Source organism: Ruegeria sp. G12 (assembly GCF_056533565.1).
Genome location: NZ_JBQFOO010000013.1, coordinates 57,672 through 111,291, shown reverse-complemented (window position 1 = coordinate 111,291; position 53,620 = coordinate 57,672). Strand labels below are relative to the sequence as shown.

Below are 53,620 nucleotides of genomic sequence, written 5' to 3'. Positions count from 1 at the left end.
TCCCGGTATCCGGCTGGGTGGTCCCGGTATCCGGCTGGGTTGTCCCGGTGTCCGGCTGGGTTGTCCCGGTGTCCGGCTGGGTTGTCCCGGTGTCCGGCTGGGTTGTCCCGGTATCCGGCTGGGTCGTCCCACCACCAGGCTGGGTGTTCGAGTTGTTCCCGCCAGTAGAAACAGATCCGACCCACTGGTCGTAAGAGAACGGGAACTGCTGTGCCAGGTCGGATCCCGCATTCAGATTATCGATGATGCTGCCCGGTTTGACGCCAAACTGGTTGTACCCGTCTTTTGCCCCAGTCGCGTGATAGGTGAACACGCTGTCATAGTTCTGGGGCTTAACCAAAGCATTATCCGTAACGCTCCAGTCCGACTGCCCGCTATATCCGGATATCGCGGACACGACGTTCTGCTGGATCGTGACATCCTGCGAACCGCCGGACACGAAAATCTTTGGAACCGACACGCCGCCGGTCAATGCGCCGGGTACCGCCAGCACGGTGTTGTTCGCGATCGTCAGATCCTTTGCACCGGCCACCGAGATGCCATGCGTATGTGCATTGTAGATCATGTTATCTTCGATCAGCACATTCGTGTAGAACATGGCCGGATCGCCGGGATCCGAATGGCCGCTTCCCATAAAGATCGACTGGGCCCAATCCCCGGATCCCATGTCGATGACGTTGTTGCGGATCGTGATGTCACTGCTGGGGCCCAACAGCTTGGAAAACTGAATGAAATCGCCGTGGTCCCCGGAGTTCAGCGAGCGCTCAAAATCATGGATGTAGTTGCCTTCAATGACAACGCCCTGAACACCGTCAACATACATACCGTCCGAGCGGATCGAATGTATGTCATTGCCCGTGACCGCCACATTGCTGCTGGACCCGATATTCATCCCCTTGAGCCAGTCGAAAAACTCGCTGTTCGAAATGGTCACGTCAGAGCTGGTGCGAACCAGCAGGCCCATGCCCCATCCATAGCCATCATCCGTCGCCGAAACGCCCGAGGCCCAGTCGCCCGAGAACGTGGAGTTGTCGATGGTGATGTTCGAGCTGTTGTGAATCTGGAAGGGCTTGTAGCTTTTGGCCTCACCGCCAAAAGTATAGTCAAAGTTCATATCTTCGAACGTGATATTCGAAGCACCGTTCAGATTCATCGACGAGATTGTGGCCGGCGCATTCGCGTCCGCCGATTTGATCGTGACGGTTGACGCGTATTTGGCCCCGAGATTCAACGCGCCGTAATCGCCTGCTGCAAGGAGGATGGTTTCACCCCCCGTTGCCTGCGACAGAGCCTGGTTCAGCTCGGCCGCGGAAGTTACTGTGATGGTCGTCATCTTACACCTGTGTTTCCAAACGCGCTTACCCAAAGCGCAGAAGATCCCGCTCACCCAGGACGGATGGAACAGTCGCACAAGGGCGACAGATTGGCCGGAATATGGCTATGTTTGGAAACTGTTGCCTGTATTGGGACAATTACGCCCCATTGCCTTCATTTCCGAGTGAACTCGATACTCGATACCGGGAATTGTTCCATTTCCCTTAGCGGTCACCTGAGGGTTTGCCCAATTGATTCCTTCATCGCAACAATGGACACCAAATCGCCATAATTCAGGCGTGTCCTCGCGTATTTGCGTCAGGCATCGGCAATGAGTTGCTGGGTTCCGCTACGTCACCCTTCCAGAAGGTCCCGCGGCTTGCGCCATGTGGTCTCAGACCGATACAAATAAGGGGTTTGGAAGGGGCAAGGCAGGATCGCGGGGCGCATATCGGGGATTCTTGCACCGCCCCTTACGGGTCACCACGCACTGGCACGGCACAGATCGAAGGCTGAAAACAGCCCCACCTGCGCGCGCGGCCTCGCAGCGCTCTGCCGAAACTGCGGGATTCGGCCAATCCCGGACCCCAGCCCCATTTGTTTCCCTGCTCACGACAGTAAGTGCGATTTTCCCGCTCATGCAGATCGCAAAACCGGCGCTTGTGTCCCGAAGCTGGCAAATCGGGTTCATTCGCCAAAAAACTTTGCGACAATGCCACAGTCCGGGTGTATAAATTACCAAAGTTGGTTTCCCTGACTGGTTGTACAGGGCAGCGTATGAGTTCTTAGCGTTATCCGAATGAGATAATCTTATTATGATTGATATTGAGGCACGCCACGAAGTCGAGGGTGGCAGCAACCGCAACTTTGGATTTGTTTTCGCAGCCGTCTTCACCATCATCGGTCTCTGGCCGCTGATCCATGGCGGGGGGCTGCGGTATTGGGCGCTGGCGATCGCGGTCGCGTTTGTGCTGATCACCCTGCTGCGCCCGTTGCTGCTGTCCGGGCCAAACCGGCTGTGGACAAAGTTCGGCCTGCTTCTGGGCTCGATTGTTGCCCCCATTGTTATGGCTTTAGTCTACTTCCTGACGGTGACCCCGACCGGGCTGGTCATGCGGGCTTTGGGCAAAGACCTTTTAAGGCAAAAGCTGAACAAAGATGCGAACACATATTGGATCGAGCGCACGGATGATGTGGGCCCGATGAAAAATCAATTTTAGGAGTATCGGATGTCGTTTCTGGTAGAGATGTGGCAATTTCTCAAAATTCGAAAGAAATTCTGGCTGCTTCCGATCCTCATCATGATGGTGATTTTCGGCGGGCTGATCGTGCTCAGCCAGGGCTCGGCCATCGCTCCGTTCATCTATACTCTGTTCTAGGTTCGAACCGTGACCGCAATTCTGGGAATCTCCGCGTTCTATCACGACAGCGCTGCGGCTATCGTTGTCGATGGCACCTTGGTTGCCGCCGCGCAGGAAGAACGTTTTACGCGCAAGAAGCATGATGCGGGGTATCCGTTTCATGCAATCGAATACGTTCTGGCCGAGGCCGGGCTTAAAATTGGCGATGTCGATCACATCGCCTTTTACGACAAGCCGTTTCTGAAGTTCGAGCGGCTGCTGGAAACATATGTCTCTTACGCGCCGCGCGGACTGAAATCCTTTCGGATGGCAATGCCGGTCTGGCTGCGCGAGAAGCTGTTTCAGAAAGACCTGCTGGCCCGCGAGCTGCGCCGCCACGACCCCGAGTATCGGCCCGGCGACAAGCTGATGTTCAGCGAGCATCATTTCAGCCACGCTGCCAGCGCGTTCTTTCCCTCGCCTTTTGAAGAGGCGGTGGTACTGACCCTGGATGGTGTCGGCGAATGGGCGACGACGACCCTGGCCATCGGGCGTGGGCGAGAACTGAAGATCGAAAAGGAAATCCATTTCCCGCACTCGATCGGCCTGCTCTATTCCGCGTTCACCTATTACACGGGCTTCAAGGTCAATAGCGGTGAATACAAGGTCATGGGGCTGGCCCCCTACGGCACGCCCCGCTTCAAGGATGTCATCCTTGAGCATCTGGTCGACCTGAAAGAGGACGGGTCCTTCAGGCTGGACATGCAGTATTTCAACTATGCCGTTGGTCTGACCATGACCAACCAAAAGTTCGCGGACCTGTTTGGCGAGCCTGTGCGCCAACCGGAAAAAGACCCGCTGACCCAGTTCCACATGGACATCGCGGCCTCGGTTCAGGCCGTCACCGAAGAGATCGTTCTGCGGCTGGCCCGCTCGGCCGCGCAGGAATACGGCATCGAAAATCTGTGCATGGCCGGAGGGGTGGCGCTGAACTGCGTCGCCAACGGTCACATCCTGCGCGACGGCGCGTTCAAGGATATCTGGGTGCAACCTGCCGCCGGGGACGCCGGCGGTGCGGTCGGCACCGCTTTGGCCGCATGGCACACGGAACTGCAGAACGAGCGTCAAAGCGACAGCGCCTCGGACAAGATGAAAGGGTCTTATCTGGGCCCCGAGTTCGCGCAGGATGACATTGAACAGCGCCTGACCGCCATTGGCGCAAAATACGAGATCTTCGAGACCGACGCCATGATCGCCGAGGCGGCAGCGGCGCTGGTCGACGGCAAGGCGCTTGGCTGGTTCCAGGGCCGGATGGAGTTCGGCCCCCGTGCGCTTGGGGGCAGATCGATCATCGGCGATCCGCGGTCCCCGTCGATGCAAAAGACGCTGAACCTCAAGGTGAAGTACCGCGAAAGCTTCCGCCCCTTCGCCCCGTCAGTTCTGCGCGAAGATGTAAACGACTGGTTCGAGTTGGATTATGACAGCCCGTACATGCTGCTGGTTGCAGATGTGCAGGAAAAGCTGCGCCGCGCGATGACCGACGAGGAAACGCAGCTTTTCGGGATCGACAAGCTGAACGTTGTGCGCTCGGACATTCCGGCGGTGACGCATGTCGACTATTCCGCCCGCGTGCAGACTGTCCATTCCGAAACCAACCCGCTGTACCACGCGCTGATTTCCGAATTCAAACAGCGCACCGGGTGCCCGGTTCTGGTCAACACCTCCTTCAACGTCCGGGGGGAGCCGATCGTGTGTACGCCCGAAGACGCGTTCCGCTGTTTCATGGGCACGGATCTGGACATGCTGGTTGTTGGCCGCTGCGTTCTGCGGAAACCCGATCAGGATGAGGCGCTGAAACAGGACTACAAAGAAGCGTTCGAGCTTGACTAGCGCTGGCATCTCTCATCGCGTTGGTTCCGGCGCGTTCAACATGTGTCCCCCTGATTTCGATGCATGAGACAGAAATGATGCTCGCCCGATCCAAATTCGACTACCGGACACTGCTTGGGGTTCTCCTGGTAGCTGCGGGTGTGGGTTTCAACAAATGGTCAGTGCAGGCAGTGGTCGCCTCGGACGGGCAGATCGACTCCGAGTTGATCATCTACGCGATCATCGGGATTCAGATTCTGCTGGGAACAGTGGGGCTGTCTTTTCTGAACCTCGGACGCCAGCGCCTGTGGCTGGGTCTGATCCTGCTTGGCTTTGTTCTTTATATCTGGGCGGCAACGCGCCAGCCCACCGAAAGCTTTGAGCATTTCTTTCTGGTCTATCTGCCGCAGAGCTTTTACCTCAATCTCCTGCTCAGCATGGCGGCGCTACTGGTATATGCGTTCACAACCCGGGCTGACCGACGCCGGGACATTGCCCAGAATGTTGCCCTGAGCGTTGCGACATTTGGATTTGTCGCCCTTCTGATCGAACTGCCCGCCCTGACCGGCTTCATCGACTACCGGCAGGTCTTTATCCCTAAAGGGGTCGGCCTGACCGGCCCTCACAACCGGATCTATGAGCCGGGCGGCTTTTTCCACCGCCCCGCAAATGACCAGTACAGCGAAGTGCGACCGGGGGATTCCGTGCTGACGCTGGGGGCGCAGACGGACCGCCTGTACGAAGCCGACTACACTTATGATCAGAATGGTTTTCGCAACAGCACCCCAATCGCAAATCCTGATCTGCTGCTTGTCGGTGACAGCTTTATCGAAGGCTACAAGGTCGGTCAGGATGTGACCGTTACCGAGCAGATCATGGCGGGCTCTGACCATACGGCCATAAGCCTCGCCCAAAGCGACTATTCGCTTTACCACGGGCTCAGCGCGATGCTGCACTACCTAGAGGATTATTCGCCCAAGGTCGTGGTCTGGTTTCTGTTTGAAGGCAACGATCTGCCCTATTTCCCGATCAGCCATGAGCAATTTGTGTCCCGCAGTGCGGCCTCTGCCGGACCGGCCCGGTTCAGCGAGCGGTCGTTCTTTGGCAGCCTGTCCTCCAGCCTGGCCTCGTGGAGCTCGCTGGCGGCCCGCAACCTGCAGCAGGACAATTATGCGCGGACCCGGTCCGGCAATTTCCCTGACGTGGCGTGGTCCGAGGAAACGGCCATGTATTTCGACTATGGCCCGCCTGAACGGGCCGAGGCGCGATTGCCCTACCTGAAGGACCTGTTGGTGCAAGGGGATGCGCTGGTTCGGGAAAATGGCGGCACACTTCTGGTCGCGCATATTCCGATGAAAATAGATGTCTACCGCGATCTGCTGGCCTTTCCCGATGACAGCGTTGTGCAGGACTGGGTGCCTTTGGAACTGGCAACCACGCTTCAGACATGGGCAGATGGGAACGGCGTAAACTACATGGATTTGACGCCTGCCCTGCAAAGGGCCGCCGCAGACGGGACATTGGTCTACTTTCTGGATGATGAACATTGGACCCCCGAGGGGCATCAGGTCGTCGCGCGGACGGTCCTTGATCACCTGACGACGAAAGGCTGGTTGGATTAGGGTGCTGGTATGAAAATTCTTTCCTTCAAATCCGGGCATGATGGGGCGGTCGCAGGTGTTGATGCGTCCAATCAGCACCTGATGTTTTCCTACGAAGCCGAGAAAGACAGCCTACCCCGAAACTCGCCCATCGACCCCAATACGCTGCTCGACGCCGGGCTATGGTTCAACGAACTGCCTGACGTTCTGGCGCTGAGCGGCTGGTCGACGCCGGGCGAAAGCCACACGGTCATATCGGGGGCCGGAAGTTTCGGCATCGACGAAAGCACGACCATTGTCGGGACCAAGAACTTCTTTGGCAAACGGCTGGATTATTATTCCTCCTCGCACGAGCGCTCGCTTATCTGGGCGGCCTATGCGATGTCGCCCTTCGAACAGGGCGAGCCTTGTTATGTGCTGGCCTGGGAAGATGAGCTGGGCGATTTCTATGAAATCGACCGCGATCTGAAAATACATCACAAGGGGCGGGTGCTGGCCGCGCCCGGACGCCGGTTTTCGTTTCTCTACGCGCTTGCGGACCCCGCTTTTTCGGGACCGGGAAAAACCCTGGCAAAGGACTTTTCCAGCAAGCTGCAATCCGCCAGCGCCCATGGGAATGCCGGCGCCAGTGATGGCGACGCGCAGGGTTTGATTGACGCGCTTCTGAACAACGGCGCGGGGCCCGATTTCCTGAACAAGGATACGTTCCGGGACTCGCCCTACCACAACATTGGCGTCACCTCTCCAAGGTTCCACGACCTTGCAGCCAGATATTCCGATGCGGTCTTTTCCCGCTTCCATGACTTCGCCAAGACCAATCTGACCAAGCGCTATCCGTTGCTGATTTCCGGGGAATGCGGGCTGAACTATCGCTGGAATACACGCTGGCGGGACAGCGGCCTGTTCCGCGATGTCTTTATCCCTCCGTGCACCAACGATTCCGGCTGTGCAATTGGCACGGCGGTTGATGCCATGCGCCATTTCACGGGGCGGGCCAAGCTGGACTGGGCGGTGTACGCAGGCCAGCCCTTCAACGACGACCGGGTCGAGATGGAGGGCGTCACCAGCCGCGAGCTAAACTTGAGCGAGGTTGCCGCCGCGCTGCAGGACGGAATGGTCATCGGCTGGGTCATGGGAAATTGCGAAATCGGCCCACGGGCGCTGGGGAACCGATCAATCCTCGCAGCCCCTTTTTCGACCGAAACACGCGACCGGGTGAACAGGATCAAAGGCCGCGCGGGCCTTGCGCCGGTGTCCCCCGTTTGTCTTGAGGACGACGTGTCGAAACATTTCGACTGGTCAGGCCCCTCGCCGCATATGCTGCATTTCCAGCAGGTGACTGACCCGAGGCTCAAAGCCGTAAGCCACGTGGACGGGTCAGCCCGGGTGCAGACCGTGACAAAAGACCAGAATGCGATGCTGTATGACCTGCTGACCGAGTTCAAGGCGGTCAGCGGCGTCGGCGTTTTGTGCAACACGTCGCTGAACTTCAAACGCTCGGGCTTCATCAACAAAACGAGCGATCTGTATAAATTCGCGCGCTCTGTCGGGCTTGACGGTTTCGTTGCCGGCAGATCGTTTTACCGGTTTTAAGGGGCGCTCGCGGGCTGGTGAAGGGGCCGTCATAGACAAGGCTTTTGCATGCCCGTAATGTTTTCCTGCCGCCAATGTTATGAAGAGCAACCGCCCATGCGACGCACATACATCTCTGTTGGCATCCTGCTTTGCTCCATGCTTCTGTTAATGGCACCGGCAACGCCAGTGCGTGCGGCCCCGGCCTGCACCGGGGTGAACGCCGCATCAGCGTCCCAGGACGGGCAGATCATCCATGACGCGCAAGGCCTGTCGCAGGCGCTCAGCACGGCCAGCGGCGGCGAAACCATCCTGCTGGCTGGCGGAAATTATGGTGCCTTGCGCATTCGGGACGCCTTCAAAACTCCGGTCGTGATCCGGTCCGCAGACCCCAACGCACCCGCCTGTTTTACAGAACTGCGCCTGAAGGGGGCTGGCAATCTTGCGCTGGATGGGCTGGTGTTCGACTATTCCTACAAGTCTGGTGACAAACACCGCAGCAACTTCTTCAGCATTGGCAACAGCCACAATATCACCATCACCAATTCCACCTTCGATGGCGATTACAGCAGGGGCATCGGCCATGGCCGTGGCTTGTTGATCATGGACAGTTCCAAGGTCACCATTTCAAACAGCACTTTTCGAAAGTGGTGGAAGGCGCTGACCGGAATTCATTCGACATACCTGACGCTCAGCCGAAACCAGTTTTATGACATCCGGGCCGATGGCATGGCCTTTAGCGGGATGGATGATCTGGTGATCGAGTATAACCGGTTCCACACATTTCGCGGCGGCGACAGCCGCGACCACCGGGACATGATCCAGCTTATGCGGACCTCGAACCGGGGCAGTTCGAACATCGTGATCCGGGACAATATCTTCGACATCGGGGCCGGAGATTTCACCCAGACGATTTTCATGGGCAAAAGCGGGAAGGATACGAATGACCCTCTGTTGCGCCACAAGAACGTCCTGATCGAAAACAACGTGATCTACAACGCGCATCTGCATGGCATTTCGGTGCACGGGGCAGACAATCTTTCGATCCGCAAAAACTCGATCCTCCGGGTGCGTCAGCCGAATGACGGCAAGGTCACGATCCCAAGGATCAATGTCTCATCCTCGACCTATGTCGTGATCGAGCAAAACGTTGTCAGCGCGATCAACGGGTATCAGAACCAAAAGGACTGGGCGGTGCTCAACAACGCCATCGTTCAAGACCAGTCCCCGGCAAGACCCGGCTACTATGACCGGGAATTCATCTACTATGCGACCGGTGCCGCCAATGGATTTCACGAATACGGGGTGCGCCCCGGCAGCGAGGTCGATCGCCTGAATGCCGGGTCCACACTTGTCAAAAACTACCCGACGCGGCGCTGAGATGTTCCGAGTGCCAATGATGACCTTTAGAAACCAACGCTGTGAAAGCTTGCCCCGCCCTGTTCCCAATCACCAACCCGCAGCCCTGCCATGATCTCGGATCTTAAAGACAAAGGCCTGTTTTTCAGGTTTCTCGGCATCAGCGCCCTGGGCACAATCGCGGATTACCTGCTGGCGCTGCTGCTGGCTGCGGCTCTGCTTGCGCCGCCTGTCCTTGCGTCGACCTGCGGTTTTGTCCTCGGCTCGGTCATTAATTACTGCGGGCACAATATCTTCAGCTACGAACATACCAGCCAAAGCACGATCTCGGTCCGAGGATACGTGAAGTACTTTATGGCAGTGGTCTCCTCGCTGGTCGTGCGGCTCGCCGTGGTCGCGGGGCTGGGCTATGTCACCGCCCTGCCCTTCTGGTTCATCCTGTTGGTGGCGATCGGCGCGTCCTTTGCCGTCAACTATGTGATCTCAACCCTCTGGGTGTTCCGCAAACCGGGTTAAGCCCGGCTCGGCCCTGCGCGCCCGGTACAGAGCAAAGACCGCCGCGATCAGGCCGAGCCCGGCCAGAAGCACGCCAACCCATTCGCTCCAATGCCGAGGAAGGGTGATCCTGACATCCGTGTCTGCCGGGGCGAATGTAACAAAGCCGGTTTCCGGGTCTGGGGAGAGTGTCAGCGGGGTTCCATCTGTGGTCTCGGCCTCCAGATGTGACCAATACATCAGCGCAACGCGCAGCGGCTTTTCCGGTTGGTCGGGGTCTGCAACGCGAACGACCCACTGGCGGGGTGCCTCGTGCACAGGTTGGATGAAACCGGACCCCGCAGCTTCGATCTCTGCCGCAAGCTCCAGCATATGCCGTGACAATCGCCAGATCGGCTGCCCTTCGGCTTTGACGTCTTCGGCAAGCGGGTCAAACACCGCTGGCGGCAGATATTCCGGCGCGCCAATCATCGCAATCGGTTGCCCGCGCGCCGCAATGCCTTTGGTAATGCGATCCGGCAGCAGCATCCCCACAGCAAGGAAAGAAATCACCAGCCCCCCCATACCGACCCACGCAATTCGGCGCGAACGGCGGTCACGGGCGAAGGCCATGCTGAGCGCGCCAATCGAAAGGGCAAGCGCCAGATCGGAAATCACCGTCAACCGGTAAGGGAACTGGACCTTGGCGATAATCCAGTTCTCCCACAGAACCCGCGAGACCGAACTGTTGAGCATAAGGACAAGAATTGCGGGCACCAGCGCCCAGATGATCAGGTTTCTTCTGGCCTCGCCCTGCGTCATCACGACGGCCAGCCCGGCCACGGCGGCAGCGGTCAACTGGCAAATCAAAAGGGCAAGCTTGTACATGCTGTCGGGCAGAACATCCGCCCCGATCAGATACCAGCTTTCTGGAATGAGTTCCTTTGTATAAAGGCCTTCGGGCGACACATCCCCAAGCAATATAATGGCTGGCAGCCAATAGAATGCGGACAGGGCGATCCCCACAATTCCCAGAACAGCCAATATGAAAAGCGACCGCACAAAGCGGGTGCGATAAAACAAAATCCACGCGACGACGATAACGGCCATCACATGCACGACCAAAAGCAGGGTCGGCAGATGGCTGAGGCCAAGCCCGGCAAGCCCAACCGGCAAGGACCAGACCGGGCGGTGGTCACGCAGGGCCACAAGCACCCCATGCGCGACAAGGGGCACGAAAACATAGGCTGCGAACTCGCCCGCAGCCTGACGGACCATCCAGTCGATGCCCACATGGTAAGGGGCCAGTGCCCACACGAAGGCCGCCACCAATGCGGGCTTTGGGGGCAGAAACTGCCGACCAAAGATCCAGAACGTCACACCGGACAGCCAGCACAGGAAACCGCCGGACAGCCCAAAAAGCACCTGCGGGCTGCACCCCGGGCAGAGCCACTGGGCCGGGCCAGCCGCGACATAAAACGGAAGCGGTGCGTAAAAGAAAAAGTCGAGCCCCCCGACCCCATCCCAAAGGGCGGGCAGGAACCGGGGGTAAATCGTGCCGCCGCTCAGCGCGTCTGCAAAGGCCACCGTCCAGCTCATGTTGAAACCGTAGGAATGCCCCATCGGCGTGCCAATCACCGCGAAGACCAACAGGCTGACAGCCAAGGCCGCCAGCGCAATGAGCCCGATCCAGACATTGCTGCGCACTGATTTGTCTCTCCCTGTTCGGTCGGACCTGAGCCTCAATTCTTCTCGGGTTCCGGGCGCGACCGCATCGGAACCGGTTGAGCGGAAGTTACCACTGAAAAACAAAAAATACCCGGGCTCTTCGCCGAATTCTTTGAACCTGTCGCCAAACCATGATCATTTATTGCCAAAGATATGAAGCAAGACATTTGCCACGGTGCCGCTGAACATGAACATACCCACCCCCCAGTCGCGGGCAGCCACAGCCGCCAACCCGGCCACGCCGACGCTGAGCCTCGTCATTCCCATGTTCAACGAAGAAGATGCCCTGCCCGCCCTGTTCCAGCGCCTTGGAGAGGCGATGGAGAAAATGGGCGAAAGCTATGAAATCATCTGCGTCAATGACGGCAGTACAGACGGCACCGCCAGAGTGCTGGCCGAGGCACATGACCGTGACGGTCGGATCAAGGTGCTGAATTTCTCGCGCAATTTCGGGAAAGAGGTCGCGCTGACGGCTGGGCTGGATGCCACCTCGGGCGCGGCTGTGGTTCCGATTGACGCCGACCTGCAAGACCCGCCCGAACTGATCGCAGAGTTTCTGGAAAAGTGGCGCGAAGGGTATGACGTGGTGTATGGCGTCCGGCGCAATCGCGACACCGATACCGCTCTGAAACGCTGGTCGGCGGCGAAATTCTATCAGACAATCAACCGGCTATCCGGCGTGAGCATCCCCGCTAACACCGGGGATTTCCGCCTGATGGACAGGCGTGTCGTTGGTGAGGTCGGCCGGTTGCGGGAACGCAATCGCTTTATGAAGGGGCTTTTTGCCTGGGTCGGGTTCAGCCATGCCGAGGTCTATTACGACCGGCCCGAGCGCGTTGCCGGGGAAACCAAGTTCAACTACTGGCGGCTTTGGAACTTTGCGCTGGACGGGATCACGGGCTTCAGCACGGTGCCGCTGAGGATCGCTGGCTATATCGGAATGCTCACTGCGATTGGTGCGATTTTTTACGGTATCTTTCTGATCGTGCGGACATTGATCTACGGCATCGACGTTCCGGGCTATGCCTCGCTGATGGTCGCGGTTTTGCTGATCGGCGGCCTGCAACTCATCGTGTTGGGCGTGATCGGGGAATATCTTGGACGCCTTTATGAGGAGTCGCGCAAACGCCCGCTCTATATCGTGGAAAGCACCCTGGGCCTGACGCGGGACAAATAGGCCTTTTGAAAGACGTCCGACAGACGGTTCGGTTTTATTTCAATCGGTTGTTTTCAGGCAGATTGTTCACGATCTGAACATTGCCCACCCAGCCCGATTCACTGGCGCCGATAGACAAGAACCCGCCCGTCCCCAAGCGTGCCAGCAAAGGCGCGCACGAAGTCCAACTGCCCCTCGACATCGACCTCCAGCCTTGGAATGACGCGAAACATCCGGTTTGGGAACAGAACCACCAGCGCCACGGGACCGGGTTGGGCCATCGCCTGGGCGTAAGCATCCGCATCACCGATGGTTGTCCAATCGGCACCGAAATGGCTTTCGAAAACCGGACCGCCGGGGTTGATGGCATAGATCCGTTCGGACGGCCCGCGCGTTTCTTCCACAAAAGCAAAAGCCCCGGCCAGATCCTGTTTCGGGGCATCATAGTTGCGCTGCACCAGAAACAGGGACACGACAACCATCGCCAGAACACCCGCAGCAAACAGCGCCCGCCCAAGCTGAGGCCGCCTGAACATCCGCGCCACCAGACCGGCCCCATAGCTGCAGCCAACAACGATCAGAACGATGACCGGGCCGATATCGACAAAGAAAAACCTCGGCCAGATCCGCATATCCAGCGACATCAGGATGGCCAGCGTCACCGCGATATGCATCGCAATAGACACGAAAAACAGCGGCTGCGCCGAATGCGTCCCTATTGCGCCAAAGACAAGGGTTGCCAGCCCGGCAATGGCCACGATCAGCGTCAGGGAACCGGTGTTTCCGATTGTGGTTCGCAGCCCCTCGACCATAGTCCAGACCGGGTTTTGGTACACCTGCATCTTATCGACGGCGGATGTTGCTGAAATCTCGCCCATGGTGTCCAGAAGACTGGGCAAAATCGGCAGATAGACCAGAAAGGTCAGAACCAGCGCGATGGCAACGCCGATCAGCGGCTGCAGCACCCATTCGCGGCTCAAGACCTCCCGCCCAAACCCGGTCACCAGAGAAACCAGCCAGACAAGCCCCAACGCAACAAAGAAAAACGCGCCGGTCAGGTGGGTGAAAACAGCGGCAGCGGCGGTCAGGCCAAAGGCGATCCAGGTTCCCATCGTCGGGCGGCGCATACCCCGCAGAAAGAGAATGAGGCCAAGCACGCTCCAGAACGCAAGCTCGGTATATCCGCGCGCGTTCTGCGAAAACCAGACCTGATGGTAGGACAGAGCCACAAGCAAGGCCGAGATATGCGCGATCCTGGTGCTGGCGACCTCTTTCGCCAGCCACCAGATCGCAGCGACGGTGCCGACGCCGAACAAGACCGCCGGGAAACGATAGGCCCAGGCTTCCTCCCCGAAAATCTGCGAGAACAGCTTGGCCTTCATGCTGAAGAAATAATGATGGTTCATCGAATATTCGCGCATCATGTCACCCCAGGGCAGGCGAACATGCGTGTCGACGGTCCAGATCTCATCATACCAAAGCGGCGTGTTCAGCCCCGCAGTCCGCAGCACTGCGGCCAGCAACAGAATGAACAGAAGAATTGCCAGATCATTGCGGCCAATCGCGGGGGATGGCGGGGTCATGTCAGATTCTCCGATCACACTCGCATCTCCGGGCATCAAACCAATCCTGACCTTGCGCGGGGCCGGACACAGCCGCCCGCCGAAACCTGCCCGATTATCCCCGTTCCCAGCCCCTGCGTCGAAACGAATGTACCGGCGCTGGCACATTTTGATGTGAACTGTCTCTGGATTACAGACATTTTCAATACAGGACCCGGGTTGTTGAAGGGTTGAGCAATTCGGCCTTACAGATATGCCATAATGTACAAGCAGAGCGCATCAGTTCTGCAATAAATGCTGATCCAGCAGGACCGGCATAATCCAATTTGCGCCAAACTCGCTCAGATGATCGTCATCGCGGTAAAGCGGGCGGCCATCCAGTTGGATACGGCAGAACTCATCGCATAAAATATCGGCCGGGCGGGCCAGCGCTGCGTCGAATTCCCGACCGGCTGCCGCCAGAATTGCGTAAGAGCGGGTGTTGCGGTGGTCAAATTCTTCCCGCGATGGGGGCACGCGCAACCGGGTTCCGAACGCGGCACTGCCCGCAAGGGCGTCAGGAACGTTGAACCCGATCTCTGGGATCGACCCGACGATAAGAACCTCGATCCCCCGGTCTTTTAACCGCTCAAGAAGCCGTTTTAGACCCTGTTCCACGTGTTTTGGATTATCCGCAATCCCGGTGGGGCGCTCATCAGTTGCCGCCAGAACGGCTGATTTGCCCTCTTCCCCCGACACCCGAACGCCCTCCGTCGCCAAAGCCCAACGCGATGCCACGACAACGGCATCGAGATCGGGCAGTTGTTCGATATAGCGCACCACCATTTCGTTATAGGTGTCACAGCCATGAACGGGGGCCATATCGGCGCGGCGAACCCCCAGCAGCGCGGGGCAGCCAAACTTAACAAAGGCTTCCCCCGGTATCTCGTTGTCTTTCAGCCAGGAATCTATGCCGGGCAGCAAGGACCCTGCGTGGGAATCCCCCCACACGACAACACGGGGTCCTGCATCGGCCTTGGCAGGTGCCCCTATCTTGCAGGGCTCCTCCCCCTCGACCCACCGTCTGCAGGCATCCATCAGATAGTGGGATTCCTTGAACTTGTTCATTTTGGCCGCCAGTTCGGCGGGAACCCGGCTTGGGACGCCCTCTTTCGCCACCAGTATAACGGCCAACCCCAATATGAGCGCCGCCCCGGCACCTGAACCCGCAAAGATACGGCCCCTTGAAAACCCGCCTTTGCCTGCGGGAATGCGGAAGGGTCGTTCGATCAGGTACAGGCTTGCCGCCGCCAGCAGGACAGACAGCAAAACACAGGCCAGCGCCGTCATCACCGGCAGATCCGCACTGCCGTTTTGCACCCGGGCCGCGACAAGGATCGGCCAATGCCACAGATACAGCGAATAAGAGATCAACCCGATCCAGACGACCGGGCGCAAAGCCAGCAGCCTGCCTGCAGCCGAGGTGCCGTGCATCCCCGCCCAGATCAAAAACGCCGCACCGGCGCAGGGCGGCACAGCCATCAACCCGGGAAAGGGCGTATCTTCCGAGATCAGCACGATGCTGCCAGCGATCATGGCCAGCCCGATCAGCCCGATTGCCTCGGCGGCCCACGGGCGGCGGAGCGCGGGAAAGGCCCCGACCGCCAGCAACGCCCCCAGCCCCAGTTCCCACACCCGCATCGGCGTGAGGTAAAAGTTGGCAATGGGTGCGGCGGTCGTGGCCCATATGGACAGCCCCAGAGACAGGAGGGAAATCACCGCAATCACACCGACCCAAAAGCGGCGCGATTGCTTTGCCATCAACCACAGCAATATTGGAAACCCAAGATAGAACTGTTCTTCAACCGCCAGAGACCAGGTGTGAAGCAGCGGCGCCAGTTCGACCCCTCGGCCAAAGTAATCCCCCGCGGCGTCCCAGAACCACACGTTAGACACAAAAAGCAGCGTTGCCGCCGTGGATCGTGCAAGCGCGTCATACTGGCTGGGCAACAGCAGAAACCACCCGACGGCCAGACAGGCGACAAGCACGGTAAAAAGCGCGGGCAGGATGCGTCTGGCCCTGCGTTCGTAAAAGGACAGCAACGAGAACTGCCCGTCGCGAATTTCGCGCGTCAGAATTCTGGTGATCAGAAAGCCAGAGATGACGAAAAATATATCCACACCGACAAACCCGCCCGGGACCGCGGCAAAGCCAGCATGATGCAGGACAACGGGAACTACGGCGACAGCGCGAAGCCCGTCAATGTCCGGTCTGTAGGAAATTTTCGACACACCGTTCACATAAACCAATTAACCCGAAAAATTTTCACCACTTCAATTTACGTCAATCAGCTTTCAGGGTGCATTTTTTGGGTCTGACTGCAAGCCTTGCGCGCCCCGGCCCAATGGCCTTGTTCGCTTATTTCAGCAAACCGTCCAGATAAGCGCCGTATTCGTTCTTGGCGAACATCTCGGCGCGCTGGCGCAATTGTTGCTCGTTGATCCAACCCAGTTGCCACGCGATCTCTTCCGGGCAGCCGGTTTGCAATCCCTGCCGTTCCTCCAGCGTCCGCACGAAATTGCCCGCGTCCAGCAGGCTGGCATGGGTGCCGGTATCCAGCCAGGCATAGCCGCGCCCCATGGTTTCGACCCTAAGCTGGCCTTCTTCCAGGTACATCTGCAGCAGATCGGTGATCTCCAGCTCGCCCCGAGGGGAAGGTTTCACCCGTCTTGCGCGCTCTGGCGCGGTGCCATCCAGAAAATACAGGCCCGTCACCGCGTAGTTCGAAGGGGGCTCAGACGGTTTTTCGATGATCTCTTTTGCGCGCCCATCCGCATCAAAGGCGACCACACCATAGCGTTGGGGATCAGCCACGTGGTAGCCGAACACGGTTCCGCCCTCGGCCTGCTTGTCCACTGCGGCCAGCAGCTTTGGCAGGCCGTGACCGAAAAAGATATTGTCCCCCAGAACCAGCGCTGCAGGTGCGCCCGCCAGGAACTCTTCGGCCAGAATGAAAGCCTGCGCCAGACCGTCGGGGCTGGGCTGCACCACATAGGTCAGGCTGACCCCCCACTGGCTGCCATCCCCCAGCGTGCGCTTGAACTGGTCCTGATCCTGCGGCGTGGTGATCACGCAGATTTCCCGGATACCGGCAAGCATCAGCACCGACAGCGGGTAATAGATCATCGGCTTATCATAGAGCGGCAGCAGCTGCTTCGACACGGCCATCGTGATCGGATAGAGCCGGGTGCCCGATCCCCCCGCAAGTATGATGCCTTTGCGTGTCGTCATGATGCGCCTTCCAAATCTCTCAGGATATCTCTTAAACCCTGCCGCCAATTCGGACGGCTAATGCCGAAAGTTGTTTCCAGTGAGGAGCAATCAAGGCGGGAATTCAACGGTCGCTGCGCAGGTGTGGGATAATCGCTGGAGGGGATATCCGTTACCTTACAATCAGTGTCTAATTCGGTAAAAATTGCACGCGCAAACCCGGCCCAACTGACATCCGGCGCGCCTGCAAAGTGGTAGATGCCGGTCTTATCCGCGTCCTCGGCCAGTTGGCGTACCATGGATAGGCAGGCCGCCGCGATATCCCGCGCCGGCGTCGGACCACCGATCTGGTCCGCCACGATGGACAGTTGATCCCGCTCGCCCCCCAGCCGCCGCATTGTCTTGACGAAGTTGTTGCCATGGGCCGACACCACCCATGAGGTGCGCAGGATGCCATAGGTACCGCCTGCCTGCGTGATCCCCTGCTCTCCGGCCAGTTTTGAGCGGCCATAGGCCCCCAGCGGGCCGGTCGGATCGGTGGGGTTCCAGGGGGTGTCTCCCGACCCGTCAAACACGTAATCCGTCGAAATAGAGACGAATGGGATACCCAAGGCGGCGCATTCCCGGGCCATTGCGGCGGGTGCCTCGCCGTTGATAACGGTTGCCAGCGGCTCCTCCTCTTCGGCCCGGTCCACGGCGGTATAGGCGGCGGCATTGATCACGGCTTTGGGCGCTGCGGTCCGGATGGCTGCCGCGCAGGTCTCAAGTTGCTCCAGATCCGCCTGGGATCGGTCCAGACAAGTCACATCGGCCAAAGCCGCCAGTTCCCGCGCCACTTGCCCGGTTTTGCCAAAGACGAGGAGGGTCATGCCGTCACGCCCAACCGCTTGCCCACGCCCTCGCGGTTTTGCAGCGCCCGCCACCAGCTTTCATTGTCCAGATACCACTGAACGGTTTTCTCCAGCCCTTCCTCGACCGTGACCGAGGGCCGCCAGCCCAGTTCGTCCCGAATGCGAGTCGGGTCGATGGCATAGCGCGCATCATGGCCCGGACGGTCGGTGACAAAGGTGATCAGATCGGCATAGGGCGTGACCGCAGGGCGCAGGCGATCCAGAATACCGCACAGGGTCTGTACCAATTGCAGGTTCGAGCGTTCATTCTCGCCACCGATATTATAGCTGCGCCCAAGCTGGCCTTTTTGCACCACCAGCAGCAGCGCCTCGGCATGGTCTTCGACGTATAACCAGTCTCTAACATTGGAGCCATCACCGTAAATCGGCAGTGGCTTGCCTGCCAGAGCATTCAGGATCATGACCGGGATCAGCTTTTCCGGGAAATGATAGGGCCCGTAATTGTTCGAACAATTCGTCAGCACCACCGGCAGGCCATAGGTTTCCCCCCAGGCCCGCACCAGATGGTCACTGGCCGCCTTGCTGGCCGAATAAGGTGAGCGGGGATCATAGGGCGTTTCTTCGGTGAACTGCCCGGTTGGCCCCAGCGAGCCATAGACCTCATCGGTCGAGATATGATGGAACCGGAAACTATCGGGCCGCCCCTGCCCTTCCCAATAGGCGCGCGCCGCCTCGAGCAGCGTATAGGTGCCGGTCACGTTGGTTTCGATAAAGGCACCGGGCCCGTCGATTGACCGGTCCACATGGCTTTCCGCCGCCAGATGCATGATCGCGTCCGGACGATGATCGACCAAGACCCGGTCCATGGCGGCGCGATCCCGAATATCAGCCTCTACAAAGGTGTAACTGGGGTGATCCGCCACCCCGGCAACGTTTTCCAGACAGGCCGCGTAGGTCAGCGCATCCAGATTGACCACCTGATGCCCGTCCGCAATCGCCCGCCGCACTACGGCCGAGCCGATGAAACCGGCACCGCCTGTTACCAGAAGCTTCATGATGCATCCCCCCAGACAAACGGGCTGTCGAAATCGGCCAGTGCCGGTGCGATTTTATCCTTGTCGGACAATACCGGCTCGCCGGTCAGCCCCCAGTCGATGCCGCAACTGTCCCAATGCACCGACCCGTCGCAATCGGGCGCATAATAATCGGTGCATTTGTAGCAAATCTCAGTGCCGGGCGCGCGCGTGGCAAAACCGTGCAGAAACCCCTTGGGCACCAGAACCTGTTTTCCGTTCTCTGCGGTCAGATCGACACCCAGCCATTGCCCATATGTGGGAGAGCCCTTGCGGATGTCGACCACCACATCGAACAACGCCCCCTGCCCACAGCGCACCAGCTTGTCCTGCGCATGGGGCGGTGACTGGAAATGCATCCCGCGCAGGGTGCCAACACTGGCCGAAACCGAATGGTTATCCTGCACGAAATCCAGGGTAATCCCATGCGCGGCCAGAGTATTTCGGTTCCAGGATTCCGAGAAAAACCCGCGCTCATCACCGAACCGCTTTGGCGTCAGGATCAGGACGCCGGGTAAGGCGGTATCTTCAATCTGCATGTACTCAAAACCCGTGTTAACACAACATGTTCATAGCAACTGAATACCGGGCTGTCATGAAGGGGATGCGAAGAGATGAGCCCCCTGTTGCACCCAAAGATCAGCCCGCGCTTTGATCCCGCAGGACAGGCGCAATGGCATCCGTTCCCGAGTGTATCGTCCCCTCTTTTCGGATGCGTCAGGCTGTAACGCGCTTTGTGATCGCCGACACCAGATCGCCGACATTCTGCAGGTTCGCGACCTCTCCGGTGCTGAACTCAAGCCCCGAGAACGCTTTCTCGATGGCGATCAGCAACTGGATGTTCGTCAGCGAATCCCAGTCCTCGATGTCTTCGGCGGTGGTCTCGGGGCTTAACGTGATCTCGTCATCCTCGAAAACGTCCTGAAATACCGACGTTAAGCGCTGCCATACCTCACTCTCGGTCACGCAAAATCCTCCACTATATCTATGCTGACGGGAACCGGTTCGAACCCGGCAAGGGCGCGACCCCATGTTTTGGTGCCATCTTCCGCAACACCGTCCTGTTCAAAATTGAGATCGGCATAGAGGGTTTCGACCAACCCGTTCTTTGCCGTTGGCCGATAGATACCCCTGACGCGCGAGATCCCGCGGCGCGCGGCTTCCTGCATCAGGTAATTCGCCATCGCAAATTCGGCGCCCCGTTTGAACACGCGGCAACTCATCAGCCAAAGGTCGAGCGTCAGCGTTTCACCGTCCACCGTTCCTGCGGCAACGCTGATCAGGCCATTGTCACCGAAAGTATCCTTCAACCTCATATAGGCGGTAAGGGCGGTGTCGCTGGCGGCGAGCGCTTCGACCTCGGATCGTGTCATCCGTTGGGTGGTCAGGTTGAACTGGTTGGTCTTGTTGATGAGCTGCGTAATCCGGTCCAGATGTTCGGGCTCGAACGGGCGGATTATGGCTTTCTGGTTCAGCGAACGCAGATAGCTGTCATAATCTACCGCGCTTTCCGCAAGTTCCGTGCGCGAGCGGTTGGCGGCGTATTGTTCGGATTTCTTGCGGTCCTCGCTGGTGATCTCGATGGTCTCAAGCCAGCCTGACCGGCTGAGAAGATACGGGTATTCTGAAGGATCATCGCCCAGTTCCAACACGCGCACCTCAGGCAGGCTCTGCCGCACCAAAGCACGTTCCGCCGGGTTGTCATCGACGAAGACGATCGCGTCGAGCCCGATGTTCAGCTCTTTTGCGATGGCAGCGATGCTATCGGGCTTGGGCCCCCAGTTCGCCTTGAACGAGACGAAATCGGCGAATTTCAGCGCCATGTCATCCAGCGTGTCGAACGGCGCGCGCGCGTTGGCCTCTTCGTTTTTTGAGGCCACGGCAAGCAGGATGCCCCGCGCCTTCAATTCCAGCAGGTAATTCTGAAAGGCCAGGAACGCCTCGCCTTCGGCGCTGCCCTGACCAACCTTGATGCCGTTCACCCCGTCATCCCCGACAACGCCGCCCCACAGCGTATTGTCGAGATCAAGCACGATACATTTCGAGGTCTTGCCGTAGATGGCCGCGATAATCCCCGCCGTGTCGCGCACCAGCGGGATCATGCAATCGAACGAGACGGGCTGTTTGGCGTGATGCCAAAAACGGGGATCGAACCAGCGCTGGACCCCATGGCGGGCAGACAGAAGCTCCACGTCCAGTATATGGACGAATTTCGGGGCCTGCTCCGCCAAAAGCTGATTGATCCGGCGCACGAAATTGGTGCGATCCCACGGAAGGCGGCGGCTGAGATGGCCGGTCGCTGATGTCGGCGGCAGATGCAGGTTGCCGAGTATGATGTCAGCCCCGGTTTCCCGATGGAACGCTGCACAGAGGCTGTTCAGCCACAGATCGACGAACCGGTTGGCCAGCATCGCCACATCCGCCTCGGTGTCGCCGACGGCAGGCCAGTCCGTGATGTCGGACGGCCCAAGCAGCAGAACTGCGATCTGCGGCGCAAACCTGACCGCCGCGCTTGCAGGGTCCAGAAGCTCGGCAACATGGGTGTTGAAATCCGGGCGGTGAATGCGGGTGCGCAGGCCAAAGCTGTCAAGTTCGGCGCGCAGAGGAAGCTCAAGAAAATCGGTTGTCGCGCCGCTCAGAAGCGCGACGCGCAATTCGTTGCGCCCGTCATCGCCGGCGGTCCGGTCGATCTTGCGCCATTTGCGGCACAAAGAAAGGTAATCCTGGATGGATTCAGTTGCACGCAGCGCGCCCAGAACCTGTGTCCGCGCCGTATCACTGACAACATCTGCGCCGGGATACGCATCCCCGGCCTTAACATCTAAAACCACTTACCCACCCCCAAAATCAGGGTACCTGTTCACCCAATATAATTAATCACAATAACATCGGTATCTTATTCTCTTACTTATATACGTTATGTCAGCAGCGATTGCACCCAAACTATGACGCGGTCCGTCAGACGTTGTGATCCTGCCGGTATGGTATGTTCGGCGTCGTGGAACTCATCATCCCGCGCGAATGTGCTCAGGTCGAGGAACGGAGCCGTCCCGATGCCATCACGGATCGCGCCCAGGTAATCTTCGTAGTCGAAGGCAAACCGGTCGCGGGAATATGACCGTTCCGGCATATTGACGACCGCAACGCCGATATCGTGCGCGTCGAGGAAATCCAGAAGCTGGCGCAGACGCGCAGCTGCAGCCTTGCCGTTCTTTTGCGCATCCCAGGCAAAGACAGACTCCCACCAACTGCCGGACATATAGACCGCAAGATCCTCTTCTGGCAGACCAGTGCTTCTGGAGAATTTATACGGCGACACCAGCCTGCGCTGTCTTTCGGTCTGCGATCTCCATACATTCAGCACCCCGGTTTTACGCAAAAGGGCTTCGCCGGGGGGCCAGTCCTCGACCGAGTGTCCCAGATATGCCGCCCAGGCGCGCAGGGCGGATCTGAAACGCTCGGGCTGCTTGCTGAGGAAGTCGATTTTGGCCAAAGCGGCCCTAAACAGGGGCTTTTTATGTATCTCAACCCCATCCGGGCCAGTTGTCACCGACCAGGGACTGTAGGTTTCGACGATTGTCTCAAAGGGCCGATCAGACGGCAGGTTGGCAACGAACCGGGGGCCGAGGCCAAGGACGACATAATCCGGAAGTGCATCTTCGCCATAGGCTGCCTCGATCAGTTTCAGCGCGATCATCACGTCTTCGATTGTCCCTAAGCTGATGCCCCCTTGGTAGACGTGATAGTCGGGAAACGCGTCCTGCATCTGCTCCCACCGCAGGTTCTCGCGCACGGTGGAGGGGCCGGTCAGCATCAGGACAGGCTTGTCCCGGTCCGAAAATTGCGATGGCAGCAGAAAGCGATACCAGCTTTCCTGTTTATACGGGAACATGAAGAAATTGCGCTCGGCGCTGATGGCCAGCCATGTCAGCGCCGAGAAGACCAGCGCAACGACAGCCCCGATCGTGCCAAGGGCCGCGAGCGAAAGGCGCAGTTTCCTAGAAACCCGTGTAGACAAAATCGACCTCCGTCGCGGAGAAAACAAACAGAACACCGACAAGCCCAACGGCGACGAGAACCTTCACGGTCATCCGCAGGGACCGGTTGGGAAAAAGGGTCGACCACATCACATAAGACCTTTCAAAAGCGCCACCACGCTTGGCGTGTCCAGTTGGAAGAACAGGAAGGCAAAAGCGGCGGCGTGAAATGTAATCGCCATTCCGACGATCCGTCCGGGCCAGCTTGCCCTGATCTTGCGCAGCCGCTTCTTGCCAAGACGCGCCGTCAGGACATGATCCCATATCCGGTAGATGGCGAGCCATGTCCCATGCACCAGACCAAAGATCAAAAACCCGATTGTGGTGCCATGCCACAGGCCCGAGACAAGCATGGTCAACATCGCCGCGATGATACCGGCCGCCAGCGGCAGACTGGCGAATGACCCGGAACTGAGCGCCCTTTTATACACCGGATTGAAGACGTAATCGGTCAGCCACAACGTCAGGGACCGGTGCTGGCGCAACCAGAAATCCGCAATGTTCTGGGCGAAATACGGATTGTTGAAATTCTCCGGCGGACGAATGCCCATCAGGCTGCCGATCCCGATCACCACATCGCAGTAGCCCGAGAAATTCATGTAGAGAAAGAAGTAGAACGCCGCCAACTGAACCCAGAATTCACCCGGGCTCAGCGTCAGGACATCAGTGTTGGGTTGCAGCGCGAAACGGAAGAAAAGCGTTCCGATGACGTAAACTTTCACCAGCCCCCAGAGGATCCTCAGCCCGGCGTCGAGATGGGCCTCGTACGTCATCTCGATGGCGCGGCTGCGGTCCTCCCATTGGTCGCGGAAATCCTGATACCGCTGGATCGGACCCATCATGAACGTGGTGAATGCCAGCAAGTAGTTGGGGTAAATGGCAGGGTCGATACGGTCGATGACACCCGACCGGGCATCGATCATCACATGCAGGATCCGAAACAGCAGAAAGCTCAGACCAACTGTCTGCAGAAAGGACAGGCGCGCCGGGTCAGGCAGGAACAGCCCCAGAAACTCGTAATCCAGCATGTAGATGAAAACGAGGATCAGCAGGGTCGCCGACAGGATTGCCCCCCATTTGGACGCCGTCAGATGCACACGGGTCAGGACCCACCCCAAACCGGCAAAGAGCAGGGTCGAGGCCAGACCGATTGGACCGAGAAGCGCAAAAACGAATGCGATATTAGCGCTCAGAAAGCCGACTGTCCGCACAAGCCCGGTCGAAGACGCAACCAAGATGATGGTAAACGCCGAAAACAGCAGGAATTCCCAAGACAGCAGATCAATGAACATAACGCTCTGGAATCAAACCTAAAAAAGAAAACTCGTAACCCTTTTCCACGTGCCGGGTCCTGAACAAATGAAACCTTAAAACCGGACCGCGAACATGCACATTGCCTGCCAGTTTCGTCGCATTTTAGGGCAAGTCAATTGGAATCCCCGTGTTGTCGTCATTGTCCTTGTCGCGGACACAGTGATGAAAGACGCGCCGGTACGGGCCATCCCGGTACACAAGAACACCATGCAGATGCTGCAGGACGGACAACGCCATTCCCTTGAATCGGCGTTCCGTGTTATGGGCGTAACGTTACTTTGTTAAGGGGTTTACGGTGTTGCGGATTAAGGGCCGGTTGAAGGCTATGAACGATAAAACCGGCGACAGGTTGGACTGAAACCGGATGTGGCGCGTCATTGGTATCAACATCCTGATCCTTGCGGTGCTTCTGGTGGGTCTGGAAGCCGCGCTTGCCTGGCTTGTTGCACGGGACTCTCCGACCGGTATCCGTTCCGTTGACCGGCTGGCCCGGAAAATTTACTGGGCGAATGTCTCGTATGTGCAATACCTGCCGGATTGCGCGCGTTACGACTCTGATCTGGGCTATACGTTGCGACCCGGAAGCTGCATCTTCGAAAACACCGGCTTCTCAACTGAAATCGACGTGAATTCGGCGGGCTATCGCGACAACGACGCGTCCCTTGATGCGCCCGAGATCGTGGTTCTGGGCGATAGCCAGGCGATGGGCTGGGGTGTCGGACAAGGGAAGACCTTTGCCGACATTATCGAGGCCGAAACCGGGCGCAAAACGCTGAATACCGGCGTGTCGTCCTATGGCACCGCCCGAGAGCTTATGACGCTGGACCGGCTCGACCTCAGTAACCTCAAGACGGTGATCATCCAGTACAGCGACAATGACGGCTACGAAAACCGCCGCTTTCTTTCCGAAGGCACATTGTCGGCCATGCCGGAAGAGACCTATGCGCAACTCGTCGCCGGAAACGAAGAGGCGGGCGGAGGCTTCGGGCATTATCTGCCCGCCCTCTTTCAGGAGGTGCGCGGGCGTTTCGGCGGTAGCGAGGGCGAGGATGAAGACGGCGCACTGCCCATGGCAGAGCTGAAAGACCCCGATGTTCTGATCGAGGTTCTGACCAACTGGGATTGGGGCGCCACCCCGCCGCAACTGATTGTCTTCGACGTCAACACAGGCGGCCGGGGCGGACTTTTCACAGAGGTCCTCTCGACCGTCCCAAATCTTGGCCTTTTGCGCTCAAAGGTATCTGACTTACAGATCCTGCACACGCCGGAGATACTCGGCACGGGCGATTATCTTTTCCCGGATGGGCATTTGTCGGAAGCGGGCCATCAGAAACTGGCCGATGCAATTGTCGACGTACTTGCCCCGAACTGATCCCCCGACACAGCACATCGCGTTCCTTTAACCCGGCTTTGACAGGTTTGAAATGCCCCTGAATTTCGTTAAAATCGGGTCCGGCTTTGCAGGAAGATATTGTTTGATGGTCTCGATTTACACGGTTGAAAGATGAACGGTGCCAAAGCCCCGGTCTGGGTTTTGTATCTTGCGGCGGCGGGTCTTGCAGCCCTCATGTTCCTGCCAACGGCCGGGATCGGCATCGCGCAATCAGGCTTCAACCCCGATGAATGGAGGTTTGCCGCCGGGCTCGAAACCGGATTTGCCGAAGTACATGGCCGCTGGGCAACGCATTGGGCGCATGAGGTCCTCTTTAGCTGGGACACACCGATTGCGGTTCTGCTCTTTATCCTTTTTGCAGCCTTGTTCGCCGTCGCGGTTCTGATCGCGCGCATAGCTGTTGCGCCGACCGGACCGGGGATGACCATCGCGTCTGTTCTGCTGGTCTTTCTGGCGGGGATCTCACATGTCTATCTGACCGCCGTTTTACATTTTCAAACGCAGGCCCCGTGGTTTTGCCTTGGTCTTTTGGCCTCTGTGGGGGCCATGACGCTGATTGCGCCCGCGCAAGGGACTTCCCCCTGGGGTCTGGTCTTGCGGGTCATTGTGGCAGCCGAGCTTCTGGCCATCGCGATCGGCTTTTATCAAAGCTATGCGCTGTTGGGCTTTCTGATCCCCGCCATGGTGCTGATCCGCGTTGACCGGTACGACCACCGGGAAAGCCTGTTCTGCCTTGGTCGTGTCCTTGTCGCCTCGGTGGCTGCTCTGGTGCTGTATCAGCTCCAGTTGCGGGCCACCATTTCCGTTCTGGACCTTGTCCCCAATTTTCGCTTCTCGGGCGGCGTGGACCAAAGCGTGATCCTTGAAAAACTGTCTGCCCTGCCCCGAATTGAAAGGCGGATTCACAGCGGCGGGCTTGTGGGTATGCCGCATCCCTATCGCGGTATTTTCCTGCTCACGGCTGCTGCGGCGGGCATAATGGTGCTGTTAGCGGCGATCAGAGCGCTTGTTGCACCACGCGCCTTTTCAGGCGGGGGATGGTTCGGGGCGATCCGGGTGCTGCTTGGCGGGTTCGGTGCGCTGTGCATCCTGCCGGTTCTGATCTGGTTCCTCTACCCAGAGCCCTATCTGATCGGGCGAACCATCGGGTTCATGGGCTTTGTCTTTGCCGGTGTTGTTCTGGCCTGCACCACGGTCTTTGCACATGGGATGGCGGGGCAGCCCGCATCCCGGCTGATCCCGGCAGGGGGGCTGGCCCTGGTGCTGGTCTTTGGCCTTGGTCAAACGGTGGCCTCGTCGCATATCTGGCCTTTGTTTCAGCGCGTGGCGGAACAGGATGTCGATCTGGCCGATGCGATTGTGAAACGGGCCCGGTCTATCGACGGGTTTGATATCAAGTCGACCCCGATCCGTTCCGTGGGTGGCCCTGCCGAGCAGAATCAAAGCTTCGGCAGCTTTCAGACCCCAAGCACGTTTGGCCGCGACATCGACATGAATTCCATTTTCCAGATCCTCTATGGCGCAACCGATTATGCCGGATCGGTGCTGGCACCGCCGAAACCCTGCGGGGCCTTCCCGGAAGAGGGCTCTGTTTTCATGGCCGAAGGTACGCTTTTCGTCTGCCTTGAGGCATCTGCCCCCCTTTCGGCACCATCCAACTGCTTTTCGCTGGCCGCAGACAGGGACGCTGCGCTGTGCTATTCAGACACGATCGCGGTTCTGATTGGTCAAACCTGCGCCGATATAGATCCCGGCAACGGGCAGATCGTTGTCACCCAACTGGACGGTGCAGGCGCGCGGCTCAGACAGCATCGCTACTACCCGCAGGCGTTGGCCACCGAGATGAACGGTCTCTGCCACAGGTTTGTTGAAACCACCGGTGAGCCATTTTCGGCATTGCGCATCGAGCATGCTGGCACCGCCCCCGGCAGTCACTGGCGTGTCGAACACAAAGCCGAGGATGCCCGCCCACTGAAAGAAATCTTTCCACACCGGCCTTAGCCACGCTTCTCCTCTTTTGTTGAGAATTGCCTTTGCGAAGTACCGGTTTTCCCCGCAAGATCAATAATTGCTGATAAGCGATACTTATCGAAGATGACTGAACGTATCTTAGCAGCCGGAAGGTTATTTGCAAAAAGCACAGAAAATGCGCGCACTCCGAGAACCGCTTTGATTTCTATAGCGGATTGACGTCAAACCACCTTCTGTAACTGATCCCGATGGGCACAGTCCTCCAACGCACTATAGATGTCGAGCGCCTCCTGCAAGTGTGCGGGATCGAACCTCTCAGCCTCGGCCAGATCGGGCTTTGAATGGAAATATTGCTCAAAACTCTGCCCATCGGGTGACAGGCCGAGGGTGTCATACAGCCCTTCCATCGTTGCCCGGGGAGACGCGCGCAGATCATCCTGCAGAAGAAAGATGCATTTGTCCTTGTACGCAAGCAGGTCCCGAAAGGCGCAGGTCCAGTATTGCAGCCAGTAGTCGGGCGTGTGGGTGTCTTTCTGCGCTGGCTCAAACCCGGAAAACAGAAAGGGTTTGTGCAGATCGCCGAATTCGAAATGACCGATATCCGACATGTAGCGGGTCACAAAGCTGTCTCGGGACTGCAGTTTGCTGAAGTTGTTATGCTGCCGCAGCAGGGACTCTGCATGGCTTTCAGGACGTCGCACCGGAACGACGATCCTGCAATCCGGGAAGGATTTGAACAGATAGGGTATCCGGGCAATGTTGGCATTGTTCTTCGAGCAATAGCGCGTTTTCTGAACGCTCTGCGGCCCGGCCTGCACATTGCGCGCCCTGATGATGCTGCTCATGTGATGGCGCAGGAACTGGTCGGCCTGTTCATCGGTGTCCACAGCTTCCCACAAGGGGATCGAGGCCCCTTTGTACCTGTCCGGCCAGAACATTTTCCAGATGACCTCCTCAAACGCTTCCGCGCTTTCAAGGTCGATCTCCATTCCGTCCCCATGGGCCCGCTGCCGCCGCCGCACGCCGCGCCGCTGGCCGCCAGCCAGCTTGTTCCACAGCACCGGGGCCGTCACAAAAGGCATATCGCGGTAGGTATGCGTCGCCACTTCGGGCGCATCATGCAGCGCGTTGAGGACCGCTGTAGTGCCGCCCCGCGCAAGGGAGGTCACGAAAATGGGGTTCGCTGCTTCGGGCATCGGAGGGCGCGGTATCAAGCGCGCCTCGATCCGCGCGGCCGCTTTCTGAACCGCCGGACCCGAGAAAGCCAGGTTATGAACGAACTGGTCCACGGGCGAGTATTGGGACCCGCCATTATCCTGCGGTGTTTCGCTGCGACGCAGGCGGCTGACGATCTTGACCGCAGCAAACGCCAGAACAGACACTATGACGATGTAATCCAGCCGCAGCATGACATCCAGCACCGCATTTGCAGGCACAAGCCCCGCAAAATCGGCCAGCAGGATGGGCAGACCCGCCGCAGCCAGCGCCAGAGCAATGCGCCATGTCAGGTTCAAACCGCCCAGGATCAGTTGCACCCCTGCCCGCCGTGCCGCGGCTTCCTTGGCATCGTCAGATAGTTGGTTGTCAAACAGCGCCGCCACGCCTGCCATGCTTGCGCCAACGATCTTATGGGCAATTCCCGCAATATTTGTCCACCACAGGGCGATAATGAACCCTGCAACAGCCAGAAGCGAAACGGCTACAGCCAGTATCATTGCGCCGGGTCGGTTTCGTTACCTGCACCAGCCGGGCCCTTTTTGCCGCGAAGCAGCCGCTTGAGCGGAAACCAGATCAGCCCGACAATAAGAAAGAGCCCACCCAGCACCACGGCAATCGTGACCGCGACCGCACCCAATCCGGCACCGGGGCCGATATAGGCATGCGCCGGGCTTGCCAGCATCAGAAACGGCAGCCCTGCGATCAGCCACAGCGGCATCAGACGCCCTCCGGCCCGGATTTTCGTGATCCAACTCATTGCGTGCATTCCTTCCAATCGGTTTCAAAATAGCTCAATGGGTAACATTTTGCATGGGCGATCTGGTCCCGCATCTGCCCGATGTCCGGGATTGCCCGGCAAACACCACCGGCCCCGCGGTCCGAAAACAAGCCAATGGTGAATGACAGAAAAATATGACCCGAACAGTCCGGCAATTTTTTGACGACGTGCTTCACTCTGCGCGCTTCAAACCCCCTAACACTGAACTTGTTACCCGGTAATACATTTGCCTTGCGGTCCAAGACTAAACCTCTTGGCAAAAAAATAGGAACATCAGACGCCCATATTGCAAGGCTTTAATGACGATGCGGTAAAATCAACTGCATTGTTGCTGGATCAGGCATTTTTGAAGGCGCGCGCCCAAAGCGGCAAACCCGTCTCAAATGCGCTGCAATAAGCCCCGCAATCGGACACGCTCATCCCCAAACAATCGATTTGAGCGGATTTAGGCTTGATCGCCGCCAGTCAAAAATCCAACGTTGCCCCATAGATCTGTAGATTGGGGTTTTGTGGTTATGTCTGATCGCCTACTTGCATTGCTGTCGCTGGCTTGTCTGTTGGCAATCACGTTCATCGCAGGGCTTGCGTCGGCCTATCTGTATCTGGCCCCTTACAGGATCGCGGTTGAGGCCTGGGAAGAGGTCAAAGCCTTCATGAAGGAACCTGACCGGCTGATGCCGGTGCGCTATGATTTTGAGGGCGTCCGCATTCACGACGCCGACGCCATGGCACCCGGTTCTACGCTCATCACATCGTATTTCCCGGAATTCGACTGGCATGCGGGTGTCCGGCTGATCGACGACTCTGGCACTGTCCTGCATTCCTGGGCCCCCGACCCGAGCGAGATTTTCGGCGGGCGGCATAACTACCCGTATATTCACGGCTCGCATCTTTTTCCCAATGGCGACATCCTGTTCAACTTCGAATTCATCGGGATCGCCCGGATGTCGGCCTGTGGCGACGTGTTGTGGGCCCTGTCAGAGCCTCGGGCGCATCATTCAATCTCGGCAAATGATGACGGCTCGTTCTGGGTGTCCGGCAATCAGGAGCTTCGCTCGCGCGATGGGCGGGACGAAAAGCTTATGGATATCCTGGCCTTCCCCGTTTACGAAGATTACTTCATGAAAGTCAGCGCCGATGGAGAGGTCCTGAAATCCATCAGCTCGATCGAAGTGTTCGAGAAAAACGGCCTGAGCGATGTGTATCTGCGGACGGGCCGACGCTATCGCGGCGATATCTTCCACCTCAACGACATAGAAGAACTGTCGCCAGAGATGGCCGATGAATACCCGCTGTTCGATGCGGGCGACATCGTCGTGTCGCTGCGCGATCTTCACATGGTCATGGTGCTCGACCCCGATACGCTTGTGGTGAAATGGCACACCTATTCAGACACGCTGTTTCAGCACGACCCCGATTTCATCGGTGACGGATGGATCGGCATCTTCGACAACAATTACGACAGGACCGAAGGGGGCAATCTGCAGGGCGGATCGCGCGTGGTGGCCATCCAGCCCCATACGGAGGAACGTGCCATCCTTTTCCCCAAACAGCCCGACATGCCGTTCTACACCAAGTGGTCGGGGAAATGGCAAAAGCTGCCCAATGGCAATCTGCTGCTGACCGAATCCCGCGCCGGTCGCGCGCTTGAGGTGACCAGCAGTGGCGAACCTGTCTGGGAATGGGTCATGGATCGGTATGACGCCAATCAGGTACCCGAGGTTATGGAAGCAAGCAGATACCCGATAACCGCAGAAGACGTCACCGCCTGGAGTTGCCCATGACATCCGACAGTGTTTCGCGCGCGAAACATCAGCGCGCGCCTTTTACCGGTGGCGGCTTAAAAGGTAAGATTTCAGGTCAATTGGTGTCTAACTAACACTGTTTTGCGTTATTTTCGGGTTTGAGGTTACGGATGCTGCGACGAATTTTGGGCGAAATTGTCAATGACATTCCCGATACGCGCCTGACGCTGTCCCACACCCTTGGACGTTTCAAAGCCTGGCTTGTGGCCAGCAAGGCCGATCTGGGCCTGGCCTTTGTGATCAGCCTTCTGGTCGGGGCAGGGTACTGGTTTCTGGCCAGCCAGATCCCCCTGGCCTTGATCGACCCGAACCGCGATGCATGGGTCTGGTTCGAGGCCGATCTGATCCGGGTCCATCCGGTGATGCTGGATCGCTATGCCAACAATTACCGAACCAATGTCCACCCGCTGCAGGCCATCATCATGTACACGCCGACCAAGGCGCTGATCGTGGCGGGCCTTTCTGAACGGCTGGCCGTTCTCGGCGTGCTTTCCGCCACGGCGGGCCTTTGGAGTGCGACCTTGTTCGGAGGATTCCGCGGCCTTGGCCTGCCCCGCTTTGACGCCGTTGTTTTCACGGCTCTGGGCGCGGTATCCAGCGCGGCCATCTTCTGGATGTCTGTGCCAGAGGTGCACGCCTTTGCCGGTCTGACAGTCACGATTGCCCTGGCGTTTGGTACATTGATGCAGCGCGGAACGATCCCGCCGATATTGCAGTCGATTTCCAGCATGATTGCATTCTCGATGACGATCACCAACTGGATGGCTGGCATTCTGACCGTGCTGGCCTGCAACTCCTACAAACGCGCCTTCCGCATTCTGGTCGACGGGTTTGCCATCGCAACGGTCATTTTCACCCTGCAGCGGATCGCCTTTCCGCGCTCGGACTTCTTCATTCCCCGCCTCAAATCGGAATTTGCCTATGTGCTGCACGATCTGGCCGGGGGGCCGCTGGACAAAATCCGAGCGTTCTTTGCCTATACCATCGCCATTCCCGAGGTACCGTTTCTGGACAATCCGGTCTTCCCCGAATGGATGCGCCTGTCCGTGCAGTTTTCCCCTGTTCAGACACTGGCATGGGTTGGTCTTGCGGGGCTCGTGCTCTGGGCCATCGTGTTCATCACAGGTCTTGCCCGGGCCATCCTCACCCCGGGACCGAATGCGCCGGTCGCGCAAGCCCTGCTTTTATACTTGCTGTTCGAAGGGGTGCTGCATTTCTTCTACGGCGATGAGACATTCCTCTATTCCATGAGCTACGTCCCGGCGATGTTCCTGCTAGCCGGGTTTTCCGTGCTTGGAAAAGGCCGCCCGTTCTTTCTGACCATGGCGGTCATTGCCATCCCGTTTCTGGCCTATAACAACATTTCCGAGTTTCTGCGTGTCACATCGGATTTGCAGGCCCATGCGGACGCGCTGTTGCAGGCCGCGGGCAATTAAACCCAGTTCCGTGGTTTAGCGACCCCAGGCCTATACGGTCCGGGACTTTAACCACTCACACAGGTCCAGATAAAATTCATCTGACATGCCGCGGCCCGATAATGTGAGTTTCGAAGCATCGCGGCTGAGCTGCAGACGGATATCCCCAATCTCTTCGGACAGGGGCGCGTTGGGTTCCGGGCTGGTAAGCTTTGGCTGCGCCGCGCTGATCGCCTTGGTTAGAGCCGAGATTTCAGCTTCGGGGTTCGGGGAGGCAGCAGCGTCCAACGCCCTGGTCAGATGCCCTGCCCGCTTCGGCTCGTCCTTCAGAACCTTCGCAATTGACAGCCCCAACCGTTCGGGGATGGCTGAAGCAAAGCGCAAGTGATCATCCAGCGCGCGATAGATTGCAACAAATGACCCGATCTTGGATCGTTTGGCCCGGCTGGCCGAGGCGAACAACCCGCGCAGGGCGGCGGCCTCGTCCGGGTAAACGCCCTGCTCGGCCGCGCGGGCTACGATCCGGGCGCGTTCGTAATAGCTCAGCCCGACGCGGATCTCGTTTTCCTCGACCATGGCCACATAGGCATCGGATGCACTCTGTGGCTGCCTGAGGAAAGCGCGCACGGTGGCAAAGCGCGCCTCGCCGGTTTCCTGCACCAGCGCCCGCAGCGCGGTCATGCGCCGCCAGCCCGAGATCAGGCCGTACCGCCCGCCCTCCAGTTCCACGACCTCGATCGGTGTCTGCTGGCCGCGCGCCTTCAGGCTTTCCTTCAGCGCCTCCATATCGGCGTCATCGGCGACCAGACGGTCGCGCACCAGATAGGTTTCCTCAATGGCGTCCAACGGCAGGTCCTGCACCAACCGGCCCTCGGCGCGAGCGGCGCGCAGTTCTCCGGACAGTTCTTCCAGCGCAGCCTGCGCCGCCGTGGCCCCGGCTACCTGCGCAACCGGGGGTGCGGATCGTGGCGTATCCGTGGGGAACATGGACCTCACCCCGGGGGCCTGGGTGCCATCCGCCAGATAATCCGGCCGGGCAGGGGTCAGTCGTTTGCGTTTTGCCATCACATTCTCCTTTTCCGGCGCGGATCAGACTCTGTTTCGGGGACCGGCGGATGTGTTTCGCGCGCGAAACATGTCCCTCAAAGTGTCAGTTCCGGCGTTCCCGCCTGTTCTTCCTGTTGCGCCAGTTCCTCGCCCCGCCAGACCCCGATCAGCAGCTTCTTGAACGAGGCATAGGTGGCATCAAAGGTTTCCCGCCCGCGCACATAGGTCTCGCGGTTGAAATCACGGTAATCGGCCTCGTAGATGCCGTTAACCTGTTCCCCGGCCTGCCCGATCAGCGCCGTGTAGCCCTGCCAGTGTGGCGACAGCGTGCGGCCCAGATAGGCTTGCATCAGCCCGGCCAGCTCGGCTTGCTGGCTGCCGTCATAGCGAGTGATGACCGTGCGCACCGCATCCCACTGAAACGCCATCTCAGGCCGCCCCAGCGCGCGGGCGGCCATGTTCTCTCCGTCTTCGATGGATTGGAAAGTGGAATGCAGCATGTCGAAGAAGCGCCCGGTAGAATCAAACTCCAGGAACGAGGCCCCCATGGGCACCAGCAGAATGTCGGATGCGGCCAGACCGTTGATGGTCAGATAGCCAAGGGCAGGGGGGGTGTCGATGAAGATGATGTCATAGTCATCCAGTACGCCATCTTCTTCCAACGTCTCGGTCAGCGCATCCCACAGCTTCCAGCTGCGGCCCTGCATGCGCCAGACCGGGATCTGAAACTCGGCCCAGTAGAGGTTCAACTGCGCCCCGATCAGATCGATATTCGGCCAGTGTGTGTTCTGGATCAGATCACCGCTGCGCCGCTTCAGTGCCTCGGACAGGGTGTCGTCGATCGGATGCGGGGCCTCCCCCCGGTCCAGCCGCCCCTGATTGTCGCGGCGCAGGTGGGTGGCATAGTGGCGGGCGAGCAGGGGGAATACGGTCTGCCACTCATCGCTTACCTTGCCGCCGAAGATCGAGGTCATCGAGCCCTGGCTGTCCAGATCGATCACCAGCACCCTGTAGCCGTCCAGCGCCGCCGACATAGCCAGATGGGCGCAGGTGGATGTCTTGCCGACGCCGCCCTTGAAATTCGCCACCGAGACGATCTTGGCGGGCAGCCCCTTGGGGCGGTAGGGGCGGTACTCTTTCGCCTTGGACCCTTCCGAGGCGAAATGCAGGCGCAGGCGCAGCACTTCATCCAGCGTGAACCACTTGGCCCCGCCTTCGGTCTCCGACTGTCCCTGCGGCAGATCCGGGTTGCTTTTCAGCACTCGTCGGAAATGAGCAGGCGCGACCGGGATCAGGTATTTGGTGATCTCCCAGGTTGAAAACAGCCGCAGCTTTTTTTGCCCGCCCTCTTCCAGTCCCCGGTTTGCCAGATCGGCCCGGCCTCGGGCACAGGCATCTGCGATACCCGAGAAATCATCTGTGCCGGTGGGATCCCCAAGCTCTGCGTAAGCCAGATCGGGGTCGATGTTGAAATAGGGGGGAAGCCCCTCGGATGTGCCCGCGCGCATTGAAAACCTGCCCATGTTCTATGTTTTCTTCAATATACCATAAAAGATGGCATGTGGAAGCATTTTGAGCATAAAGCTGGATTTTCTAAGCAAAAAGAACGGGTAAAGACCCTCTGAACGGTGGCTTTTTGGCCTGTTGGAAAAAATTATTCTGTTAGAATCCTGTTATCTTATTAGTTACGGCATTATCTTGGTCTTTCTAAGCGTAAGAAAAAAAACAGCTTTTTGTCACTTTTGGTATCTATAGTGAATCTGATCCCACGATATGGTGACTCTGAACCCACGTTGGACTGACTCTGAACCCACGTTCCGGCGGCTTTACGCCCCCTGTGGATAACTCTACGGTGGGCGTCAATAAAACCACGAACAAAGATTCGGGCAGGAACATATGGGCAGGGCAGTATGAGCGGGTCAGGGGCGTTATTGCCTGACCGGCACCCAACGGGCGATTTTTTTGTATGCGATATCTTCGATGCGCTGCCCAAGACAGATATGGGGTCGATGGAGCATCCGATGTTCTCGCTCTCGACCCGGCCGGATCGGCGGATTCTGAATTACGAACATAACGGGGTCGAGATTACGGTGACGCCCTCGGTGCGTGGTCTGGCGACGATCCATGACAAGGACATCCTGATCTTTTGCATCAGCCAGCTGATGGCGGCGATCAATGCGGGCCGGACAGTCAGCCAGGTTTTGCACCTGAAGGCGCATGATCTGCTGGTGGCGACCAACCGCGAAACCAGCGGCGATGGCTACAAGCGCCTGCGTGAGGCGTTCGAGCGGCTGGCCGGCACCCGCATCACCACCAACATCGTCACCGGCGAGAAAGAGACCACCACCGGCTTCGGCCTGATCGAAAGCTGGGAGATCGTCCGCCACACAAGGGCGGGCCGGATGGTCAGCGTCAGCGTGAAACTGTCGGACTGGCTGTTCCGCGCGGTGCTGGCGAAATCGGTCCTGACCCTCAGCCGCGATTATTTTCGCCTGCGCAAACCGCTTGAACGGCGGATTTATGAACTGGCACGTAAACACTGCGGTCGCCAGCCCGAGTGGCGGATCTCGGTCGAGGTGTTGCTGAAGAAATCCGGCTCGGCCTCACCGCGCCGGGTGTTCCGCAAGATGATCCGCGATATGATCGCCGCCGATCACCTGCCCGATTACGAGATGACCGAAGAGCCGGGCGACCTGATCCGCTTTACCCGCCGCGGTCAGGTGGTCGAAGGGCCGGACAAGCCGATCCTGCCGTCAGAGGCGCTGGAAGAGGCGCGGGCGATGGCGCCGGGTCGCGATGTCTATGCGCTGGAGGCGGACTGGCTGGCCTATTGGGCCGCGTCAGGGCGTCCGCAGATCAGAAACCCGCATCGGGCGTTTTTGGGCTATGTGGCCAAGCGGGTGGCGGGGCGGGACTGACGGGTCAGCCTGTGTAGGCGTGGCCCTGTTTCTGCGTGCGTGTTTTCATCGACCGGGCGGTGCAGGCCACAAGGATGGCCGCTGCGATGATCAGCCAGCCGGTCAGCGCGTAGAACCCCAATGCCATCAGGATGGAATAACCGGAGACCAAAGCCATCCCACCAGCGCCGAGGCCGACAAGGACAGCTAATCCAATAATTCCCAGCATTGTTCCAAGCCCTCCAGGTTATGGCCTTGGCCTTAGCGCGATCCCAGGTGGGCGGCAGCCATGCCATGGGCAGATACCCACTTACAATTCCGGCACGGAATCATGGCAAAACTTTGAACCACCAGGGGTTAAAATTTGGTTATTGGATACCCGACGGGGCACTGCCCCAGTACTCGCTCGAAACTACGTATTATTGAGGCATCAGAATGCCTGCGCGAATTGTTTCGTAAAATCTTTACACGGGCAATGCGGGATCGAAAAGGCCGCTAAAACGTGCAAATCTCCGCCTGTATACGGTGACGTTGGGTAAACTTTTCCGGTCAGCCCTGTTTGACCTGAGACAGGACGAAGACACCGGCGATGACCAGCCCGATGCCTGCGATTTTCTGCAGGTTCAGGGTTTCGGCAAACAGAAAGTAACCGACGACCAGAATGCCCACCATCGCCAGGCCCGTGACGGCGGGGTAGGCGATGCTCAGCTCAAGGCCGCGGATAGCGACGATGAAGCTGCTTAGCAGCAGCAACCCGCTGATCAGACCGGCCCATGCCCAGGGCGAGGCTATAAGGGCGCGAATGTCGAAAGGTCCTGAAAGCTGCTGTACGGCCAGCTTGAACGAGACGTTGGTGCAAATGTTCGCGCAGACCGCAACCAGCAGGGCAGACCAGTATAGCGACATGGGTGTTCTCCTTCGTGTTCAGATCTGCAGACCGGAGCCTTGATCAAAAGACCAGATATTTGGCGGCCAGAGTGACCAGGACAAAGGCCGCACCGACCATAAGGCTGATCCTGTCGCGCAGGGCGTACAGAACCGGGTCGTCGGCAACCCGGCCACGCCGGGCCCCGACCCAGATGCGGTTGCCCCAATAGAGCAGCAGCAGACACAGCAGCCACAGGATTTCCGGGGTCCGGTAAATCTCTTTCACCTCGGGGCTGTTGATATAAAGCGCCAGAATGACGACGGCTGCGGTGACATTGGCCACGCCCAGGCTGAACATGGTTTCGCTGTCGGCATAGGAATAATCCCGGCCATGGACATTGCCGTCTTCTTCGGGGGCCGCTGCCACTTCGATATAGCGCTTCAGGTAGCCGAGGCTGACAAAGACGAACATCGAAAACGCCAGAAACCACGACGACAGCACGATGCCGGTGGCTGCAGACCCGGCAATGACGCGCAGCGTGTAAAGCGACGCCAGCACCATGACATCCGCCGTTGCGATCTGCTTGAGCCAGAAGGAATAGGCCATGGTGATGATCAGATAGGCGATCAGCACAACCGCAAAGACAGGCGGCAGGAAGGCCAGCGTCAGGGCAAAGGCGGTCACGGGCAGGGCGATGGCCCCGACAACGCCTGCATGCAGGGACAGGTCTCCTGATGGCAGCGGGCGGTGGCGCTTGCTTGTGTGTTGGCGATCGGCGGCCAGATCGACCAGATCGTTCAGGAAATACACCCCCGACGCGCAGAGGCTGAAGCAGATGAAGGCCAGCAAGGACGCAAGAACCGACGAGAAAGGCAGATACTGCTGCGAGGTGAAGATCGGCGCAAAGATCAGGGCGTTCTTGGCGTATTGATGCGGCCGCATGGATTTGACAAAGGCCCGCCACAGCGGCGGGCGCGATGTGATGACTTTCTCGGCTGTGCCCGCAGCCTGCGCCACTGCCACATCGGATTTCGGCGCATTGACGAAGATGCCCGAAGCCGAGGCGGCCCAGATCGGGCTGTCGGCTGTGCTGTCTCCGGCATATGCAAAGGCCTTGTCCCCGGCGGCATCGCGTATGGCGGCCAGCTTGTTGGTCCCTTTCAGATTGTGATCGGCATCCGTTGCCAGCACCGAGTCGAATATCCCCAGATGCGCGGCAACCTTGTCGGCGTATATCCGGTGCGAGGCCGTTGCCAGCACCAGCTGCCTGCCCTCGGCCTTCTGCTGTCTCAGATAGTCAAGAAGCGCGGGTTCGAACGGCAGCGCCTCGGCCTCAAGGTTGACCGCGTGGGCGATGCGGTCCTTGGCATAGGGAATACCTTTGAACAGCCACAGGATGACGGTGAAGATATTCAGCGGGTTGCTCTTCAGGAACTGGAGGATCGCCTCGACAAAAAGATCAGTTCTGATCAGCGTCCCATCCAGATCAACAAAAATTTTCTCGGGCTTGTCACTCATTACCGGAAGTCTACTTCTGATGGTTACATCATTGAAAGTACGTAATTTTATTAACCTTTTACCTGTTCTGAAAATGTCGGGTGTGTTGCGCGGGCCTGACCCGTTCAGAGCTTGACGAGCCGGCCTCCGGTCACGGTAATCCCTGCTTTTTCAAAGACATTGCGGGTATCAAAAACCAGCGTCGCCTCGCGCGCGACCAGATCGTAATCGGGGGCGCTGTGATCGGTGATCACGGCCACCGCCGCATAGCGGTTCAGGGTCTCGGCTGTCAGCGGTTGAGAGGACCGGCCCGCAAGCTGGGGGAATTCGCCGCCTTCGGGCAGGCTGGGGAAATAGGGATCGTGGTAATCGACCTTGGCCCCCAGTTTCTCCAACTCGTCCAGCAGCACCAGCGCGGGGCTGCGGCGGGTATCTTCGACATCGCGCTTATAGGCGATGCCCATCAGCAGGATGCGCTGCCCGGTCAGGGGCTGTCCGGTTTCCGCCAGTGCCGAGCCGTTGCGCGCGGCCAATTCCGCCGCCATCCGCGCGGCCAGCGTCGATGGTACAGCGTCGTTGCTGGAGCGGGCGAGATTGATGATTGGTGTGTCCGATCCTGCATCTGCCGCGCGCCAGGCCAGATAGGCGGGCGACACCGGGATACAAGCGCCGCCAATGCCGGGGCCGGGATAGAAGGGCATGAAGCCAAAGGGCTTGGTGGCCGCCGCCTCGATCACTTCCCAGACATCCACATCCATCGCCTCAAGCGCGGTCTTCAATTCGTTGACCAGTGCGATGTTGACGGTGCGAAAGCTGTTTTCGACCAGTTTGACCGCCTCGGCGGTGGCGGCCGAGCTGACCGGCACCGCACTGGTGACGATGGCGCGATAGAAATCCTCGACCAGTTGCAGCGACAGCGGATCGTCGGCACCGACCACTTTCGGGATGCTGTGCGTGTCGAACTTGTCATTGCCGGGGTCTTCGCGTTCCGGCGAGAAGGCCAGAAAGAAATCACCGCCCGCCCGCAGACCGCCCGCTTCAAGGATGGGTTGCACCAGCGTTGTTGTGGCCCCAGGCCAGACGCTGCTTTCCAGCACCACCATCTGACCCGGGCGCAGATGCTGCGCGATGGTCTGGGCGGCAGCGGCGACAAAGCGCATGTCGGGGTCCTGCGCATCGGTCAGCGGGGTCGGCACGCAGATCAGGATGACATCGGCCTCGGCCAATGCGGTGGCATCCTGCGTCGCACGGAACCTGCCGCTGCCCACGGCCTGCGCGATCCGGTCGGAGGCCAGATACGAGATGACCTGAGCGCCCTGATTGATCCGCGCCACCCGGTCGGGGTTCAGATCAACGCCGGTGGTGTCGAACCCCTCATCATAAGCAGTCAGCGCCAGTGGCAGGCCGACATAGCCCAGCCCAACCACAGCCACCCGCGCGTCGCGCGCGGCGATAAGCTGTCTGAGGCTCTGATGGTGCGAGGTTTCGTAATTCATAATCTATCCTGATCGTACAAAGTCAGACTGAAATCAATTCGCGGTATGGCCGCCGAAATTTCCGACCTCATCCACGGATAGGGCGGAACGGGTGCGAATCCAACATATTTGTCTGCCCGGTTCGAGACTGCAGTACCGTGTTTCCCGAAAGGGCTCAATTTTTGGGTGATGGCGACATTGTTGAGGGGTTTCTGACAAACCGAAACCGGGCAAATTTTTCTCATTTCGGGCGCAACGCTTGCCGAAACGATGCCTCGGCCAGTTCCGCGCCCTTGTCCCAGCTAAAGCCCGCGGCCTGTGCCAGCGCCTTTTGCGACAGATCGTTTTGCAGGCCCGGTTCGCTCAGCAGGCGGATGGCCTGATCGGCCAGGGCCTGGCTGGACAGAGGATCGAAATACAGCCCGCCATCGCCCACCACTTCCGGCAGGCTGCCGCGATCCGAGGATAAAACCGGCGTACCGCAGGACATCGCCTCGAGCGCGGGCAGGCCGAACCCTTCCCACAGCGAAGGGAAGACCAGCGCATCGGCTGCGTTCAGCAGGGCGGCCAGTTCGGGGTCATCAATCTCGCCGGTGAAGACGATGCTTTCAGACCGGGCCGCATCGGCGGCGGCGCTGGCTTTGAGGTCCTCGATATTGTCCCAGAACCGCGCGCCGGTGGTGCGCCCGACAATGGCCAGACGCGTATCCGGCACCTTTGCCAGAATTTGGGGCATCGCCTCGATCAGCCGCAGCACGTTTTTGTGCCGGTTGAACCCGCCCAGATAGACCAGCAGCGGCGCATCGGATGGGATGTCATAGGCCTGTCTGACCTGTATTAGAGCCGAATTATCGTCAATCGGCTGGAAAATGGCCTCGGCCCCTTCGGTGATCGTGTCGATCCGGTCGCGGGGGATGCGCAGGATACGCGTCAGGTCGTTGGCCGAGGCCTCTGAGATCGTCATCACCCGCGTTGCCTGCATCTTGGCCAGCCAGCATTTGGCCTGCCACAGCCGGAAATTCAGTTTTTTGGGAAAGATCAGGTCAGGAAAGCGTTCCGGAATCGTGTCGTGATAACACACCACCGTCGGGCGTCGGGCGGGCAGGGGGAAATAGGAATAGACCGCCGGGTAAAAGAAGACATCGCAGTCGATGCGCCGTGCCGCCCTGGCCATTGTCAGCAGATCGGCCCCGCCCCGGGCCTTGGCCCCGGATGAGGCCTCGGACATCGACAATTCAGAGCCTGCAATGCGGATTTCGACCCCATCGGGCACGGGCCGCGTCGGTTCCTGATCGAACAGAAGCGTATAGCGAAAGCCGGTATCGCGGGCGGCCAGAGCGGCGACCAGATTGCGGGTGAACCGGCCAAAGCCGCGTTCGTTGTCCCAGGGGGTGGCGTCAATGGCGATGTGGGTCAAATGTCTTTATCCCTGATAACATGTGGTAACCGATTACAAACAAACTACTTTCCGTATCTGGCGTGCAGATGGTCGCGGGTGGCGGCCAGCCCGGCCTCTAGGTCATATTCCGGGGCATAGCCCAGTCTGGCCCGCGCATGGTCGATCCGGCACTGACCGGTGGTCGAGAACAGATCGAGCATGTAGCGATCCGGGTAAACCTCATCCTGCTGCGGCAGTCGCCTTTTGAACATTTGCACCAGTGCCTCGAACCGTTCCCGACCGATCCAGCCCCGCGCGGCGGCACTGATCCGGGCGGCCAGCGGCGGTGTGTCGGGGATTTCACCCGGTTCCCCTTGGGGTAGCCGGGCCGCAAGGTCGGCGAGTGGTGCATGGCGCACCGTGCCCTTGCCGATGATGCCCGCATAGCCGGTCAGCAAATCCGACCATGAAAAAGGGGTGCCCGAGATGATGAACCGCTCTTGCCCCAACCCCTGCAGCACGGCGGCGCGCAGCATGGCTTGCACCAGATCATCGACGAAGACCGCGTTGCACTGCCCTTCGGGCTCCGGCAGCACCACGCTGCCTGCGGCCATCCAATCGGCCAGCCGGTCGGTCCAAAGCATGCTGCCGGGACCATAAACCAGCGTCGGTTGCAGGATCGCCACCGGGCAATTCCCCTGTATCAGAGCCTGTTCCATCGCCATTTTGGCTCGGCTGTACGGGGTGCCCCCGGTCTGGGACAGCGGGCTGTCCTCGGTCAGGTCGTCCTGCGGCCAGCCGTCATAGACAACGATGGAACTGATATGGATGATCCGCCCTACGCTTGCGGCCTCAGCGGCCTGTTTGAGCGCATCGAAGGCTTCAAGATTGTCAGCCGCAGGCGCGCGCATGTCATAGGCCAGATGAAACAGTACGTCCTGACCACGCAGGGCGGTTTCCATCGCGCCCCTGTCCCCAAGCGCACCCGTCACCACTTGTGCGCCCATCGCCTCAAGCGCGCGCGCGCCGTGGCGGCTGCGCAGCAGGGCGGTGACCTTGGCACCAGAGTCCAGCAGGGCGGGGACAAGCCGTTTGCCGATAAAGCCGGTCGCCCCGGTCACGAAGACGGACTTGCCCTTCAGGTGTTCCGATCCGGCGACGTTCACAGTTTTGGGCCCCTCTTCGATTCCGCTGTTTTGGCAAGCGCTGTCTTTCAGAAACCTAGCGTGGAGGCAGAGCCTATGCTACTCCGCTTGCAGATGAATTGTTGTTAGAGATGCCGGGTGTAACCCAGTTGCGCACCCGTGATTGTTAAAGAGGAATTTTATGAAGATCGGTGTGATCGGGGCGGCCGGAAAGATCGGCCAGATGCGGGTTCAAAACATTCACGAGTCGCCTGACGCCGAATTGGCGGTGGCTCTGGATCTGGAATTTCACCGGGCTGTGGCCGTGGCCGACGGAGCCCCGGCCTTTACCGATCTCGACCGGTTCTTTGCCACACCGATGGATGCGGTGGTGATCTCGACCCCCGCCCATGTGCGCGAACCGCTATGCGTGCGCGCCTTCGAGGAAGGTCTGCATGTGCTGACCGAAAAGCCGCTGGCCCCGACGGTTGAAGGCGCAAGGCGGATCGTTGATGCGGCGAAAAAGGCGGGTAAGGCCCTGGGGGCCGGGTTCAACATGCGCTACTACCCGTCCTTCGCGCATGTGAAAGAGGTCGCGAAATCGGGCGAAATCGGAGAGATCGACCATGTCCGCGTCTATGGCGGCCATGACGGGTTGGGCCATTTCACCCATGACTGGGAATATCAGGCTGAATTCTCGGGCGGCGGTGCCTTATGGGATGTGGGCATCCACATGACCGACATGGCGCGCTTCATTCTGGGTGAGATCACCAGCGTCTACGGCGTGGCCACCAACACAGTCTGGAACGTGCCGGGGTCCGAGGACAACGCGGTGGCGATCTTCAAGAACCCCGATGGCATTCCGGCGATCTATCAGGCCTGCTGGAACGACTGGAAAGGCTATCAAAGCGTGATCGAGGTCTATGGATCGCGCGGCATGGTGCGCGGGGCTTATGCGCCAATGCAGAACCTTGTCATCACCATGGACAAGCCGGGTGGCGCGCCCAAGAAAGTGCGCAAGTTCTATCCGGAAATCATGGTGCGCGAGAAACTGAAATCCTGGAAATCGACCGCAATCCAATCCTTTGGTGAAGAACTGGCCGATTTCATCCGGCTGACCCGTGGTGAAACCGGCCTGAACTGCGCCGATGGCCATGCGGGCCTGCGCGCGGTCGAGGTTGCGGCGGCGGTGCCGGAAAGCACGCGCAGCGGCCAGCCGGTCATTCTGGAAAATCTTGGGGACATGAAAATCTGATGAGCAGCGATCCGACCCTTTCCATCGTTCTGACCATCGTGCAAGGCGGTAGCTATGTGCGGGATTTCCTTGAAGCGGTGCGCAGTTTCGACGACCCGCCGCCGCTGGATGTGATCATCCCCTACGACGCCAGCGTCGCCGATGTTGCCCAATATGCCGATGACTATCCCGAGGTGCGGTTTCTGGACCTTGGCGTGATCGAGCCGATCCGCCCGATCACGTCCGAGGCGGGCAAGCACGAGCTTTATGACCGCCGCCGCTCGGCAGGTTTGGCTGCGGCCACGGGCGACATCATCGGTATTCTCGAAGACCGCGGCCTGCCGCAATCCGACTGGGCGCGCACCATCGTGCGGCTTTATGCAGAGACCGGCAAGAACGTGATCGGCGGCGCGATCGAATGCATGGAGCCGGTCAGCCCGCTGAACTGGGCCTTCTACGTCACCGATTTCGGCCGCTATGGGCGTCCATTCGAGACCGGCCCGGCGGATTGGGTCTCGGACGTGAACCTGACCTATAGCCGCAAGGCGCTGGATGAAACGCAGCACCTGTGGAAAGACCGCTATCACGAGCCGATCGTGCACTGGTATCTGATCGAACAGGGGGAACAGCTGTGGCTGTCGAACGAGGTGGTCGTGCATCACCATCGCCCCAAGGCAACCTTCCGGGAATTGCTGCCGGAACGGTTCGACTGGGGCCGCCTGTTTGGTGAAATCCGGGTGCGCAATCAAAGCAACGCAAAGCGCCTGATGCTGATCCTGGCCGGTCCGCTGATCCCGCCGCTGCTCTGGGTGCGTCACTATAAGCTGCAGGCCAGCAAGGGGCGGGGCATGCGCTATCTCAAAGCGCTTCCTTACGTCATGCTGCTGTCCACGGCGTGGACCCTGGGTGAGGTCTGGGGCTACATCACCAAACGTCCCTAAGGGGCCGTCACCTCTGCCGGCCCGCCAGATCGTAATAGGTATTTTCGAACTGGCGATGCACCCAATCCGGGTCGAACCGATCCTCGCGGCTGCGTTTCAGAGCGTTCTCGGCCAGTGTTTGCCGGCGTCCTTCATCTGACAGAACATCCGCAACCGCTGCGCAAATCGCATCGATATCGCCGATGGGCACAACCGCGCCGACGCTGTCGTCGATCAGTTCCACCACGCCGGAACAGGCGGTGGCCACGGCCGGGGTTCCGGCCTGAAACGCCTCGGCAATGGTGAAGGGCAGGGCCTCCCACCGTGAGGTCAGCAGGAACAGGTCGGCGGCCCGCAGCAGGCGGATTGGCTTGTCGGTGCGGCCAATGAACTGCAGGTGGTCGCCAAGCCCCTTGTCCCGCGCCAGCGCGTGCAATTGCGCCTCATCCGGCCCGTCTCCGGCGACCACGAAGCGATAGCCGGGATGGGTCTCTTTCATCCGTGCGACGCAGTCGATCAGGATGTCGATCCCCTTTTGCGGCAGCAGGCGGGCCAGCGTGACAATCAGCCGGTCGCCATTCCCAAGCAGTTCGGCCCGTAGCGCGGCAATCTCCTCGGCGCTGTCGTCAGGGGGGGGTGAGACGCCCAGACCGATCACCTTCAGCTTGTTGCGGGGCACGTTCCCGATGGTGGCCAGGTCTTCGGCAGAGCGGTGGCTGGGCGTGATCACCAGATCGCATTTCGCGGCAATCCGGCCAAAGGCGGCAATGCGTTCGGGTTCCGACCCGTGATAGGTGACGGCCACCGGAATGCGCCGTCCGGTGCGGGCCAGATTGGCGACCAGGGCGGGGGCGGATTCATGGCAATGGATCAGATCGGCGGGATTGTCCGCCAGCCAGCGCCGCAACCGCCAGGCGGCACTTGCCGTATGACGCAGCCGGTTGATGATGCTGCCACCATCGCCCGCGACATAACGGGTGGGCAGGTCCAGGAAATCCGGCTGTTGGTCAGGGCCGCCCCAGATATCGGCAGTGCCCGCCAGCGTGATGCGGTGATTGCGCGCCTGCAGCCAGTCGCTCAGCCCAAGGATATGCCGGGTGATGCCGCCCATCCCGAACTGGGTGCCCATTTCGACAACGTGAAGAGGGTCTGAGGGGGGATCGGTCTGCATCTGAAGCGGGTTCGGGCCAAATCTCTGAACTATGCTCCGATCATACCATGCGTGCCTTGTTTGCCCATGCCGTGATCACGGCCTGCCGCAACCCGCATCCGTTTGCAGCATGTCCGCAACACCGGGGGCGAACCGGCGGCCCGCATAGCTTGTGTCTTTCGATTGTCGCGGGGATCGTGTTTCATACCGGACAGTTATTAGTAGCCCGGTACGATCCGCATGCAGTCTTTGCGCATTTTGATGTTCACCACATTTTACCCGCCCTATTCCTTTGGTGGCGATGCCGTGGGCATTCAGCGCATGGCCCGCGCGCTGGTGGCGCGGGGGCATGACGTGACGGTGGTGCATGACGAGGACAGCTATCTGATCCTCGGCGGCAAACCCCAGCCCGAGGGTGACCCCGACGGCGTGCGGCGGATCGGCCTGCGCAGCCGCAGCGGTATGATGTCGAACCTGCTGACCCAACAGCTTGGCCGCCCGGTGGTGCATGCGGGCCGTATTCGTCAGATTCTGGACGAACGGCAGCCGGATATCATCTGGCACAACAACACCTCTCTGATCGGCGGGCCGGGCCTGTTGCCGATGGGCGAGGGGCTGAAGGTCTATGAGGCGCATGAGCACTGGCTGGTCTGTCCGACCCATGTTCTGTGGCGGCACGGGCGCGAGCTGTGCGACGACCGCCAATGCTTGCGCTGTGTGCTGAACTATAAGCGTCCGCCGCAGCTGTGGCGCTATACCGGGGCGCTGGACCGGGCGCTGGATCACATGGATCTGATCATCGCCAAAAGCGAATTCAGCCGCGCCAAGCATCGCGAATTCGGCCTGCGGCAGGACATGCAGGTGCTGCCCTATTTCCTGCCCGATCTGGATCAGAGCGCCCTGCCGGAACCGGCGGCGCACGACCGCCCCTATTTCCTGTTCGTCGGACGGCTGGAAAAGATCAAAGGGCTGCAGGACGTGTTTCCGGCCTTTGACCGCTATCCCGATGCCGATCTGCTGATCCTTGGGGACGGGGATTATGCGGATGAGTTGAAACAACAGGCTGCGGGCAATGACCGGATCAAGTTTCTGGGCCGCAAAACGCTTGAGGAACTCAACGCCTATTACCGCGGTGCCATCGGGCTGATCGTACCGTCCGTGTGTTATGAGACTTTCGGCATCATCCTGATCGAAAGCTTCCGGCTGGGCACGCCGGTCATCGCCCGGCGGCTGGGACCCTTCCCCGAAATCGTCGAACGCGCAGGCGGCGGGTCGCTGTTTGAAACCGAGGATGACCTGATCGCCGCAATGCGCGATCTGCAACATCAGCCCGATCGACGCGAAGGGCAGGGGACAGCTGCGCGCGACGCGTTTCTGGACATCTGGCACGAGACCTCGGTGCTCGAAGCCTATGGGGCCGCGCTGGCCCGCGCGGCGCATGACAAGGGCGACCACGCGTTGGCCAAAGCACTGGAGGCCGGAGCGTTTGAGCGTGGGGCCGCCCCTGCCAGATCAGAACGGGCGCTCCAATGAGCTCTGACAAAAGGCCGACAAGCTCGTTTCTCGGGCGGGTTGCCCGATGGGTGCTGTGGCCATTCCGGCTTTTGTTGTCCGGGCTGTTGGTGGTTTTTGTGATGCTGATCGTATTCCTTCTGCTGGTCGTAACCGCGAACACGGCGCTGCGGGATCTCGAGTTCACCATGCGCGCGACAGAAGACCATGAACACCTGCCCGAACCCGATCTGTCACGTCTGCAAAGGGCCGCGCTTTTTGTAACGGCTCAGGTGCTGCCCTTGCGCCAGCCCGGATATCATCTGATCACACCGGGCCGTGTTTTCCGGGATTGCGCGGAATGTCCCGAACTGATCGAGGTCCCGGCAGGCTATTTCCTGCTTGGCTCTCCGCTCTTTGAAAAGGGGCGCTATGCGCATCTGTTTATTTACCGCCCCCTTCGGAAACAGCTGAAACATGCCAACCGGGAAGGTCCAAGGCGTCTGGCGCGTACCCCGCGCCCGTTGGCCTTTTCCCGCTATGAGATCACGTATGGGCAATGGAAACAGGCGCAGGAAGATCCCGACTGGTTTGCGATCACCGGGCGCGAGCCATATTTTCCCGAGGTGGAGCCGGGCTATCGCGACGACCAGCCCATGACGCCGACCGAATGGAGCGATGCAAAGGCTTACGCCGCCTATCTGAGCGCCAAGACAGGGCACACCTACCGATTGCCAACGGATGCGGAATGGGAATACGCCGCCCGGGCCGGGTCTGTGACGCGGTTTCCATGGGGTAATGAGGTCGGGAAGGACAACGCCGTCTGCATCAATTGCTCTACCATCTGGCCCGAGCGCACGATGGCACCGGTGGGCCTGCATCCGCCCAATGATTTCGGGCTTTATGACATGCACGGCAACGGTTTCGAATGGGTCGAGGATTGTTATGAATCTTATCATGATCCCGTGAAGATCGACGGCTCTGCCTATGTGCTGGACGAATGTGAATTCCGGGCCATGCGGGGTGGAGGATCGTATTCACAGGACTGGCAGAGCCGATCCGGGTTTCGTGTCGGGCCGCATCACTACAATCGTGGCTATGGCCATGTCTTTCGTCTTGTCCGGGAACTGGATTAAGGGACCAGCGTTCCAATCCGATGGGCATTGGCCATGACCGAAAAGGTGATGGTTGTGGCCGGAATGCTGGGCAGGCTTGAGGCATCGACCAGATGCACCCGCGACAACCCTTTGGGCCGCCCCAGAATATCGGATTGTCCCGCACCGGGCGCTTGGGCCATGGGGACCGAGCCGCCCACGTGAAAGCTGGACCCCACATCGCCCGGACGGCGGGCGAAGCTGAGCGGTGTAAGCCCTGCCAGTTTCAAGGCCTGCGCCATGCGTGCCGTGGCGCGGGCCATGACTTGTTCGGTTTCGTCATTACTCTGCACGGTCGGGACAAGCCGCCCATCTGAGGCCAGCGTCAGGTTGATCCGGGCGGAATGGGCCGAATGCAGAAATGCCTGTGCCACGATCAGCCGCCGCGCCAGCATGCGCCACAACGGGGCCGATCCGGGCAGTTTCGCGCCGTAGCTGCTGATCAGGTCATGGGCGTAGAACTCGTTCCAGGTATAGACCTGCGCATGGACCAGATGGGGTGAGACGTCGGGCGCGTCCAGCTCGATGAAAATCTGCGGCAGGGTGTGATAGGGCCTGCGATCCGGGCGGCGCGGTGTGCGCCAGCGGTGCAGGCTGGGCAGAAAGAAATGCTGGCTGTCCTGCAATTGCAGACCGGCGGACGGGTCAGGCGAGGATGTCAGAAGCAGACGCGCCGTTTCCAGAACGCCTGCGGCCACAAAGATGCGTGTCGCTTGCAGAGTCTCGCCATCCTCCAGCGTTACCGTGACGTGGTCGGGATGTTCCTCGAACCGGCGGGCAAGGCCGGTGCGGTATCGAAAGGCTGCGTGGTGGCGCAATTCGTCCAGCGTTTTTCGGGCGGAGTAGATATAGCCCCATGGGCAGCCATGCAGGCACTGACCGCAATATTGGCAGTCGGGCTCAACAGCCAGACGGGCCTGCCCGACATGGGCGCCAAGTTCCGACAGGTCGGTTTTCTGCTGCTCCAGACGCTGCAACATTTGCTGTGCCTGTGCCGACGGGGTCAGCGGCACCCGGTCCTGCATTGACAGGGCGGGGAACAGGTCCTGCAAGGCGTCCTGCCGCCCGCTGATCGGAAGAAACTGTGCGACGCTGCGGTAATGCGGGGCCAGATCCTCGGTCGTCAGGGGCCAGTCGGTGATGTCGGCGGCGCGGTTGGGCAGAACCGCCGAGCCCCAGAGGTTGGACAGCCCGCCAGCCGCGTGCGAAGCGCGCAGCCCGATCCGATCCGGCGACGTTAGTGTTTCGTCCCCCGGCACCATCGCGAAATCCGACCCGAACCGGCGCACCTGTCCCGGCGGCGTTTCGAATTGCGGGGCTTGCCAGCCCTGTACATCACCATCGGTCCAGCTGTCGGGGCCAAAAGCGGCCAGTTGCTCACGCCGTTCCTGCGCCGGGGTCTCCAGTCTGCGACCCCCGTCCAACATCAGAACCTGACGGCCCCGGTTCAGAAGCGCTGTGGCCACGGATACGCCCGACGGCCCCGATCCGATGACCAGATCAGTCACAGGACCCCGCCGATCACGCGGAAACCGGGCGCTTCATCTCGGCGACAATGTCGTCGATGATCTGCTGCAGAGAACGCATCGGGCGGAACCCGGTGACGCGTTCCAGTTTCGAGACATCGGGCAAGCGGCGCTGCATATCCTCGAACCCTTCGGGGTAAACCGTGTCATAGGGCACGCATTGGATTTCAGAACTGGACCCGGTTGTGCGGATCACCTGTTCGGCCAGTTGCCGGATCGTGACCTCTTGATCGGTGCCGACATTGAACACGTCACCGCGTGCTTCCGGCAGGGTCATCAGGCGGCACATGGCTTCGACCACATCAGCCACATGGCCGAAGCAGCGCGATTGCTCGCCGGTGCCGTGGACCATCAACGGTGCACCTTCCAGCGCGGATTTCACGAAATTCGGCAGCACCATGCCGTACCGTCCGGTCTGGCGCGGGCCGGTGGTGTTGAAGAAGCGCAGAACCGTAACCGGCAGGTTGGATTCACGCGCATGGGCCAACGCCAGAAATTCGTCCAGCGTCTTGGCGCAGGCATAGGACCAGCGCAGGTTGCGGGTGGCGCCTATGGTCAGGTCGCCCTCTTCCTGAAACGGGAAATTGGTGCTTTTGCCATAGACCTCGGAACTTGAGGCGATGAAGGTGTGCGTTTTGTTGACCAGCGCCGCGTCCAGCACATTCTCGGTGCCTGCCACATTGGTCAGGATGGACCGGCTGGGTTCATCCATGATCAGCTTGACGCCCACGGCGGCGGCCAGATGAAACACCACATCCGCCGGGGCGACCAGATCGGCGACCAGCCCCCGATCCAGAATACTGCCTTTGACAAAGGTGAACGCGGGGTGGTCCGCGACAGAGGCCAGATTGGACATCAGCCCGGTCGACAGATCATCAAGGATCGTGACCCGATGCCCTTCGGCAATCAGCCGTTCCGTCAGATGGGACCCTATGAACCCGGCCCCGCCGGTAATCAGAATATGCATGTGTTTGTACCAGTCACTTTATAAGAACTAATTTCACAGACGCCCCGGCCATAGCCAAGGGTAGAGTCCGATGTGCCTACCATGATTTTCCCCGCACCATCGCGCGCACCCCGCGCAGCATTTTGCGTGCCGCAAGATAGGGGCCGCCGCGCCCGGCCAGATGCGCCTTCCAGCGGGCGAGGTCGTTGAAATAAAACATTTCGAGCCGGGGCAGGTCGTAGATGTCATCCTGCGGACCGGCCACGCCCAGCCGTGTGCCGACCGAGGTATCATAATGCTGCGCAATCTGCCTGAGCACCCGGTGGTTTGACGCGCCATAAGGCGGGGCGAAATGCCGGACGGGCTGGCCCAGCCGGGCGGTGATGTCCTGGCCTGATCCGGTCACTTCCTCCTCCAGCGTCTCGAGGTCCAGCGAGGACAGGTCGGCATGGCTGATGCTGTGTGCGCCAAACTGAACACCTTCACCGGCCAGCGCCTCGACCCGGTCCCAGCCCATCAGCGGGCGGGCGGGGATGTTGCCCCCGGCCCAGCTGTCACTGCCGCCCATCAGGCCCGAGGGCAGGTAGACGATCGGGCAAAAGCCATGATCGCGCAGGATCGGCCAGGCGGTGTCGTCGAAATCTGCGAACCCGTCATCAAAGCTGATGATGACTACACGGGGGGCAGGCGGGTTGGCCAGCGCATCCGGTGTCACCACTGGCAGGCCCGACTCCGCCAGCGCCTGCATCTGCGCCTTGAACACCTCAGGTGCAATCGAGGTCGGCCCCGGCGCATCCGAGATCGAATGATACATCAGGATATCGGCCTGCCAGGCGGGCATGGGTCAGTCTTCCACCACATGGGTGGCAAAGACCTCGCGATACTTGTTCCACTTCGCGCGATCCACATTGCCCTTGCCATCGATGCAATCCGCCGCGCCATAGGCCATCGCAAAGGCGTGGTGCGTATTGTCATGGGCAAACAAGCCCTGCCGTCCAAATACGAGCAATCCGTCCAGATCTGAGAGCCACTGATCCACGGTATCGAACCGCTCTTCATAGCCCACATCGTAAACCGGATAGGCATGGCTTAGCCGCCGGGTTTCGCAGCGGCGCACCGGCACGGTGACGGGCAGGCCCAGTTGCCCCAGCCATTTGGTGAATTCCTGCCCCAGCTCCTCGTCGGACATGGACCACCATTTTTCGTCCGGATCGCAGGGCAGTTCGGCGCACAGCACGGTGACGCCCTTTGGTTCGCCGCTGGCATTATAGTTCTTGGGCTCGGACATGCGGCTGATCGGGATCGACAGTTCCGGGAAGTAATGCGCATCGAACTCGGTGAACTGGTCGGTTTCCAGCACCAGATACAGCAGGATCATACCCCGGAAGCGGATGGCACGGGCGGCCTCGACCACCTCTGCCGGAGGGTCGCTGATCAGGCGCGTCAGCCCGGTCAGCGGGATGGTCGACAGGATCAGATCACCGGTCAGGTGCCGTTCGTCTTCGCCGTCGCGGATCGTCAGCCCGGTGATGCGATTGCCGTCCCGCTCGATGGCGGTGATTTCGGTGTTGAACAGGAACTCGGCCCCGTTGCTTTCCGCACTGTTCCGCATCGCGTCCGAGATTTGCCCGAACCCCTTGCGCGGATAGAAGAACCGACCCGCGGTTTCGCTGCGCAGCCCCGGCAACAGGCGCAGCATCTTCATCAGGATCTTGCCGACCGAGCCGCTGCCGACCCGGCGCTCGGCCAGTTTCACCGCCAGCTTGTCCGGATCCAGCCCCCACAGCTTGCGTACATAGGGGAAGTAGAAATTGTCCGAAATCGTCGGCCCCA

At 59.6% G+C, this 53,620-nt stretch carries 45 protein-coding genes (1 of these 45 running past the window's edge); 17 read left to right on the top strand and 28 right to left on the bottom strand.

Annotated elements, in window-relative coordinates:
• Positions 1 to 1,333: right-handed parallel beta-helix repeat-containing protein (locus ACR0JN_RS21755; RefSeq protein ID WP_480888584.1), on the bottom strand; the 1,333-nt coding region annotated here is incomplete at its 3' end.
• Positions 1,334 to 2,129: 796 nt separating this feature from the next.
• Between ACR0JN_RS21755 and ACR0JN_RS21750 the strand changes: the two genes are divergently transcribed.
• The 7 genes from ACR0JN_RS21750 (at position 2,130) to ACR0JN_RS21720 (ending at position 9,571) form a co-directional block, all read left to right on the top strand.
• Complete coding sequence (locus ACR0JN_RS21750) at positions 2,130 to 2,534, top strand: SxtJ family membrane protein (RefSeq protein WP_480888583.1); 405 nt, start codon at positions 2,130 to 2,132, stop codon at positions 2,532 to 2,534.
• Between the two features lie 9 nt (positions 2,535 to 2,543).
• Positions 2,544 to 2,693 (top strand): DUF5989 family protein, encoded by a 150-nt coding sequence (locus tag ACR0JN_RS21745; protein WP_377194769.1) that lies wholly within the window; start codon positions 2,544 to 2,546, stop codon positions 2,691 to 2,693.
• Positions 2,694 to 2,702: 9 nt separating this feature from the next.
• Positions 2,703 to 4,544: a carbamoyltransferase family protein gene (locus ACR0JN_RS21740; RefSeq protein WP_480888582.1), complete on the top strand. Its 1,842-nt coding sequence runs from the start codon at positions 2,703 to 2,705 to the stop codon at positions 4,542 to 4,544.
• A 74-nt stretch (positions 4,545 to 4,618) separates the two neighbouring features.
• Positions 4,619 to 6,145, top strand: coding sequence for an alginate O-acetyltransferase AlgX-related protein (locus ACR0JN_RS21735; RefSeq protein WP_480888581.1), 1,527 nt, complete (start codon positions 4,619 to 4,621; stop codon positions 6,143 to 6,145).
• Positions 6,146 to 6,154: 9 nt separating this feature from the next.
• A complete protein-coding gene (locus tag ACR0JN_RS21730; RefSeq protein WP_480888580.1) occupies positions 6,155 to 7,717 on the top strand; it encodes a carbamoyltransferase C-terminal domain-containing protein in 1,563 nt (520 codons plus the stop codon).
• A gap of 150 nt (positions 7,718 to 7,867) precedes the next feature.
• Complete coding sequence (locus tag ACR0JN_RS21725; RefSeq protein ID WP_480888579.1) at positions 7,868 to 9,076, top strand: right-handed parallel beta-helix repeat-containing protein; 1,209 nt, start codon at positions 7,868 to 7,870, stop codon at positions 9,074 to 9,076.
• Between the two features lie 90 nt (positions 9,077 to 9,166).
• Entirely contained in the window at positions 9,167 to 9,571 is a 405-nt protein-coding gene (locus tag ACR0JN_RS21720; protein ID WP_480888578.1) for a GtrA family protein, read from the top strand.
• On the opposite strand, the gene ACR0JN_RS21715 is transcribed toward ACR0JN_RS21720, so the two are convergent.
• Positions 9,539 to 11,236 (bottom strand): hypothetical protein, encoded by a 1,698-nt coding sequence (locus ACR0JN_RS21715; protein ID WP_480888577.1) that lies wholly within the window; start codon positions 11,234 to 11,236, stop codon positions 9,539 to 9,541. The genes ACR0JN_RS21720 and ACR0JN_RS21715 overlap by 33 nt on opposite strands.
• A 208-nt stretch (positions 11,237 to 11,444) precedes the next feature.
• Here ACR0JN_RS21715 and ACR0JN_RS21710 point away from each other — a divergent pair, with 208 nt between their 5' ends.
• Positions 11,445 to 12,434 (top strand): glycosyltransferase family 2 protein, encoded by a 990-nt coding sequence (locus ACR0JN_RS21710; protein WP_480888576.1) that lies wholly within the window; start codon positions 11,445 to 11,447, stop codon positions 12,432 to 12,434.
• Between the two features lie 98 nt (positions 12,435 to 12,532).
• Here ACR0JN_RS21710 and ACR0JN_RS21705 read toward each other — a convergent pair whose 3' ends face one another.
• From ACR0JN_RS21705 to ACR0JN_RS21660, 10 genes are all read right to left on the bottom strand, one after another.
• Positions 12,533 to 13,996: a glycosyltransferase family 39 protein gene (locus ACR0JN_RS21705; RefSeq protein WP_480888575.1), complete on the bottom strand. Its 1,464-nt coding sequence runs from the start codon at positions 13,994 to 13,996 to the stop codon at positions 12,533 to 12,535.
• Between the two features lie 258 nt (positions 13,997 to 14,254).
• Positions 14,255 to 16,246, bottom strand: a complete 1,992-nt coding sequence (locus tag ACR0JN_RS21700; RefSeq protein WP_480888574.1) for an acyltransferase family protein — start codon at positions 16,244 to 16,246, stop codon at positions 14,255 to 14,257.
• Between the two features lie 127 nt (positions 16,247 to 16,373).
• Positions 16,374 to 17,246, bottom strand: a complete 873-nt coding sequence (gene rfbA / locus ACR0JN_RS21695) for a glucose-1-phosphate thymidylyltransferase RfbA (RefSeq protein WP_480888573.1) — start codon at positions 17,244 to 17,246, stop codon at positions 16,374 to 16,376.
• Positions 17,243 to 18,094 (bottom strand): dTDP-4-dehydrorhamnose reductase, encoded by an 852-nt coding sequence (rfbD, locus tag ACR0JN_RS21690; protein WP_480888572.1) that lies wholly within the window; start codon positions 18,092 to 18,094, stop codon positions 17,243 to 17,245. The genes rfbA and rfbD overlap by 4 nt, the downstream gene beginning before the upstream one ends.
• The gene (rfbB, locus tag ACR0JN_RS21685) at positions 18,091 to 19,131 is read right to left on the bottom strand and encodes a dTDP-glucose 4,6-dehydratase (RefSeq protein WP_480888571.1); all 1,041 of its coding nucleotides are present in this window, start codon (positions 19,129 to 19,131) and stop codon (positions 18,091 to 18,093) included. Before rfbB ends, rfbD begins: the two co-directional genes overlap by 4 nt.
• Positions 19,128 to 19,688: a dTDP-4-dehydrorhamnose 3,5-epimerase gene (rfbC, locus tag ACR0JN_RS21680; protein WP_480888570.1), complete on the bottom strand. Its 561-nt coding sequence runs from the start codon at positions 19,686 to 19,688 to the stop codon at positions 19,128 to 19,130. Before rfbC ends, rfbB begins: the two co-directional genes overlap by 4 nt.
• Before the next feature lie 178 nt (positions 19,689 to 19,866).
• The gene (locus ACR0JN_RS21675) at positions 19,867 to 20,115 is read right to left on the bottom strand and encodes an acyl carrier protein (RefSeq protein ID WP_480888569.1); all 249 of its coding nucleotides are present in this window, start codon (positions 20,113 to 20,115) and stop codon (positions 19,867 to 19,869) included.
• Positions 20,112 to 21,980, bottom strand: coding sequence for an HAD-IIIC family phosphatase (locus ACR0JN_RS21670; RefSeq protein WP_480888568.1), 1,869 nt, complete (start codon positions 21,978 to 21,980; stop codon positions 20,112 to 20,114). The genes ACR0JN_RS21675 and ACR0JN_RS21670 overlap by 4 nt, the downstream gene beginning before the upstream one ends.
• Positions 21,981 to 22,066: 86 nt before the next feature.
• A complete protein-coding gene (locus tag ACR0JN_RS21665) occupies positions 22,067 to 23,167 on the bottom strand; it encodes a hypothetical protein (RefSeq protein WP_480888567.1) in 1,101 nt (366 codons plus the stop codon).
• Positions 23,168 to 23,275: 108 nt separating this feature from the next.
• Positions 23,276 to 24,478 (bottom strand): MBOAT family O-acyltransferase, encoded by a 1,203-nt coding sequence (locus tag ACR0JN_RS21660; protein WP_480888566.1) that lies wholly within the window; start codon positions 24,476 to 24,478, stop codon positions 23,276 to 23,278.
• A gap of 386 nt (positions 24,479 to 24,864) precedes the next feature.
• Here ACR0JN_RS21660 and ACR0JN_RS21655 point away from each other — a divergent pair, with 386 nt between their 5' ends.
• Entirely contained in the window at positions 24,865 to 25,872 is a 1,008-nt protein-coding gene (locus ACR0JN_RS21655) for a hypothetical protein (RefSeq protein WP_480888565.1), read from the top strand.
• A gap of 132 nt (positions 25,873 to 26,004) precedes the next feature.
• Positions 26,005 to 27,894 carry a hypothetical protein gene (locus tag ACR0JN_RS21650; RefSeq protein ID WP_480888564.1) on the top strand — a complete coding sequence of 630 codons (1,890 nt, stop codon included), beginning with the start codon at positions 26,005 to 26,007 and terminating at the stop codon, positions 27,892 to 27,894.
• 191 nt (positions 27,895 to 28,085) lie between these two features.
• Here the strand turns inward: ACR0JN_RS21650 and ACR0JN_RS21645 are convergent, their stop codons facing one another.
• The 3 genes from ACR0JN_RS21645 to ACR0JN_RS21635 are packed head-to-tail and all read right to left on the bottom strand — an operon-like array spanning position 28,086 to position 30,102.
• A complete protein-coding gene (locus tag ACR0JN_RS21645) occupies positions 28,086 to 29,579 on the bottom strand; it encodes a sulfotransferase (RefSeq protein WP_480888563.1) in 1,494 nt (497 codons plus the stop codon).
• Positions 29,576 to 29,839, bottom strand: coding sequence for a hypothetical protein (locus ACR0JN_RS21640; protein WP_480888562.1), 264 nt, complete (start codon positions 29,837 to 29,839; stop codon positions 29,576 to 29,578). Before ACR0JN_RS21640 ends, ACR0JN_RS21645 begins: the two co-directional genes overlap by 4 nt.
• Positions 29,836 to 30,102 (bottom strand): hypothetical protein, encoded by a 267-nt coding sequence (locus ACR0JN_RS21635; RefSeq protein ID WP_480888561.1) that lies wholly within the window; start codon positions 30,100 to 30,102, stop codon positions 29,836 to 29,838. The genes ACR0JN_RS21640 and ACR0JN_RS21635 overlap by 4 nt, the downstream gene beginning before the upstream one ends.
• A gap of 273 nt (positions 30,103 to 30,375) precedes the next feature.
• Here ACR0JN_RS21635 and ACR0JN_RS21630 point away from each other — a divergent pair, with 273 nt between their 5' ends.
• Entirely contained in the window at positions 30,376 to 31,644 is a 1,269-nt protein-coding gene (locus ACR0JN_RS21630; protein WP_480888560.1) for an arylsulfotransferase family protein, read from the top strand.
• Between the two features lie 131 nt (positions 31,645 to 31,775).
• Positions 31,776 to 33,101: a hypothetical protein gene (locus ACR0JN_RS21625; RefSeq protein WP_480888559.1), complete on the top strand. Its 1,326-nt coding sequence runs from the start codon at positions 31,776 to 31,778 to the stop codon at positions 33,099 to 33,101.
• A gap of 30 nt (positions 33,102 to 33,131) precedes the next feature.
• Here ACR0JN_RS21625 and ACR0JN_RS21620 read toward each other — a convergent pair whose 3' ends face one another.
• Together ACR0JN_RS21620 and ACR0JN_RS21615 are read right to left on the bottom strand one after the other, a co-directional pair.
• Complete coding sequence (locus ACR0JN_RS21620; RefSeq protein WP_480888558.1) at positions 33,132 to 34,145, bottom strand: ParB/RepB/Spo0J family partition protein; 1,014 nt, start codon at positions 34,143 to 34,145, stop codon at positions 33,132 to 33,134.
• Between the two features lie 77 nt (positions 34,146 to 34,222).
• The gene (locus ACR0JN_RS21615; protein ID WP_480888557.1) at positions 34,223 to 35,650 is read right to left on the bottom strand and encodes an AAA family ATPase; all 1,428 of its coding nucleotides are present in this window, start codon (positions 35,648 to 35,650) and stop codon (positions 34,223 to 34,225) included.
• A 387-nt stretch (positions 35,651 to 36,037) separates the two neighbouring features.
• Here ACR0JN_RS21615 and ACR0JN_RS21610 point away from each other — a divergent pair, with 387 nt between their 5' ends.
• On the top strand, positions 36,038 to 37,045 hold the full coding sequence (locus tag ACR0JN_RS21610) for a replication initiator protein A (RefSeq protein WP_480888556.1): 1,008 nt from the start codon (positions 36,038 to 36,040) through the stop codon (positions 37,043 to 37,045).
• A gap of 4 nt (positions 37,046 to 37,049) precedes the next feature.
• Here the strand turns inward: ACR0JN_RS21610 and ACR0JN_RS21605 are convergent, their stop codons facing one another.
• The 6 genes from ACR0JN_RS21605 to ACR0JN_RS21580 form a co-directional block, all read right to left on the bottom strand.
• On the bottom strand, positions 37,050 to 37,253 hold the full coding sequence (locus ACR0JN_RS21605; protein ID WP_480888555.1) for a hypothetical protein: 204 nt from the start codon (positions 37,251 to 37,253) through the stop codon (positions 37,050 to 37,052).
• A gap of 320 nt (positions 37,254 to 37,573) precedes the next feature.
• Positions 37,574 to 37,930, bottom strand: coding sequence for a DMT family transporter (locus ACR0JN_RS21600; RefSeq protein WP_480888554.1), 357 nt, complete (start codon positions 37,928 to 37,930; stop codon positions 37,574 to 37,576).
• A gap of 43 nt (positions 37,931 to 37,973) precedes the next feature.
• Positions 37,974 to 39,410 (bottom strand): UbiA family prenyltransferase, encoded by a 1,437-nt coding sequence (locus ACR0JN_RS21595; protein WP_480888553.1) that lies wholly within the window; start codon positions 39,408 to 39,410, stop codon positions 37,974 to 37,976.
• A gap of 104 nt (positions 39,411 to 39,514) precedes the next feature.
• The gene (locus tag ACR0JN_RS21590) at positions 39,515 to 40,885 is read right to left on the bottom strand and encodes a nucleotide sugar dehydrogenase (RefSeq protein WP_480888552.1); all 1,371 of its coding nucleotides are present in this window, start codon (positions 40,883 to 40,885) and stop codon (positions 39,515 to 39,517) included.
• A 220-nt stretch (positions 40,886 to 41,105) separates the two neighbouring features.
• Complete coding sequence (locus tag ACR0JN_RS21585) at positions 41,106 to 42,281, bottom strand: glycosyltransferase family 4 protein (protein WP_480888551.1); 1,176 nt, start codon at positions 42,279 to 42,281, stop codon at positions 41,106 to 41,108.
• Positions 42,282 to 42,325: 44 nt separating this feature from the next.
• Positions 42,326 to 43,408: an NAD-dependent epimerase/dehydratase family protein gene (locus ACR0JN_RS21580; protein ID WP_480888550.1), complete on the bottom strand. Its 1,083-nt coding sequence runs from the start codon at positions 43,406 to 43,408 to the stop codon at positions 42,326 to 42,328.
• A 160-nt stretch (positions 43,409 to 43,568) separates the two neighbouring features.
• On the opposite strand from ACR0JN_RS21580, the gene ACR0JN_RS21575 reads away from it, so the two are divergent.
• Entirely contained in the window at positions 43,569 to 44,621 is a 1,053-nt protein-coding gene (locus ACR0JN_RS21575; RefSeq protein ID WP_480888549.1) for a Gfo/Idh/MocA family protein, read from the top strand.
• Positions 44,621 to 45,541 (top strand): glycosyltransferase family 2 protein, encoded by a 921-nt coding sequence (locus ACR0JN_RS21570; protein ID WP_480888548.1) that lies wholly within the window; start codon positions 44,621 to 44,623, stop codon positions 45,539 to 45,541. Before ACR0JN_RS21575 ends, ACR0JN_RS21570 begins: the two co-directional genes overlap by 1 nt.
• 7 nt (positions 45,542 to 45,548) lie before the next feature.
• On the opposite strand, the gene ACR0JN_RS21565 is transcribed toward ACR0JN_RS21570, so the two are convergent.
• Positions 45,549 to 46,691: a glycosyltransferase family 4 protein gene (locus ACR0JN_RS21565; RefSeq protein ID WP_480888547.1), complete on the bottom strand. Its 1,143-nt coding sequence runs from the start codon at positions 46,689 to 46,691 to the stop codon at positions 45,549 to 45,551.
• 240 nt (positions 46,692 to 46,931) lie between these two features.
• Here ACR0JN_RS21565 and ACR0JN_RS21560 point away from each other — a divergent pair, with 240 nt between their 5' ends.
• Together ACR0JN_RS21560 and ACR0JN_RS21555 are read left to right on the top strand one after the other, a co-directional pair.
• Complete coding sequence (locus ACR0JN_RS21560; protein ID WP_480888546.1) at positions 46,932 to 48,203, top strand: glycosyltransferase family 4 protein; 1,272 nt, start codon at positions 46,932 to 46,934, stop codon at positions 48,201 to 48,203.
• Entirely contained in the window at positions 48,200 to 49,297 is a 1,098-nt protein-coding gene (locus tag ACR0JN_RS21555) for a formylglycine-generating enzyme family protein (protein WP_480888545.1), read from the top strand. The genes ACR0JN_RS21560 and ACR0JN_RS21555 overlap by 4 nt, the downstream gene beginning before the upstream one ends.
• Here ACR0JN_RS21555 and ACR0JN_RS21550 read toward each other — a convergent pair.
• The 4 genes from ACR0JN_RS21550 to ACR0JN_RS21535 form a co-directional block, all read right to left on the bottom strand.
• The gene (locus tag ACR0JN_RS21550) at positions 49,294 to 50,823 is read right to left on the bottom strand and encodes a GMC oxidoreductase (protein ID WP_480888544.1); all 1,530 of its coding nucleotides are present in this window, start codon (positions 50,821 to 50,823) and stop codon (positions 49,294 to 49,296) included. The genes ACR0JN_RS21555 and ACR0JN_RS21550 overlap by 4 nt on opposite strands.
• A 13-nt stretch (positions 50,824 to 50,836) precedes the next feature.
• On the bottom strand, positions 50,837 to 51,808 hold the full coding sequence (locus ACR0JN_RS21545; RefSeq protein ID WP_480888543.1) for an NAD-dependent epimerase/dehydratase family protein: 972 nt from the start codon (positions 51,806 to 51,808) through the stop codon (positions 50,837 to 50,839).
• Positions 51,809 to 51,884: 76 nt separating this feature from the next.
• The gene (locus ACR0JN_RS21540) at positions 51,885 to 52,628 is read right to left on the bottom strand and encodes a polysaccharide deacetylase family protein (protein ID WP_480888542.1); all 744 of its coding nucleotides are present in this window, start codon (positions 52,626 to 52,628) and stop codon (positions 51,885 to 51,887) included.
• A 3-nt stretch (positions 52,629 to 52,631) separates the two neighbouring features.
• Positions 52,632 to 53,620: the 3' portion of a protoporphyrinogen/coproporphyrinogen oxidase gene (locus ACR0JN_RS21535; RefSeq protein WP_480888541.1), read on the bottom strand. Its footprint extends 451 nt past the window's final position; the window shows 989 of its 1,440 coding nt (coding positions 452–1,440); the start codon falls outside the window, past its right edge; its stop codon occupies positions 52,632 to 52,634.

What these genes read in the sequence shown, in the direction of transcription:
- ACR0JN_RS21735 (WP_480888581.1), top strand. Translation starts at nt 4,619, where the DNA reads ATGATGCTCGCCCGATCCAAATTCGACTACCGGACACTGCTTGGGGTT.
- rfbC (WP_480888570.1), bottom strand. Translation starts at nt 19,688, where the DNA reads ATGCAGATTGAAGATACCGCCTTACCCGGCGTCCTGATCCTGACGCCA.
- ACR0JN_RS21750 (WP_480888583.1), top strand. Translation starts at nt 2,130, where the DNA reads ATGATTGATATTGAGGCACGCCACGAAGTCGAGGGTGGCAGCAACCGC.
- ACR0JN_RS21560 (WP_480888546.1), top strand. Translation starts at nt 46,932, where the DNA reads ATGTTCACCACATTTTACCCGCCCTATTCCTTTGGTGGCGATGCCGTG.
- ACR0JN_RS21640 (WP_480888562.1), bottom strand. Translation starts at nt 29,839, where the DNA reads ATGAGTTGGATCACGAAAATCCGGGCCGGAGGGCGTCTGATGCCGCTG.
- ACR0JN_RS21725 (WP_480888579.1), top strand. Translation starts at nt 7,868, where the DNA reads ATGGCACCGGCAACGCCAGTGCGTGCGGCCCCGGCCTGCACCGGGGTG.
- ACR0JN_RS21545 (WP_480888543.1), bottom strand. Translation starts at nt 51,808, where the DNA reads ATGCATATTCTGATTACCGGCGGGGCCGGGTTCATAGGGTCCCATCTG.
- rfbA (WP_480888573.1), bottom strand. Translation starts at nt 17,246, where the DNA reads ATGACGACACGCAAAGGCATCATACTTGCGGGGGGATCGGGCACCCGG.
- rfbD (WP_480888572.1), bottom strand. Translation starts at nt 18,094, where the DNA reads ATGACCCTCCTCGTCTTTGGCAAAACCGGGCAAGTGGCGCGGGAACTG.
- ACR0JN_RS21620 (WP_480888558.1), bottom strand. Translation starts at nt 34,145, where the DNA reads ATGGCAAAACGCAAACGACTGACCCCTGCCCGGCCGGATTATCTGGCG.
- ACR0JN_RS21555 (WP_480888545.1), top strand. Translation starts at nt 48,200, where the DNA reads ATGAGCTCTGACAAAAGGCCGACAAGCTCGTTTCTCGGGCGGGTTGCC.
- rfbB (WP_480888571.1), bottom strand. Translation starts at nt 19,131, where the DNA reads ATGAAGCTTCTGGTAACAGGCGGTGCCGGTTTCATCGGCTCGGCCGTA.
- ACR0JN_RS21705 (WP_480888575.1), bottom strand. Translation starts at nt 13,996, where the DNA reads ATGACCCCGCCATCCCCCGCGATTGGCCGCAATGATCTGGCAATTCTT.
- ACR0JN_RS21730 (WP_480888580.1), top strand. Translation starts at nt 6,155, where the DNA reads ATGAAAATTCTTTCCTTCAAATCCGGGCATGATGGGGCGGTCGCAGGT.
- ACR0JN_RS21720 (WP_480888578.1), top strand. Translation starts at nt 9,167, where the DNA reads ATGATCTCGGATCTTAAAGACAAAGGCCTGTTTTTCAGGTTTCTCGGC.
- ACR0JN_RS21615 (WP_480888557.1), bottom strand. Translation starts at nt 35,650, where the DNA reads ATGGGCAGGTTTTCAATGCGCGCGGGCACATCCGAGGGGCTTCCCCCC.
- ACR0JN_RS21650 (WP_480888564.1), top strand. Translation starts at nt 26,005, where the DNA reads ATGAACGGTGCCAAAGCCCCGGTCTGGGTTTTGTATCTTGCGGCGGCG.
- ACR0JN_RS21540 (WP_480888542.1), bottom strand. Translation starts at nt 52,628, where the DNA reads ATGCCCGCCTGGCAGGCCGATATCCTGATGTATCATTCGATCTCGGAT.
- ACR0JN_RS21660 (WP_480888566.1), bottom strand. Translation starts at nt 24,478, where the DNA reads ATGTTCATTGATCTGCTGTCTTGGGAATTCCTGCTGTTTTCGGCGTTT.
- ACR0JN_RS21630 (WP_480888560.1), top strand. Translation starts at nt 30,376, where the DNA reads ATGTCTGATCGCCTACTTGCATTGCTGTCGCTGGCTTGTCTGTTGGCA.
- ACR0JN_RS21595 (WP_480888553.1), bottom strand. Translation starts at nt 39,410, where the DNA reads ATGAGTGACAAGCCCGAGAAAATTTTTGTTGATCTGGATGGGACGCTG.
- ACR0JN_RS21645 (WP_480888563.1), bottom strand. Translation starts at nt 29,579, where the DNA reads ATGATACTGGCTGTAGCCGTTTCGCTTCTGGCTGTTGCAGGGTTCATT.
- ACR0JN_RS21590 (WP_480888552.1), bottom strand. Translation starts at nt 40,885, where the DNA reads ATGAATTACGAAACCTCGCACCATCAGAGCCTCAGACAGCTTATCGCC.
- ACR0JN_RS21575 (WP_480888549.1), top strand. Translation starts at nt 43,569, where the DNA reads ATGAAGATCGGTGTGATCGGGGCGGCCGGAAAGATCGGCCAGATGCGG.
- ACR0JN_RS21710 (WP_480888576.1), top strand. Translation starts at nt 11,445, where the DNA reads ATGAACATACCCACCCCCCAGTCGCGGGCAGCCACAGCCGCCAACCCG.
- ACR0JN_RS21570 (WP_480888548.1), top strand. Translation starts at nt 44,621, where the DNA reads ATGAGCAGCGATCCGACCCTTTCCATCGTTCTGACCATCGTGCAAGGC.
- ACR0JN_RS21565 (WP_480888547.1), bottom strand. Translation starts at nt 46,691, where the DNA reads ATGCAGACCGATCCCCCCTCAGACCCTCTTCACGTTGTCGAAATGGGC.
- ACR0JN_RS21745 (WP_377194769.1), top strand. Translation starts at nt 2,544, where the DNA reads ATGTCGTTTCTGGTAGAGATGTGGCAATTTCTCAAAATTCGAAAGAAA.
- ACR0JN_RS21625 (WP_480888559.1), top strand. Translation starts at nt 31,776, where the DNA reads ATGCTGCGACGAATTTTGGGCGAAATTGTCAATGACATTCCCGATACG.
- ACR0JN_RS21610 (WP_480888556.1), top strand. Translation starts at nt 36,038, where the DNA reads ATGAGCGGGTCAGGGGCGTTATTGCCTGACCGGCACCCAACGGGCGAT.
- ACR0JN_RS21600 (WP_480888554.1), bottom strand. Translation starts at nt 37,930, where the DNA reads ATGTCGCTATACTGGTCTGCCCTGCTGGTTGCGGTCTGCGCGAACATT.
- ACR0JN_RS21605 (WP_480888555.1), bottom strand. Translation starts at nt 37,253, where the DNA reads ATGCTGGGAATTATTGGATTAGCTGTCCTTGTCGGCCTCGGCGCTGGT.
- ACR0JN_RS21655 (WP_480888565.1), top strand. Translation starts at nt 24,865, where the DNA reads ATGTGGCGCGTCATTGGTATCAACATCCTGATCCTTGCGGTGCTTCTG.